The following is a 57671-nucleotide window of genomic DNA, read 5'->3' on the forward strand; positions in this document are numbered from 1 at the left end:
GCTCGGCCTCGGCCTGCTGGACACCGCCGGCCTGCCGTTCGCGTTCGCCGGTACCGCGGTGCACGCCACGGGCGCCACCGCGGTACGGGTCCGGCTGACCCGCACCGGCCCGGACTCGGTCGCCATCGCGGTCGCGGACCCGACCGGTGCCCCCGTGGCCACCGTGGACGGTCTCACGGTCCGCGCGATCAGCGAGGACGCGCTGCGGGCCGGGCACATGCGGGACTCGCTGTTCGCGGTCGAGTGGACCCCGGTCCCGGCCGACGCGGCCCCGCCGGCGACCGACGCGGTCATCGTCGAGGTCCCGGCCGGCACACCGTACGACTCGGCGATGGCGGCCCTGACCGCCGTGCGGGACGCGCGGCAGGACACCAGGCTGGTCTTCGTCACCCGCGGCGCCGCCGGCCCGGACGCGAGCGCGGTGGGCACCGCCGCGGTGTGGGGCATGGTCCGCTCCGCCCAGGCCGAGCAGGCCGACCGGTTCGTCCTCGTCGACAGCGACAACGACGCGCTCATCCCCGCCGCCCTCGCCACGGGCGAGCCCGAGGTGGCCATCCGCGGTGACAGGCTGTTCGTGCCGCGGCTGGCCAGGCGCGGGCCGGCGGAGCGGCGCCCGATCACCGGCCCGGTGCTCGTCACCGGCGGTACCGGCACCATCGGCAGCGCCCTGGCCCGGCACCTGGTCACCGAACACGGCATCGCGGACCTGGTGCTGGCCAGCCGCACCGGCCAGGCTTCGGACCTGGTCGCCGAGCTGGCCGACCTCGGTGCCCAGGTGTCCGCGGTGGCCTGCGACGCCGCCGACCGCGACGTGCTGGCCGCCGTGCTCGCCGAGCACCCGGTGCGGACCGTGGTGCACGCGGCCGGCGTGCTCGACGACGCCCTGATCGACACCATGACCCCCGAGCAGGTGGCGAACGTGCTGCGCCCCAAGGTGGACGCGGCCGCCAACCTGGTCGAGCTGCTCGCTCCCGAGGTCGAGCTGATCCTCTTCTCCTCGGCCGCAGCGACGTTCCCCAGCCCCGGCCAGGGCAACTACGCCGCGGCCAACGCGTACCTCGACGTGCTGGCCGGCACGCGGCCGGGCACGAAGGCGCTCGGCTGGGGCCTGTGGGCGGCGCCGAGCGGGATGACCGGCCACCTCACCGACATCGAGCTGGACCGCCTGCGCACGGCGGGCGTGGTCGCCCTGACCGAGAGCGACGGCCTCGCGTTGTTCGACGCCGCCCGGGCCGTGGCGGACGCGCACGTGGTGCCGGCGAGGCTCGACCTGGCCGCGGTGCGTGCCGGCGGCACGATCCCGCCGCTGCTGCGGGGGATCGTCCGCGCCGCCCGCAAGTCCGCGACCGCGCGGGTCGACACGGCCGGCCTGGCCGAGCGGCTGACCGCGCTGTCCACGGTGGACGAGCGGAAGACGTTGCTGCTGGACGTGGTGCGGACGCAGGTCGCGGGCGTCCTCGGCCACACCACGGCCGACGACGTCGAGGCCGACCGGGCGTTCCGCGAGCTGGGCTTCGACTCGGTCACCGCGGTCGAGCTGCGCAACCGCCTGCACGCCGCCACTGGCCTGCGCCTGCCGGCCACGCTGGTGTTCGACTACCCGACCCCACTGGACCTGGCCGTCCGGCTGGGCGCCGACCTGCTGCCGGCCGAGCCGGCCGCACCGGTCGAGAACGACAAGTCCGCCATTGACGACCTGGCCGTGGACGACCTCGTCGAGCTGGCCCTGGGCCTGGAAGGTGCGCTGTGAGCGACCAGAACGAACGCACCGAACGCGTCGTCACCGCGTTGCGGGCGTCCATGAAGGACAACGAGCGGCTGCGTGCCGAGGTCGACCGGCACACCGAGCCGATCGCGATCGTCGGCATGTCCTGCCGGTTGCCGGGCGGGATCACCAACCCGGACGAGTTCTGGGCGCTGCTCGCCGACGACGGCGACGCGGTCGGCACGTTCCCCCGGGACCGCGGCTGGACCGGCGCCGGCTACGGCGGGTTCCTCGCCGACGCGGCCGAGTTCGACCCCGGCTTCTTCGGCATCTCCCCGCGTGAGGCGCTGGCCATGGACCCGCAGCAGCCCCTGCTGCTGGAGACCTCGTGGGAGGCGGTCGAGCACGCCGGCATCGACCCGGTCTCCCTGCGGCGCACCGCGACCGGCGTGTTCGCCGGGCTGATGTACCACGACTACACCATGCGGGGCGGGGAGGTCCCCGAGGAGGTCGTGCCGTTCCTCGGCAACGGCGGCGCGGGCAGCGTCGCGTCCGGCCGGATCGCCTACGCGCTCGGCCTGGAGGGCCCGGCCATCACGGTGGACACCGCGTGCTCGTCGTCGCTCGTGGCACTGCACCTGGCCGTGCGGTCGCTGCGGGCCGGCGACTGCGACCTGGCGCTGGTCGGGGGAGTGGCGGTGCTGGCGACCCCGGCCCTGTTCGTCGAGTTCAGCCGCCAGGGCGGGCTGGCGCCGGACGGCCGGTGCAAGGCCTTCGCCGACGCCGCCGACGGCACCGGGTTCGCCGAGGGCGCCGGGATGCTGCTGGTCGAGCGGTTGTCCGACGCCCGGCGCAACGGCCACCGGGTGCTCGCGGTCGTGCGCGGCTCGGCGGTGAACTCCGACGGCGCGTCGAACGGCCTGACCGCGCCGAACGGCCCCTCGCAGGAGCGGGTCATCACGGCGGCGCTGGCCGACGCCGGACTGTCCACTTCGGACGTGGAGGTGGTCGAGGCGCACGGCACCGGCACCCGGCTCGGCGACCCGATCGAGGCGCAGGCGCTGCTGGCCACCTACGGCCGCGACCGGGCCACGCCGTTGCTGCTCGGCTCGGTGAAGTCCAACATCGGGCACACCCAGTCCGCGGCCGGGGCGGCCGCGGTGATCAAGATGGTGCTCGCGCTGCGGCACGAGCTGCTGCCCGCCACGCTGCACGTCGACACCCCCTCGGCGCACGTGGACTGGACCGCCGGCTCGATCGAGCTGCTCACGGCACGCACGGCGTGGCCGGCCGGCGAACGCCCGCGCCGGGCCGGCATCTCCTCGTTCGGCATCTCCGGCACCAACGCGCACGTGATCGTCGAGCAGGGCGACGCGTTCCCCGAGTCCCGTGTGGACGGTCCGGTGCCGTGGGTGGTGTCCGGCCGCACCGAACAGGCCGCGCTCGACGCCGCCGGCCGGCTGCGTGCCCACGTCGCCGCCAACCCGGCCCTCGGCACGGGAAACGTGGCACGGTCCCTGGCGGCACGCGCCCGCTTCCCGCACCGCGCCGGCGCCGTGGCCGCGGACGTGCCGGGTTTCCTGACCGCGCTGAACGACCCGATCACCGGCTACGCCGACGTCACCGGTCGCACGGTGTTCGTCTTCCCCGGGCAGGGTGCCCAGTGGGCCGGCATGGGCCTGGCGCTGGCACGTGCGTCCGAGGTGTTCGCGGCCCGGCTGGACGAGTGCGCGCAGGCGCTGTCAGCCGTCGTGGACTGGTCGCTGCGGGACGTCCTCGCCGACGCGGACGCGTTGCGCCGGGTGGACGTCGTGCAGCCGGCGCTGTGGGCGGTGAACGTCTCGCTCGCGGCGCTGTGGCAGTCCTTCGGCGTCCGGCCGGCGGCGGTGGTCGGGCACTCGCAGGGCGAGATCGCGGCGGCCGCCGTGTCCGGTGCGCTGTCGCTCCGGGACGCGGCGACGGTCGTCGCGTTGCGCAGCAGGACGATCGGCGCGTTCGCCGGGCTGGGCGGCATGGTGTCGGTCGCGATGCCGGTCGGCGACCTGGCCGGCCGGCTGCCTGCCGGGGTCTCGATCGCCGCGATCAACGGACCAGCCGCGACCGTCGTGTCCGGCGACACCGCGGGCCTCACCGAACTGGTCACCGCGCTCACCGAGGAGGGTGTGCGGGCCAAGTGGGTGCCGGTGGACTACGCGTCGCACTCGGTGCACGTCGAACGCATCCGGGACGACATCCTCACCGCGCTGGCCGGGATCACCCCGCGCGAGCCGGCGATCCCGTTCTACTCCACGGTGGACTCCCGCTGGCTGGACGTGCCGGTCGACGCCGACTACTGGTACCGCAACCTGCGCTCGACCGTCGAGTTCGCCGGCGCGGTCCGCGCGCTCACCGAGTCGGGGCACCACGCGTTCGTCGAGTCCAGCCCGCACCCCGTGCTCACCATGGCCGTCCAGGACACCCTCGACGGCAGCGACGCCGCGACGGTGGCCACCGGGACGCTCCGCCGCGACCAGGGCGACCTCGTCGACTTCCTCACCGCGCTGACCACACTGCACGTGCGCGGCGTCCCCGTGGACATCGAGCCGCTCATCGCCGGCGCCTCGCGCGTCGAGCTGCCCACCTACCCGTTCCAGCACGAGCGGTTCTGGCTGGCCGGCCCGCCGCCCGAGCACACACCACACCTGTTCGCACTCGAGTGGGTGCCCGCCACCGGCGGCCAGGCCGGCGCGAACACGGTCGTCGACCTGGCGATGCCGGCGGCGGCGGACCTGCCGGCGGCGGTCCGCGAGGTCACCGCGACCGTGCTCGGCCACCTGCGGGACTGGCTCGCCGCCGACAGCACGGAAAGCGCCGACGGCCGGCTGGTGCTGCGCACGTCCGGCGCCGTCCACACCGACGCGCCGGACCTGCGCCTCGCGCCCGTCGCCGGCCTGATCCGGGCCGCCGCGGCGGAGCATCCCGGCCGGTTCGCGCTGCTCGACGCCCCCGAGGACGTGCCGCCGGACCAGCTCGGGCTGGCGCTCACCGTCGCCGAACCGATCATCGCCGTCCGGGACGGCGAGATCATGGTGCCCCGGCTGACCAGAGGCCTGGCCAGCACCGCACCGGCCACCCCGGACGGCACGGTGCTGGTCACCGGTGCGACGGGCACGCTCGGCGCCGCGCTGGCCCGGCACCTGGTCGCCACCGGTGCGCGGGACCTGCTGCTGGTCAGCCGATCGGGTCCGGCCGCGGCCGGCGCCGCGGCGCTGGTCGCCGAGCTGACCGAGGCCGGCGCGACCGTCCGGCTCGAGGCCTGCGACGCGAGTGACCGCGCCGCGCTCGCCGCGCTGCTGTCGGACGTGGAGCTGACCGCCGTCTTCCACACCGCCGGGGTCATCGCCGACGGGCTGCTCACGTCGATCACGGCGGAGTCGCTGGACGCCGTGCTCGGGCCGAAGGTGGACGCGGCGGTCAACCTGCACGAGCTGACCGCCGACCACCCGATCACCGAGTTCGTCCTGTTCTCCTCGGCCGCCGCCACGTTCGGCAGTGCGGGCCAGGGCGCCTACGGCGTGGCGAACGCGTTCCTCGACGCGCTGGCCGCGCACCGCAGGTCCGCCGGACTGCCGGGCGTCGCGATGGCGTGGGGCCTGTGGGCGGAACGGTCCGGGATGACCGCGCACCTCGGCGAGGCCGACCGGGAGCGGATGAGCCGGGGCGGCGTCGAGCCGCTGTCCACAGTGGAGGGAATGGCGCTGCTCGACGCGGCCCGGGTCGCCGGCCCCGCCGCTCTGGTCACCGCGAAGCTCGACCTCACCGCCCCCGCGGGTGGGGAGATCCCACCGCTGCTGCGGGCACTGGTCAAGCCGGCCGCCACCGCCGTGGCACAGGCCGAGCAGCGCGTCACCGACCGCATCGCCGGGCTGCCCGCCGACGAGGCCAGGGCCGTGCTGGTCGAGCTGGTGGCGGGCCGCGCCGCCGCCGTCCTCGGCCACCCGAACGCGGAATCCGTCGACACGAAGCGGAAGTTCCTGGAGCTCGGGTTCGACTCGCTCACCGCGCTGGAGCTGCGCAACCGGCTGACCGCGGCGACCGGGCTGAAGCTGCCGACCAACATGATCTTCGACCACCCGACCCCGGAGGCGCTGGCCGACTACCTGCTCGGCACGATCGGGCACACGGCCGCGCCGGCGGAACGGCGGGAGGAGTTCGACGGTCCACTCGCGACCCTGTACTGGCAGGCCTGTCTGCGTGCGCGGTCGCAGGACGCGTTGGAGCTGCTGAAGGTCGCCTCGAAGCTCCAGCCCGCGTTCACCGAGCCGGAGTTCGTGGAGCCCGACCGGCTCGCCGTCGGTACCGGCGGCCCGCTGCTGATCTGCCTGCCGTCGTTCAGCCCGGTGTCCGGCCCGCACGAGTACGCGCGGTTCGCCACCTACTTCCGCGACCACCGCGACGTGCTCGTCCTGCCCGAACCGGGCTTCCTGACCGGGCAGAAGGTGCCCGCGTCGCTGGACGCGCTGGCCGACTGGCACGCGTTCAGCGTCCGGCAGCTCGCCGGTGACCGCCCGTATGTCCTCATCGGACGGTCGGCGGGTGGCTGGGTCGCGCACGCCGTAACCCGGCGCCTGGAGGAGCTGGGCAGCCGCCCGGCCGCGCTCACGCTGATCGACACGTACGCGCCGGACTACGACCAGCTGCCGTCACTCGAACCGTCCATGGCCGCCGCCATGCTGTCGCGGGAGAGCAAGTTCGCGATGGGCAACGACACCCGCCTCGCCGCGATGGGCGCCTACCACCGGATCTTCACCGGCTGGGACCCGGCGCCGGTCGACACGCCGACCCTGCTGATCAAGGCGGGCGACCCGTGGGCCGACACCGTCGCTGACTCCCTGTCCTGGCAGGCGTTCTGGGCGCTGCCCCACGACGCCCGCACGTCCCCCGGCGACCACTTCAGCATCCTCGAGGAGCACTCGACGGCCTGCGCGGCGACGCTCGCGGACTGGCTCGTCGAGACCGGTATCGACACCGGGACGACAGGAACCGAGACCCCAGCCCGGCTGACCCCGGCCGGCTGACCCAACACGAGAGGACTGTCATGAAGGTCGTCATCATCGGCGCCGGCCTCGCCGGGGTCGCCTCCGCACTCGCGCTCACCCAGGCCGGGCACGACGTGCTCGTCCTGGAGCAGGCCGAGGAACTGCGCAAGGGCGGCTACGGGGTGATCCTGTGGCCGAACGCCACCGGCATCCTCGGCGAGCTCGGCATCCCCCACCAGAAGCTGCCCGGCCACCGGCTGGACCGGGTGGACATCCAGTCCCAGGCCGGTGAGCCGCTCGTGCGGGTCGAGCTGGACCGGATCGCGCAGCGGTTCGACAGCCCGAACATCGTGATCCGCCGCAGCGCGCTCGTCGAGCACATCGCCGGCGAGTTGCCGGTGGGCACGCTCCGCTTCGGCTCGCTCGCCACGAAGTTCACCGAGCCGCCCGCGGGCTCGAAAGACCCGGTCCTGGTCACGCTGGCCGACGGCACGGTCCTCGAGGCCGAGGTGCTGATCGGCGCCGACGGCCACCGCTCGGTGCTGCGCAACCACCTGTTCGGCCGCAGCGTGGCCAAGTACACCGGCTGGGCCACCTGGCACGGCACGACCAGGCTGGACGTCCCGCTCACCAACAGCCACCGCGTGCAGACCCTCGCCGGCAAGCACGGCCTGTGCGTCATGCACCCGCTGGGCGAGAGCATGCTGTACTGGGCGTTCGAGACCCCGTGGACCAACGGCGACGTCGCCCCGCCGCCCGCGCCGGGCGCCGAGGCCACGACCTCGCCGCTGGCCAACCTGCGCTCCCGCTTCGCCGACTTCGCCCACCCGCTGCCCGAGCTGCTCGACTCGATCACCGACGACGACGTCAGCGTGTTCCCGCACATCGTGCACAAGGTCCCGCGCTGGTGGGGCCGCGGCCGGATCACCATGGCCGGCGACGCCGTGCACGCCGTCCCACCCCGCACCGGCATGGGCGCCAACCAGGCGCTGGAGGACGCGTGGGTGCTGCGCAACACGCTGAACCACCCCGGCGACGCGGCCTCGCTGCTGCGTGCCTACGAGCGCAAGCGCCGCCGCCGCGTCCGGATGCTCTACGCGTACGCCGTGCTCACCGGCAAGCAGGGCCAGTCGATGCCGGGCCTGTTCAAGAGCAGGGAAGGCGTCTCGCTGACCGGCTTCCAGGGCCTGCAGATCAAGACGTTCAGCAACTTCCTCAACCGCTGAAGGAGATTCCCCGATGAAGATCGTTCGCCAGCACGCCTTCGGTGAGCCGGAGGTGCTCGTGCTGGAAGACCTGACCTTACCGCCGGTCGGCGAGGGGGAGCTGCTGCTGCGCACCGAGGCGGCCGCGGTCACCTTCTTCGACATCATGAACCGCCGCGGGCAGCTGGCCGACCGGGAGTACTACGAGCAGGACGCGCTGCTCCCGCTCTCGCCCGGCTACCAGGGCGCCGGCTATGTCGAGGAGGTCGGCTCCGGCGTCACCGACTTCGCGGTCGGCGACCGGGTGGCCTGGGCGATGGCCGACGGCGCCTACGCCACGCACGTGATCGCCCCGGCGGCGGTCGTGGTGCCTGTGCCGGCGGGCGTCGACCTCGGTGAGGCGGCCGGCGTGCTCATCCAGGGGCTGCTCGCCTACAAGATCACCCACGAGGCGCACCCGCTGGAGCCGGGCGACTGGGTCATGGTGCAGGCGGCCGCCGGCGGCGTCGGCTCGCTGATCACGCAGTACGCGAAGCGGCGTGGCGCGCGGGTCGTCGGCGTCGTGTCCAGTGAGGCCAAGGTCGCCGTGGCGAAGGAGGCCGGCGCCGACGAGGTCGTCGTGGCCGCGAGCGACGTGGACGTGGCCGCCGAGGTCAGGCGCATCACCGGCAAGGGTGTCGTGGCCGTCTACGACGGCGCCGGCAAGGACACGTTCGAGGCCAACCTGGACAGCCTGGCGCCGCGCGGGTACCTCCTCGTCTACGGGCAGGCGAGCGGGTTCGTGCCGCCGTTCGACCTGATGCGCCTGAACGACAAGGGATCGCTGTTCGTCACCCGGTTCTGCCTGCCGAACTACTTCGACGAGTGGCCGCCGAAGGAGTTCCTCGCGGAGCTGTTCGAGCAGATGCGCACGGGCGAGATCGTCGTGCGCATCGACAGCCGCTACCCGCTGGCCGACGCCGCGGGCGCGCACCGGGCCGTGGAGTCCCGGGAGTCGGCGGGACGCGTGCTTTTGGTGCCCTGATGCCCGTTATGCCACCAGGTGTCGACCCCTATCGACCCCTGTCGGGCATGATCACGTCTGCCCCGTGTACACAGCTAGGCGTTAGTTTCGGTGTATGCGCGAATGGAGGTGGTCAGCTTGACGAGCAGTCGCGTCAGCGTGGCCACGTCCCGCTCGCTCCAGTCCGCCGTGATCTCGGCGAGGCCCCGACCTCGGGTCTCGCCGAGCACGGCGAGCACCTTGCGGCCCGCCCTGGTCACCGACGCCTCCATCACGCGCTGGTCGGTGGCGCTCCTGGCGCGGGTGATCAGCCCGCGCTCCTCGAGCTTGGCGAGCTGGCGGCTGATCGTGGAGTGGTTCAGGTTGGCCTGCGCGGCCAGCTCGACCACGCCGATCCGCTCGGCGGCGCCGATCCGCATGAGCAGCGGGAACAGCGCACGGTCCAGATCGACCCCGGCCCGCTCGATGAGGATCGAGTGGAACCGGGGCTTGTTCATCAGCTCCATGGCCTCGGTCAGTGCCGCCTGCAGGTCGCTCACTCCGTGCACTATACACGGAAGTTTCGCGAGAGAAACCCCGTGCATCATGCACGGTTACCGTGCTACGATTTCCGTGCATGATGCACGGAGGACATGACTACGGAGGTCCACGATGGACGCAGCAGTGGTTCGCGAACTGGGGCAGGCTCCCAAGTTCGGCCAGTTCGACGAGCCGGTGCCGGGCGAGGGGGAGGTGCTGATCACGGTCAAGGCCGCCGCGCTGAACCCGTCGACGAAGGCGACCGCCTCCGGCGCCCACTACGCCAGCCAGAAGCAGGTGCCGTTCGTGGTCGGCCTGGACGGCGTAGGCGTGCTGGAGGACGGCAAGCGCGTCTTCTTCGGCGGTCCTCGTGCCCCGTTCGGCACCTTCGCCCAGAAGGCGGTCGCGCACCAGGCCCGCTGCTGGCCCATCCCCGACGACGTCGACGACGTGACCGCGGCCGCCATCCCCAACCCGGCCCTGTCCTCCTGGCTGCCGATGGTGCACCAGGCCAAGGTCGAGCCCGGTCAGACCGTGCTCGTCCTGGGGGCCACCGGCACCGCGGGCAAGCTGGCCATCCAGATCGCGAAGCTGCTGGGCGCCGGCCGCGTCGTCGCCGCCGGCCGCAACGAGGAGATCCTGGCCACCCTGCCGGAGCTCGGCGCCGACGCCACCATCCAGCTCGACCAGCCGCACGAGCAGCTCGTGAAGGCCTTCAGCGCCGAGCCGGGCTTCCACACGGTCCTCGACTTCGTCTGGGGCAAGCCCACCGAGGCCCTCCTGGCCGCTCTGACCCGCCCCGACTTCGACGCGGACAGCTTCGCCACCAAGATCGTCCAGATCGGCGAGGGCGCCGGCCCGACCATCACCCTGCCGGCCGCCGCCCTGCGCTCCGCGGGCCTGACCATCGTCGGCACGGGCATGCCTCCGTTCCAGCTGTTCCTGGACACCTTCGGCCAGGCCATGGCCCACGCCGCGAACGGCACCCTGAAGGTCGACACCGCCCCGACCCACCTGTCCGAGATCAACACGGTCTGGAACCAGGGCGACAGGAACGGCAAGCGCGTCGTCATGATCCCCTGACCTCGACGGCCAGAGAGAAGCCGACCGGCCCTCGGGCTGGTCGGCTTCTGGCAGGTGAGAGGGCATCGAGCGTCAGAGGGTGAAAGGAGCCTTGAGGTCGTCGAACATCGGGAAGTGGCGCACGTTGAGCGTGGCTACCTGAAGGCCGCGGACCTCCGCTGTCCCGGCGATGAGGTAGTCGGCGATGCCGATTCCGTTGTGACTGCGGCGGTAGGTCCGCATGTACTCGCCGGCTCGGCTGGCGGCGGGTCCGGTGACCGGTTCGACGCGGAACGAACCGAGTAGCTGCCAGACCTCTCGTCGTTCGGCCGAGCGCATGCCGCCGATGATCTCGGCGACGGAGACGGCACTGATGGCGAGTGGGCTGGCGCGTCGTCCTTCCCGCAGCCAGTCTCGTGCTGCCACAACGCCACGCAGATGGGCGATGAGCACGTCGGAGTCGATCAGGTACATGACTACGGCCTGGCCGCCCACATCCTGGCCAGGTGGTCCTCTCGACCACTGGCGCGACGCTCGGGCCATTCGTCATCGGCATCCGCGAGGACCCCGAAGGATTCGTCGATCGCGGCAAGTCCCACGGCGACGTCATCGACCTCGTCGTGCAGAGAGCGGTCGAGCAGTCTGCGGATGATCTCGGCTCGGGAGACGCCCTGACTGTGCGCGAGACTGTCGAGCAGCTCGGCCTGCTCCTCGTCCAGGTAGATGTTCGTCCGCTTCATACACCACATCATACACCACTCACGGGTCACGCCTGTCGAACGGGCGGGGCGGGCGGCCGGGAGGCGGGCACCTGGCGGTGCCCGCCCCGGTACGGGGGATCAGCGGTGGTCGTCGCAGCCGCGGCGGGTGGGTCTGCGGCGCAGCCTGGGCAGCCACGGGGCACGGCGGTCCGGAGCTGGCGTCCAGGTGCCGTTGATGATGCGGCCTTGCGGAGTTGCCATGGTGTTACCTGCCTTTCCGGTTGTCAGGAACCACGCCATTGGGGTTCACGTTTCTCGACGAAGGAGCGCGGGCCCTCCTCGGCGTCGGCGCTGTGCGTCCTCTTCTCCTCCCAGGTGAACCTGGTCGCGAAGGCCTGCTCCACGGGCATGGTGAGCGCCCGGGAGGCCGCCTCCTTCACCGCGCGGACCGACAGGGGCGCGGCGCGCAGCAGATCGCTCACCCAGCCGTCCACACAGGACTCCAGTGACTCCGCCGGCACCACGTCGTTGACGAGACCCAGGGCAAGCGCACGCGACGCCGGGATGCGCCTGCCGGTCATCAGGTAGCCAAGGGCCGTGCGGTACGGGATCTGCTGCGTGAGCCGGAAGACGCCGCCCGCGCCGGCGATGAGACCCAGCCGGGCCTCGGGCAGGGCGAACTCGGCCTCCTCGACCGCCACGATGATGTCGGCGGCCAGTGCCAGCTCGAAGCCACCGCCCAGCGCGAGGCCGTTGACCGCGGCGACGACCGGCTTGGCGAACCGGAACCGCTCGGTGAGCCGCGGCCAGCCCGGCTTGTCGCGGCTGCCGAACGTGGACGTCGCCGTCCCCGCCTCGATCCGCCGTACCAGCTCCTTGAGGTCCTGCCCGACGGAGAAGGCGCGGTCCCCGGCGCCGGTCAGCACCACCACCCAGATCTCGTCGTCCGCCTCGATGTCGTCCCAGGCCGCGCACAGCTCGGCGTGCATCGCGAGGTTCATCGCGTTGAGCACCTCCGGGCGGTTGAGCGTGACCCGCGCGACGTGGCCGGACTTCTCGTACCTGATCACCATGGGTAGCGGACCGGGGTCGTGTTCGTCGTGCGCCACTGCCAGCGGGTGAACTCGTCCCAGCTGTGGTCCGCGCCGTGCCGGGCGCCGTTGCCCGACGCGCCGACCCCGCCGAACGGCACGTGCGCCGCGTCGTTGATGGTCTGGTCGTTGACGTGCACCATGCCGACCCGCAGCCGGGTGCCGAGAGCGTCGCCCCTGGCCACATCGGACGTGAAGACCGCCGCGGACAGGCCGTACTCGGTCGAGTTGGCCATGGCGACCGCCTCGTCGTCGCTGTCCACGACGGTCACCGGGGCGACCGGGCCGAAGATCTCCTCCTCGAACGCCGGCATGCCGGGGGTCACCCCGCCCAGCACGGTCGGCAGGTAGCACTGGCCGTCGGAAACCCCGCCGGCCAACAGCGAGGCGCCGGCCGCCACCGTCTCGCGGACGATCCGGTCCACCCTGGACAGCTGCTCGGGACTGATCAGCGGCCCCAGGTCCACGTCGCCGGCCGGATCACCGACCCGCAGCGCGCCGGCCTTCGCGGCGAGCAGCCCCACGTACTCCTCGGCCACCGCGCGGTGCACGATGTGCCGCCCGGCCTGCATGCAGATCTGCCCGCCGTGGAAGAACGACCCCCACGCGCCGGCCGACGCCGCGGCCTCGACGTCGGCGTCCGCCAGCACCAGGAACGGGTTGTTCCCGCCCAGCTCCAACGAGACCCGCTTGAGCAGCCGCCCGGCCGTCGCGCCGATGCGCCGGCCGACCGCGCTCGACCCGGTGAACGCGATCATCGCCACGTCGGGGTGGCTGACCAGCGCCTCACCGGGTGCGGCGTCGCCGGGCAGCACGTGCAGCACGCCGGGCGGCAGGCCGGCCTCGGTGAACACGCGGGCGATCACGTGCCCGCCGGACACCGGGGTGTGCACGTCGGGCTTGAGCACGACCGCGTTGCCCAGCGCCAGCGCCGGCGCGAGCGCACGCATGGCCAGCAGCAGCGGGACGTTCCACGGGCTGATCACACCGACCACGCCGTGCGGCACCCTGGTCGCCACGCTGTGCTCACCCGGCCCGGCGGCCAGCACGTGCCCGGGTGGCCGGGTGGCGATCGCGGCCGCGGTCCACAGCTCGTCGATGCTGGCGCCGACCTCGTACTCGGCCTTGCCGCGGACGGCGCCGCCCTCGCGGACCAGCCAGCCGATGACCTCCTCGCGGTGCACGGTGAGCACCTGCGCGGCGTTGCGCATGGTCTCCGCGCGGACGTGTGCCGAGGTCGCCGCCCACGCCGGCGCGGCCGCCACGGCGCCCGCGATCGCGAGCTTCATGTCGTCGGCGTCGGCCAGCCCGACCGTGGCGATCCGCGTGCCGGTGGCGGGGTTGGTCACCTCGAGCGTGCCGCCGCGGGACGGCCGCCATGCGCCGTCGAAGACGCCGCTGGTGTCGCTGGTGTCGGGATCGATGAGGGTCATGGGTTTCTCCCGGCGTGCCCGGTGATCGGTACGTCGACGAGCAGTGGACCGTCGGCGATCGCGGACTTGGCCACGATCTCCCGCAGGTGGTCGGTGTCGGTCGCCCGCACCGTGTCGATGCCGAAGAACTCGGCGGCGTGGGTGAAGTCGAGGTGGCCGATGTCCAGCCCGACGTAGCGGCCCGTGGCGCTGGACGCGCTGCCCCACGAGTCCAGGGTCTGCTTGAGCGTGCGGTACTCCCCGTTGTTCATCACCAGGAACGTCACCGGCACCCGGTAGCGCGCGGCGGTCCACAGCCCCTGCAGGCCGAACATGGCGCAGCCGTCGCCGAGCACGGCGATGGTCGGGTGGTCCGGCGCGCCCATCCGGTGCCCCACGGCCAACCCGATCCCGTTGCCCAGTCCGCCGCCGACCGTGTGCACCAGCGCACCCGGCCGGTCCAGGCGCAGCATGTCCCGCAGCAGCACGCCGGTCGTGATGGCCTCCTCGACGACCACCGCGTCCGCCGGCAACCCGGCCGCGATCGCGCCGACCGCGCCGTACGGGTCCAGCGGCGCGGCACCGGCGGCCGCCCGCACCTTGCGGTCCACCTCGACCGCCCGCGCCAGGCTTTCCCTGCGTGCCAACCTGATCCGGGTCCGGGCCGGCGGGAAGTCGCCGACCAGCTCGGCGAGCCCACGCAGGCTCGGACCGAGCGCGCCGAGCAGGCCGAGCCGGACCGGGAAGTTTCGGCCCAGCTCCGCCGGATCGGTGTCCAGCTGCACGACGTGGGCGGCCGGCGGGATGGCCGGGCCGGGCGTGTAGTGGTGCGCCATGAACGCGTGCGTGCCCACGATGAACACCAGGTCGTGGCCGGCCAGCCGCTGCCTTATGCCGGCGTTGGTCGGCGGCAGGATCCCCGCGTGCAGCGGGTGGCCGGCCGGGAAGTCGACCTCGTCGTGCATCGGCTGGTGATAGACGGTCGCGCCGATCGCCTCGGCCAGCGCGACCAGGTCGGCGACGGCGCCGTCCCGGCCGACGCCGTCGCCGGCCACGATCGCCGGCCGGTGCGCGGCGCACAGGATGTCCGCCGCCTCCGGCAGCGCGGCCGCGGCCGGCAGTCCGGCCACGGTGGACCGTCGCGGCACCGACACGTCGGTGTCCTCGGCGAGCAGGTCCATCGGGATGGACAGGAACACCGGCCCGGCCGGCGGTGCCGCCGCGGCGGCGAACGCCCGGCGCAGCATGATCGGCAGGTCGTGCGCGTGCTGCACGTCGAAGGTCTGCTTGACCGCCGCCTTCGCCAGCCCGACCAGGTCGCCGGAGAGCATCGGGTCGCTCGCCAGGTGCCGGCGGTCCTGCTGGCCGGCGGTGACCACGAGCGGAGTGCGCGACCGGGACGCGTTGAGCAGCCCGACCAGCCCGTTGGCCAGCCCGGCGGCGATGTGCAGGCTGACGAACGCGGTGCGCCGGGTGGCGCGGGCGTACCCGGACGCCATCGCCACCAGCGGACCCTCGTGCACGCCGAGCACGTAGTCGATGTCGTCCACCTGGGACAGCCCGTCCACGAACGGCAGCTCACTGGTGCCCGGGTTGCCGAACACGGTGGTGACGCCCTCGTCCCGCAGGATGGCCAGCATCGCGTCGATGGGTCGCATCACGCCGCGCCCTTCGCCCGCCAGCCGTTGTTCACCTTGTCCAGCACGTCCGCGCCGTACAGCCGGAGCGCCTGCTGGAGGGCGAACTCCGCCATGTACTCCCGGAAGAGCGACAGCGGCTCCTCCGAGGTGTGCAGCATGTGCCGGTTGGGTGCGACGGCCGGCGCGGCCATGCGCGCCGCCGCGTCGGCGACCGCGTCGTCCATGTGGGCCTGGTCGACCACCTCGTCGAAGATCCCGGCCGCGTCCGGCTCGCCGGCGTAGAGCCTGCGCCCGGACAGGATGACCTGCCGGGACACCCGGCCGTTGGTCAGCCGTGCCACCCGGAGGTTCCCGGCGCCGGGCACGATGCCCTCCTGCGCGGCCGGCAGGCTGACGAACGCGTCGTGCTCGGCGATGACGTAGTCGAACAGCAGCAGCAGCTGCATGCCGCCGCCGATGGCGAACGTGTCCACCGCCGCCACCCACGGCTTCTCCGCGACCCGCGTGCGCCAGTCGCCGTCGACCCGGACACCGCGGTAGATCTTGCTCAGGTAACCCAGCTCGCGGCGCATGAGGAAGCCGAGGTAGGAGATCCGCCCGGCGTGCAGCTCCCGCAGGTTGATCCCGGCGCTGAACACGCGGCGCCCGGCGTACTTGGGGTGGGACATGACCGCGCCACGCAGCACGCAGACCCGGACCGCCGGGTCGAGCAGCGCGATGTCGACGGCGGTCTCCATGTCCTCGACGTGCGCGACCGTCTCCGCGTTGAGGCAGTGTTCGTTGTGGACGGTCAGGTGGGCGACGTCGCCCTCCCGGCGGATCCGCACCACGCCGAGGTCGACGTACCCGGTCCCGGTGAACTCCGGCAGCAGCTCCAGCGCCCGTGGCGTCGGCGCCAGCATCGTCTCCGCCAGGTGGGTGCCGGCCACCTCGTCGGCGAGCACGTGGTGCAGGAAGATGCCCTGGTCGATCTCGCGCCCGAGCTTGTCCTGCTGTGGCAACGCCTCCTCGGCCGCCATCTCCTCGGCGGAGGGGACGAGGCCGGGAAACCGCACCGCCGCGGCGGCGACCAGCTCGTCGATGCGCAGCCGCGTGGTGAACCGGTCGGTCAGCTCCGCGTACACGGTGCGGGCGTGTGCCCGCATGAAGTCCGTCCGCCTGTGCCGCGCCTCGTCGGACACCGACGAGCCGAACACCGGAACGGTCGGGGGTGCCTCGAAGATCATGGGCGGGCCTGCCGTAACACCCGGTCGCACGCGGCGAGGTGGGCGCCGAGCGACTCCTCGAACGGGGTCGTGGTGGCGTCCAGCAGCAGCCGGCGGCGGATCGCCAGCTCGGCGCCGGACAGACCGGACAGCAGCGTCGCGGCGTAGCCGACCGCCTCGGGCAGCTCGCCGGCGCAGGCGACGACCTCGTCGACGATGCCGATCCGGGCCGCGGTGGCCGCGTCGAGCGCGGTGCCGAACAGCACCAGCCGGCGCGCCCTGGCCACGCCGATCTGGGTGGCGAGCCGGTGCACGGCCATGCCGGGCCACGGCTGGCCGTGGAACGTCGGCGGGTTCAGGCGCAGGTCCTCGGCCGCGATGCGGTGGTCGGCGGTGAGCAGCAGCTCCAGAGCGGGGCCGGAGCACGGGCCGTGCGCGGTGGCGATCACCGTGGCCGGCACCCGCTCGAGCCGGCGCAGCGCCCGCTCCCACTTGTTGACCACCGCCACCCCGGCCTCGCCGGCGCCCGGGCCGGGCCAGTGCCCGGTCCCGCCGGAGGCGTCGGCGAGCTCGATGACGACCGTGATCTCCTCCGCCGCGTCCTCCGCGTGGTCGCAGAGCGCCTCGACACCGGAGATGAGCGTGCCGTTCAGCGGGCTCGACGTGTCGACGGACAGCCGCGCGTCCTTTGTGGTGGATCGGTTGAAGACGACGTCGCTGACGGTCATTGTCTTGTCCTTCCGGGATTTCAGTAGCGGACCAGCGCGGTCTCGATGGTCGAGCCGGGGCCCATGGTCATCAGCACGCCGAGGTCGCCCGGCACGACGACGCCCTCGTCGAGCAGCCGGCGCAGGGAGAACAGGAACGAGCCGGACGAGAGGTTCCCGTAGTCCCGCAGCACGGTGACCGTGTGCCGGACGTCGTGGCGGGTCAGGCCGAGGTTGACGGCGACGGAGTCGATGACCTTCTTGCCGCCGGAGTGCACGATCCAGTGCGCGATGTCGCTGCGCCGCAGCCCGGTGCCGGTCAGCAGCCGGTTCACGATCAGCTCGGCGTGCGCGCCGACCACGTAGGGCACGTCCCGGTCGAGGTAGAAGCTGAACTTGCCGGCCTCGTCGTCCCAGTCGTAGCGCATCGCGTCGATCGCGTCCGGGATGAGGCAGCTCGCGAACTTCAGCACCTCCGGCCCGGTCACCCCGGGCTCGGCGACCTCCGGCTCGTCGTAAGGCACCGCCCGGATCGCCACCGCGGCCGCACCGTCACCGAACAGGCTGTTCACCACGGACGTGCGCATGGTCCCGTCGAACACGTACGCCGCGGAGCACGCCTCCACGCACAGCATCACCGCTACCCGGCCGGGGTGCGCGCGGGCCCAACCGGCCACCGCGTTGAGCCCGTTGAGCCCGGCGTTGCAGCCCATGCCGACCACGTCGAGCCGGCTGGTGTGCACCGAGAGCCCCAGTTCGGCGATGATCCGCGCGGACAGGCCGGGGGTGAGGAACCCGGTGGTGGTGACGCAGGTCAGGTAGCCGACGTCGTCGAGGTCGTACCCGGTCCTGCCGAGCACGGCGGAAATGGCACGCGACCCCATGTCGATGGCCGTGCTGCGGTGCTTGCGCAGCAGCTCACCCTGGCTCTCCTGGTGCATGGTGCCGTCCGGCGCGCGCTCCGGCAGGGTCAGGGACCGGCGCTCGATGGCACTGTTCAGGAAAACCGACCGAATACGCTCGTCGGTGACCCCGAAAATGTCGATGAGCTCCGCCTGGGAATAGGAGTTCGGGGGTGTCGCGGTAGCGATGCCGAGGATCTTCGCGGCCGGTCCTGACCCGGTCAACCCAGGTGAGTACGCCGGCTCCATGGTGGGTGAGACGGCGATCGTGGACAGTTGTCCGGTCACTTCATCCCCTTTCTCCGATGGGCCTGGAAGTGATGGGACGGGCTATCGCGAAGTTACCCGAGCGGATTGCCGAATGGCGTGGACGAGGACTCGGGGAAATGGTGTCCGCGCATTTCCTAGGGGGGTTGAGGGGGTGGGTTGGGGTGTCGGCGGCCACAGGCGGGCTGCGACTGTGGGAGGCGTTGGAGCGGAGCCCGCGGAGTGACCATGTCGCAACGCGCGGAGCCCATGTCGCCAGGCCCGGCGAGGGAGGCACGGTGCGCACCGAGCTGATCCGGCCGCTGCCGGAGTTGATCAAGGCCAACGCCACGCGCGTCGGCGACCGGCTCGCGTTCGCGGACGCCGGCCGGTCGGTCACGCACGCCGAGCTGGCGCGGCGGACCGCCAGGCTGGCCGGGCACCTCGCCGAGCACGGGCTGCGCCCCGGCGGACGGGCCGCGGTGGCTCTGCCGGGCGGCGTCGACATGGTGGAGTGCTGCCTCGCGATCACCAGGGCCGGCGGGATCTGCGTGCCGCTCGACCTCCGCGCGCCCGCCGACGAGCTGGCGTACCTGCTCGCCGACAGCGGTGCCACGCTGGTCATCACCGACGCCCGGGGGCAGTCGGTGATGGAGGCGACGATCAGCCGCGGCACTCGCCGCACCGTGCTGGTCACGGGTGCGGACGCACCGGCACGCCGGTCGGTCGACCGGCTCGCCGCGACCGACGCGCCACCGCCGCGCGACGACCTCGATCTGACCGAGCCGGCCTGGCTGATGTACACCTCCGGCACCACCGGGCCGCCGAAGGGTGTGCTGACCAGCCAGCGCAACTGCCTGTGGTCGGTCGCCGCCTGCTACGCCCCGATCCTCGGCCTGTCCGCCGCGGACCACCTGCTCTGCCCGTTGCCCCTGCACCACAGCTTGGCCCAGGTCCTCGGCGTGGTCGGCACGATCGCCACCGGCGCGGCCGCCACCCTCGCCGACGGCATCACCGCCGACGCCGTGCTGGACGCGTTGCGCACGGGCCGGCACACGTTCCTCGTCGGCGCCCCCACCCTGTACGCCGACCTGCTGCGCCGCGCCGACCAGCCGGCGCGGGCGGCGATCTCCCGGTTGCGGGTGTGCCTGTCCACCGGCGCGATCGCCGCTCCCGCGCTGTCCGCCGAGTTCGCGGAGACGTTCGGCGTGCCCCTGCTGAACAGCTACGGCGCCACCGAGACCGCCGGCCCGATCACCGTGAGCTGGACCGACGGCGGCACCCCGGGCGGCTCGGCCGGCCTGCCGGTGCCCGGCCTCGCGGTCCGCGTGGTCGACCCGGCCACCGGCGATGACCTGTCACCCGGTGAGGAGGGCGAGGTCCTGGTCCGCGGCCCGAACCTGATGATCGGCTACCACGACCGCCCGGAGGCGTCGGACGACGCGCTGCGCGGCGGCTGGTACCGCACCGGCGACCTGGCGTGCCTGGACGCCGACGGCCACCTGCGGATCAACGGTCGCCTGGCCGAACTGATCACCACCGGCGGTGAACGTACCCACCCGGAGGAGATCGAGGCGGTCCTCCGCGCGGTCCCCGGCGTGGCCGACGCCGCGGTGGTGGGCCGCCCGCACGAGGTGCTCGGCGAGATCCCGGTGGCGTTCGTGGCCCCCGGCCCGGCCGGCTTCGACCAGGACCGGGTACTGGCCGCCTGTTCGCGGGAACTGCCGAGGGCCAAGGTCCCGGTCGAACTGTTCGAGATCGACGCGGTACCGAGATCGCGTTCCGGCAAGGTGGCCAGACACCGCCTGCACACCCTCCCGGCGAAGCTCCGCGCGGTCGGGGGCACCCACTACGAGCAGCTGTTCAGGCTGGACTGGACCCCGCTGCTCGACCGCGGCGCGACGCGGGCGGCACCGCGGGTGGCCGAGTTCGGCGAGCAGGTCGACCGGCACGCGCCACTACCGGACCTGGTCGTCCTGCGCGCACCGGCCGACGTGAGCATGGCCGGCGCCCTGGCCGTCGCCGAACAGATCACCACCTGGCTGACCCACCCGTGGCCACCCGGTGCGCGGCTGGCGTTGGTGACCACCACCGCGGTCAACACCTACCCGGGCGAACGGGTGGCCGGCCTGGGCGCCCCCGCGCTGTGGGGCCTGGCCACCGCGGCCCAGTCGGACGCGGACGGCCGCCTGCTGGTGATCGACACGGACACCGCCCTGACCGCCGAAACCATTGCCACACTGGGTGCCCTGGACCGTCCGCGCCTGGCCGTCCGGGGCGGCATCCCACTGGTGCCGCAGCTGGCGAGGGTGGGCACCGAGCAGACCGGCGGCGTGCGGTTGAGGCAGGCGGGCACCGTCCTGGTCACCGGCGGCACCGCCGGCCTGGGCAGGGAGCTGGCCAAACACCTGGTGACCGCGCACGGCGTGCGAAGCCTGTTGCTGACCACCCCTACCGGCCCGGGCACCCACCCCGACCACTTCACCCCCGACCCCCTGGCACGACCGGAGGTCACGGTCCGCACCGCCGCCGTGGACCACGCCGACCGCGCCGCTCTGGCCGCACTGCTCGCCGGGATCCCGAAAGAAGCCCCGCTGACCGCCGTGGTGCACGCCGCCGGCCTGGACCCCGGCGGCCTGCTGGCGACCGCGGTGGCGGAGGACCCCGCGGCGGCCCTGCACCGCAGGATCACCCCGGCCGTGCACCTGCACGAGCTGACGACCGGTCTGGACCTGGCCGCCTTCGTCCTGGTCTCCACCGCGGGAGGCACCGCACCAGGCAACCTCCACGCCGCGACGACGGCGGTCGACGCGTGCCTCGGCGCCATCGCCGGCATTCGCCACCTGACCGGTCAGCAGGCCCTGTCCCTGTCGGTGGGCGTGATCGGCGAGACGGGCCTGTCACCGCAGGAGGCCATGGCCATGTTCGACGCGGCCCTACGCGCCGGCGTACCCCGCCTGATCACCATGCGGCCTGTCGACGGTCGCACCTCCGGTTCGCACGGCCCTTTCGTGGCACTGCCGTAGCGCGTCCTCGTGGCACCGCCGCAGCGCGTCGATGCCGAGTTCGACCAGCGCCCGGAGCGCCTGGTGCTGCACCACGATCTCGAACGCGTCGCCGGGTGGTCCGCCGCACACGATCAGCACGTGGTCCGTGCCCTCCTGGGTGATCGCCAACGGGCAGCCCTCGTTGATCACCACGTACGAGCGGACGAGCAGGCTGGTTCCCAACATGTCTTCTCCTGGGTGTTCGTGCGGCGGTTCCTGGCGGAAGGAGTGGCGGTGGAACCGGGAGCGGGGGATTCCCCCGGTTCCACCGCCTGACGGGTGCGGCCTGGCGCGGGACTCGAACAGGCCCGGCGACCCGTCGGCAGCCCGACCGGAACAGCCACGGTCGAGCGAGAACACGGCGTGCCGCGGCGCACCGAAAAGTCAGATCGATACACACAGCGTGTTGCCGAACCGCTCGTGTATGTACCCATTGCGTACCCGCTATCGTGTGTGACACCGCTGCTTTCAGGGGTAATAGTACAATGGGTACCCAGTATTAGTACCTGTACTTTCGGGTGAATCTGCGACTGCTACTGTGCGTGATCAGTTCGCGTGGAAGATGACGGAGGTCTGGTTCATGGCTCGTGGTCCGCTGCCGCCGCTGGTCTACAAGATCATGTGCGGTCGCAAGCTGGAGGCTGCTCGGGAACGCGTGCAGCTGTCCCAGGACGACGTGTCCAAGCGACTCGGGTGGTCACAGCAGAAGGTCGCGAACGGCGAGACCGCGGTGAGCGCGGTGAACCGGCGTGACCTGGAGCTGCTGCTGGACGTGTACGGCGTCGACGGTGCCGCACGCGGTGAGTACTTCGAGCTGGCCGACCTCGCTCGCAAGCAGCTGCCTCGCCGCAAGGGGACCCTGCGCAGCAAGTTCGAGGGCATCATGCGGCAGGTGGTCGACATGGAGTTCAGCGCGACCACGACCTGGCGGCACAACAGCATGGTGATCCCAGGAATGCTGCAGACCGAGGAGTACATGCGCTACCTGTTCCGCGCCTACCGCCCGTCATGGCCGGCGGATGAGATCGAGCGAGGTGTCGAAAGACGCCTCGGGCGGCAGGCCGCGCTGGCCAACACCGACCAGCAGTTCTGGTTCGTCGTCCATGAGGCAGCCCTGCGCTCCCTGGAGGGCATCGACGGCGGGAACTCGGTTCTGCGAGGTCAGGCGCGAGTGCTGCTCGACGCCATCGACCGGCCCAACGTCGAGCTACAGGTCGCCCCGTTCCGGCACGGCTACTACCCAGGCCAGGAAGAGACCTATGTGATCTTCGGGTTTGACACAGAACCCGCTGTCCGGGTGACGTACGTTGAGAAGTACGACGGAGGCGACATCCTGCACGACGAGAAGAACCTCGCGAGGTTCACGACGTTCTGGGAACACCAGCGGGTTCACGCCCTTGGACCGGAGCAGACCCGCCCGTTCCTGCGGGAGCTGTCGCAGCCCTGACTGCACGCACCGAGAGGAACGACCAGATGACCAGCTCCCACGGACGATGGGTATGGCGGAAGTCCAGCTTCAGCCAGGGCAACACCAACTCCGACTGCGTCGAGGTGGGCCAGTGGCGGAAGTCGACCTACAGCGAGGGTAATGGCAACTCCTCCTGCGTCGAGGTCGCCTGGACCTCACCCGTCATCGCCCTGCGGGACTCGAAGAACCCGGATGGCGGGATGCTCACCGTCCCCACGTCCGGATGGCACGAGTTCCGCGCGTCGATCACGTCAGGCGTGTAGCAGCCACCATGCCGTCCAGTGCCCCCGGCGTGCGGGCGCATACATAGCCCGATCGGTCGGTGTCGCCGCGGACGTCGAACTGGGCATTTTTTGGGCATTGTGGTTCACTCAATCCATGCCCAGAAAAAGCCCAGCAGTGGACGGGGTGGTCGCGGGCGTGCAGCGGCTGCTCAGGCGTGGGTTGCCGGTGACCCCGACGGGCGCGGACGCAGTGCTGCTGGACCTGCGCGGTGTCGTCGCACGGGCGGTTGACCCGGCTGACGCGTCGAGCAGGACGGCCGCGCTGGACGGCACTCTGCGGGGGCTGCTGGCCCGTTTCGACGATGCTCGTTACGCGCCTGCGGTGCGCGCGTTGTTCGGGTTGCCACCGGCCGAGCCGGGATTGAACCTCACCCTCCGGCGCGAACTCGCCGCGGAGGCGGCGGGACACGAGGTCCACCACTTCCGCAAGCGGATCGAGCCGAAACTGGTCGAGAAGGTCGCCTGGGAACTGCTGTCCGACGCCGACCGGTTCACCCGCTCAACGTTGATCGCCCCACGGCTGGCCCCGGCCACCACGCGGCAGCCGGTCCCGGCCGACCCGTTCGCCTGGGAGGTCGCCGAGCACGAGGAGCAGCTGAGCCGGATTTGGTCGGTGCTCTACGCGGCCCGAGCCGAACTGTTGGCCGTCGAGCGGCTGATCAGTCTGGAGGCCGGCCGGACGAGCATCATCATCGCCGCGGTCACCGCGGCCTGGCGGTGGGCAGTCGCCCGCGCCGAGGCGACCAGCTACACCACCGCATTCGCCCTGGAAGCCGACATCGGGCCGGCGGAACTGGTCGCACTGGCCGGCTGGACCCCGGTCCTGACCCCGGCACAGGCTTCCCGGCTTGTCGAAGCCGCCGCGGGCGGCGCCAGTCGGGAGCAGTTCGTGGCCGCCCTGCACGGCGAGACCGAGCTGGGCAACACCTGGGTCAACGGGTTCCTCACGCGGTCGACATCCTCCCGACACAGCATCAAGCACGAGAACGGATCAACCCTGTGAGCACCACAGCGACCAATCCCGTCCTGACCGCGGCCCTGGCGGAGGCGGCAGCCGGTGTCCCGCGCCGCTACGTCATCACCGGTGGCCCGTCCTCGGGCAAGGACGACCTGATCGCCGCGATCCACGCCGCTGGCATCCCGTGCATGGCCGAGGAACCGGGCCGGCAGATCTACCGCGAGCACCGCGAAAGGCTGGGCCGGCACCTGCGCCGCGAGGACCGGCGCGAGTACTCCTTGGAAGTGTTGAAGGCGTTCATCGCCGAGTACACCGCGCACAAGCACGGGATCCGGTTCTACAACCGCGGAATCCCCGACGGCTACGGCTGGGACGCGTTCTTCGGACTGGGCCCCACTCCGCAGCTGGAGGAGGCCACCCGGCTTTACCGCTACGAACAGGTCTTCGTGCTCGACCCGTTGGACACCTTCGAGGACCCCGACGACATCGTCTGGGCCAAGGACCGCGAGATTCGCCGCGTCCACGAACTGATCGTGCAGGGCTACTACGACGCCGGCTACGAGCCGGTGTTCGTCGCCCCCGACGCCGCAACCGCGCGGTTGGACTTCATCTGCTCGAACCTGCGCCTGCCCAAACCCAGCCGAGGAGCGTGACCCGCGTTGTTCCGCAACGGAAAACCCGGCACACCCGGGTTGCTGCTCTCCCCGAACAGCGTGTTGGCCAACGCACTGCTGCGCTCGATCGACATCCTGCGCCCCCGCGTCCTCGCGGCCCGACCGGACCGGATCGAGTTCGTCGTCGGCACCCAGATCAACGGCGCCCCGCACCTCGGGACGAACCTGGTCCAGACCGCGGCGTTCCTGCTCGCGAAGATCGCGCGCCGCGAGTTCTCGATCGATACGGTGGTGCGGTTCGGCGCCTTGGACAACGCGCCTCACGACGTGGTGCTCGACCCTGAAACCCATAGCGCCTACCAGCAGACCTACTACCACGCCCTCGGCAAAGACAAGATCAGCGAGCTGATCGAGGGCTACTACCGGGCGTTTTTCGACTTGCTGTCCGAGGCCACGGACACCGACTACATGATCGAGACCTATACCGACCAACAAGCCAGCCCCGGCTTCCGTGCCGAGTTCCTGCGCACACTGGAGCGCCTGGAGGACATCCGCTGGTGGATGGCGCCGTCGCACGGTGTGGTCCACGTCCGCCTCCCTTGCCCGGACTGCGGCTGGGCGGAGAAACGCGCCGACCGAACCAAACTCGGCCACCTCGACGAGGACGGTGCCACCTTCACCGCGGTCTGTCTCGACCACGGCCCTTACGAGGCGCACATCGACCCGGAAGACGACCAGCCCTACGTCGACCTGGCCACCCTTTATCGCAACCTGATCAAGGAACGCGCACTAGGGCGCGACAACAGCACGCTGCACGTGATGCTGAAGGGCGGCGACTGGACCTTCGGCTGCCAACTCGTCGACGGCGCACTCGCCGCGCTGGGCACCCCGCCGACACGGATGCCGTCGAGGATCTTCACACCCCAGGTACTGGCCCCGACCGGGGCGAAACTCTCGAAGTCACTGCTGCGCGAACGTGGCCGCGACGCTCTGCCCGCTGAGATCGAACCCTGGATGCTCGACACCACCGCGTGGCCCGGCGATGTCGACAACTACGTCGACGCCCTGGTCTGGCTGGTCGGTGAACTGCTCACCGACCCCAAACACTTCTTCCGCTCGTTCACCGTCAAGGAACTCGGCCGACTCATGAGCGCCCGTCCCACCGAAGCCGTCGTCCGTGCCCACGAGATGGGCATCTACAAGCGCTACTTCGATCTCATCGCCACCGGCCGCAAGACGACCGAGATCCGCGTCAACGACTCCAGCCGCAGAAAGATCAGGGTGGGTTCGCTGATCCGGTTCCGCTGCCAGGGCGACGAAGTCCTCACCCGAGTCACCCGGATCGCGCGCTACGCGAACTTCGACGACATGTTCGCCCATGAAACCGTCGCCTCGGTCAACCCGTTGGCGACCAGGGAAGAACAACTGAACAACATCCGTCAGATCTATCCTCCCGAACGCGAAGCCCTCGGCGTCGTCGCGATCGGCATCGAACTCGTCGATCACGTCGGTCGCGTAGCGGGATCGGCGGATCAGGCGTCCCCAACGTGAGTCTGAAAATCCGTGTCACCAACAAGACTGGGGTGAACAGGGGGTCCCTCCGGGTACGAAGAGGGGTGCGGTGACCGGTAAGGCCGGACGTACCGTCATCTCCGTGAACACGCGAGTGAACAGCAGCCCAGAAGCCTGGGTGCGTAGGTTCCACCCGGCGAACAAGAACGCGCCGGTCGTGTTGTGCCTGCCGCACGCGGGTGGCTCGGCGAGTTACTTCTACCCGATGTCCGACACACTCTCACCCTGGGTCGACGTCCGGACGGTGCAGTACCCGGGCCGTCAGGACCGGCGTGCCGAACGGTGCGTCGACAGCATCCCGGAGCTGGCCGACGCGATCTTCGTCGCCCTGACCAAGGCCGACCCACTGGTCCTCTTCGGACACAGTATGGGCGCGACGGTCGGCTTCGAACTGGCCCGCAGGCTGACCGCGGCCGGCAGACCGCCCGCGGCACTGATCGTCTCGGCGAGAACCGCGCCGGCGCGCAATGTCGACCACGGTGTGCACCGGCTGCCGGACGCCGGTGTGGTGGCCGAGCTGGCCAAGCTCAACGGCACCTCCGGGGTGCTCCTCGAGGACGTGGAGCTGCTGTCGATGATCCTGCCGGCGATCCGGGCCGACTACCGCGCGGTGGAGACCTACCACTGCGCGCCGGGCGTCACGGTGCCGTGTCCGATCGTCGCGCTGACCGGGGATGCCGATCCGAAGACCAGCATCGCCGACGCGCGGGCGTGGGCCGCGCACACCACGGGTGACTTCGAGCTGGAGGTGTTTCCCGGTGGCCACTTTTACCTGCAGGACAACGAGAACCGGAGCGCCGTCGCCGCGGCGGTACGCGAGGTGGCCGACGGCGCGGCGCGCCGGGCACTGTCCGCGTGAGCTCATACCACCTCCGCGTACAGGCTGGCCGGCAGCTCGGTGCGTTGCCGCACGCCGAGTTTCCGGTAGGACCTCGTCAGGTGCTGTTCCACGGTGCTGATGGTGACGAACAGCTTCGAGGAGATCTCCCTGTTGGTGTAACCCTGCGCGGCCAGCGCGGCCACCCGCCGCTCCGCCTCGGAGAGCGCGGCGACCCCGGTCAGGTCGGTGTCGTCGGTGTCCTCGCCGGCCAGCGCGGGCCGGACCGTGTTGGACAGCGGGATCGCGTCGCAGTCCAGCGCGGCGTGCCAGGCGCGGCGGGCGGCCATCCGCGCGCGGCTGAACGCGCCGAGGACCTGTTGCGCCTTGCCGAGGTCGGCGAGGGTGTACGCCAGCTCGTACCGGTCGCCCGCCGCGTCGAGGATCTCCATGGCCTCGGTCAGGATGGACACCCGTTGCGGGGGTTCGCTGACCGCGGCCAGCTGGCGCAGCACGATGCCGAGTGAGCGGCCCCGCTCACCGCCCTGGCGGGCCAGCTGCTCGCTGACCAGTTTCCGTGCCGCGTCCGCGTTGCCGAGCCGCAGCCACGCGGACGCGGCACTCGCACGCCACGGCACCAGCGTGGGCAGGTCGATGCCCCACGCCCGCATCAGCTCACCGCAGGACAGGAAGTCGGCCAGCGCGGCGAACAACTGGTCGGTGGCGAGCTGGTGGATCCCGCGCGCGTGCAGGTAGTGCAGCCCGTAGCGGGTCTTCACCAGCTCGTCCGGCACCCGGGTGCGCAACGCCTCGGCGGCCTCCTCGTGCCGGCCCATCCTGGTGTTCGCGGTGATCAGGGTGGCCAGCGGGAAGCCGACCGTGGTGCCCCAACCGGCCGCCGGCAGCAGGGTCAGGGCCGCCCGTGCCCCGTCGGCGGCCTGGTTGAGCGAGCCGCGGCGAAGGGACAGCTCGGCCCGCACGGACAGCAGCTGCGCCCGCCAGGTCGGCGCGATCCGCTCGTCCGGCTCGGCGAGCAACCGGTCGCACGCGGGCTCCGCGAGATCCGGTCTTTCCGCGTACAGCAACGAGAGCAGCGCGTCGAGTGCCGACTCGAGCGCGGTCGGCTCGTGCTCGCGCAGCCGGACCCGTTGCAGCACCTGCTCGGCCTGGCTGACGGTGGCCGGCGTGGCGCCCCTGGCCAGCACCGCGGCCAGCACGGTCGCGGCCTGCAGGCGGGTGTCGACCGGGACGGAACCGACCGTGCCGGCCGGCGCGGGCGGTCCGCCGGGCGCGAGCCTGGCGAGCAGCGGGGGATAGGTCGCGGACACGGTCAGCCGGACCAGGCGGGAGGCCTGCCCGGCGGCCTCGCCCGGGTCGGCCGCCGCACCGCGCTCCCAGTGGTTGACCAGCTCGACCGCCTGGTCCTGCCGGCCGTGCCACAGCAGCTGGCTGACCAGCGTGCCGCGGAACTTCACCGGCAGGTGGTCGGCGAGCGCCGCCTCACGCAACGCGGGCAGGTGCCGGCTCGCCGTCGTCGGGCTCACCAGCCAGGCGGCCCCGGTCAGCGCGGCGAGGAGCGCCGCCTTGCCGACCGGTTCGGCGCACCACGCGTGCGCCAGTTCCAGCAGGCTGACGGCCGCGGCGCGGTCACCGGCGAGCCACGCCTGTGCGGCGGCGTCCTCGAGCACGCCGATCGCCCACGGACCCTCCGGCGCGCCGGTGGCCAGCAGGTGCTCGGCGATCACCCGGGGATCCACGCCGTCGGCGTGCAGTCGCCGCGCCGCGGCCTCGTGTAATCGCCGCGCGGTGGGGTCGGGCACGTCGGCCAGCGTGGCGTCGCGCAACGCGGGGTCGCGGAACCGCTCGCCGTCGAGCAGCCCGGCCGCGGCCAGCACCCGCACCTGGACGTCCACCTCGGACTCCGAGGCGCCGAGCACCGCGGCGAGCCGGGGCAGGGTCGACTGCGTGCCGAGCACCGCGACGGCGTGGGCCACCGCCTTGCCGTCCTCGTCACAGGTGCGCAGCAGCTCGCTCATCGCCGCACGCAGGGCCGTCGTGGTGTCGGTGGGGTTGTGGCCGTTCGACGCCAGGGCGCCGACCAGCAAGGGGTTCCCGCCGGTCGCGGCGAACCAGGCCATGGCGCCCGCGTCCGTGCCGGCCAGTTGGGCGACGCCCGCCTCGGACAGCGGGCCCACGTGGACCACCTGGCAGCTCAGTTGCCTGGTGAACGCGGTGTAGTCGGCGGCGATGGCCGGCCAGGGCGGCCCGGACTCGCCGAGCACGACCAGCACCCGGGCGCCGACGAGGCGCCTGGTCAGGTGCAGCAGGTACCGCAGCGACGTCGCGTCCGTGTGGTTGGCGTCGTCGATGACGAGCAGCACCGGGGTGCGCGTCGCGAGGTCGAGCACCGTGCCGGCGATGCGCAGCTCCAGAGCCGGGTCGACCGCGTCGGGGGACCGGTCGGCGGCGGCGAGGTCGGTGAGCAGCCTGTCCCTGCGGGCCGCGGGTAGCGCCGTGGTGTGCAGCAGCTGGCCGAGCACGCCGAGCGGCACGTCCCGTTCGGCCGTTCTGGCGTTCGCCCGCAGCACGACGGCCGGGTCGGTGAGGTTGTCGAGGAAGGTGCGCAGCAGTGCGGTCCGGCCGCAGGCGACCGGCCCGCGCACCACGGTGAGCGTCGGTTTGCCGACCTTGGCCGCGTGGAGCCCGGCGGCGAGCGCCGCCAACTGGTTCTCTCGTTCGATGAGGAGCATGGTGGTCCCCTGGTGGTGCGCGCGGTGGACCGGTTCAGCGCCGGGAAACGGCCGCGACGTCCGTGCCCGACGGGGCGTGGGCCTCGGGCACGCGTCCCGGTGTCCACCTGCCGCTGACGAAGTTCGGGTCGTCCACTTCGGACTCGCTGCGCAGGATGGCGTGGTGCAGCCGCTGCAGCCGGGGTGATGGCTCGATGCCGAGCTGGTCGGCGATGGTGGCGCGGAACTCGCGGTAGGTCTGCAGGGCACGCCACTGCCGGCCGGACCGGTACAGCGCGAGCATGTACTGCGCGTGGAAGCTCTCCAGCATGGGGTACCGCGCGCACAGCATCGCCAGCTCGCCGAGCAGCTCGTGGTGGCGCTCCAGGTGCAGGTCCGCGTCGATCCGCAGCTCGAGGTCGCCGAGCCGGCTCTCCTCCAGCTGGGCCGCCTCGATGGACAGGTGCGGTCCGAGGAGAACGTCGGCCAGCGCGGAGCCGGTCCACCGGGTCAGCGCGGAGCCGAGCAGCCGCGAGGCGTTGGCGTGGTCACCCATGTTCGCCGCGCGCCGGCCGGCCTTGGACAGCCGGGTGTACTGGGTGACGTCGACGTCGTCGGGGTCCGCGTCGAGCAGGTACCCGTTGCGCCTGGTGAGCACGATCTCGGTGGCCGGGTCGCCGCCCGCCGCCACGACCGCGTCCTGGAACTTCTTGCGCACCTTCAGCACGTAGGTCTGCAGCGTGGACAAGCATGTTCGCGGCGGGTGCTGATCCCATATCTCCTCGATCAGCGTCGGCGCGGTGACGACGTGACCGACGTTGAGCGCCAGCAACGCCAGCACCTTGCTCGGCTTGTTCGCGCTGGGCACGGCCGACTCGCCGTCGACGGACACCTCGAGCGGTCCGAGGATCCTGACCTCTACCTTCATGGCTCTCTCCTTGTTCAGTCCAGCCGTTGGTTGCCCAGGCCGCGTTCCACCGCGGCCCGGTAGAGCAGGCGGGCGAGCTCGACGTCCAGCCGGTCCGCGGTCAGCAGCTCCACCAGCACGACGTGCTCGGCCGAGGTCCGGCCCGGGTGCTCCCCGGTCCGCACCTGGTTGAGGTCGGCGTCGATCCCGCGCCGCGTGCGGCGGCGCTCCTCCCCGGCCGGTTCGAGGTCGTCGACGTACAGCTCGTCCGCCGCGTCCACCAGCTCGTCCGGCAGGTCCTGGTTGGCCGCGTTCACCACGACCGCGCCGGGGCGCGGGCGCACGCCGGCCGGCCAGCTCGCCGCGGTGCACGCCACCACCACGAGGTCCGCGTCGGCCACGGCCGCCGCGGCGTCGGGCGGCAGGGTCAGGCGCACCCCGGCCAGGTCGATCTCGTCGAGCGTCCGCTGCTCGATGGGGCAGCCGTGCTCGGCCTGCACCGGGCACACCGCGACCTGGCGGATGCTCGGCAGGTGCCGCGCGATCATGACGAGCTGCAGGTCCGTGGCCGCGCCGCAACCGAGCACGGCCGCGCGCCCCGCGTCCGGGTTGAGCAGCTCCCGCGCGGCCACCCTGGTCAGCACGGCGGCCCGGCAGCCACGCAGCCCGGCCGCGGGCAGGACGCAGGCGATCCCCGAGCGGTGCTCCTCCAGCAGCACCTGCTCCGGTGCGCCGGCCGCGCCACCCGGCCACGGGGACAGCCGCCAACCCTCGCCTTCCGCGGTGTGCGCGGGCTGTGCGGTTCTGGCCGCTGTTTCCTCGGCGAGCACGTCCAGCGGCTGGATGCCCTCCAGCGCGCCTGACAGCTCGTCGGCACCGAGGTGGAGCATGGACTCCTCCGTGATCGACGTCCCTGTACTACACGACTGACTGAGATTCTGTTGAGTCGTTCTCTCGAACCTCTCCTGAATCTCTGTTGGTCGGTTGGGAGAAGTTCTCCCGGAGTTCCGAGAGCGTTTCGAGAGAGCTGGCGAAATGCGTTTCTATCGGTCGCTTGAGAGTCGCTCAAGAGATAATCAAGAGTGACTCCAGCTCAACTGTTCACCACAACAGCAGCACGCCGAAGGGGTGGACAGGATGCGCAACACCGTCAGGACCAACATCGTCCGGGTCTCGATGATCGCGGCGGCCGCGGGAGCGGCCCTCGGCGCGGCGAGCGGGCTCGCCTCGGCCGACACCGACGACATGCACTGGATCGTCACCACCACGTGCCCCGCCGACATGCACTGGTCGATCGACCTGGGCGTGTGTGTCAAGACGGACGACATGCACTGGTGAACCCCGACCTGCCAACGGATGTGGCGCCTGCCGGCCGGGCGGGGCGTCACATTCCCTTGTGGTCAGTCGTAGACGAGGGACAGCGAGGCGATCTCGCCGCTGGGCAGTGGGGAGGTCATCCCGTCCAGCTGTGCGAGCAGCCGGGTCGCCTCCGGGGAGTCGAGGCAGGAGAGCAGCTGCCTGGCCTGTTCGAGCAACCGCGCGGCGGCCGGTCGGTCACCATTCTCGGAATGCACACGGGAAAGCAGGATCAGAGTCTTCGCGTGCAGTAACGAGGAACCCAGTTCCGCGAAGAGCCGACCCGCCTCCTCCAGCTGTGCGATTCCGGTCCCGGCGTCGCCGCGGGCGAGCCTGATGCCACCGAGCGCGCACAGCGCCTGGCCCTCGATGAGCCGCTCCCTGATCTCCTTCGCCGCCGACAGCGCCAGCTCGAACGCCGACTCCGCGCCGTCCAGCTGCCCCTCCCGCCACCGGACCACGCCGAGGCCGTACAGCCCGTAGACGTGCCCGATGCGGTCGCCGATCGCGCGGACGATGAGCAGCACCTGGTTGAACTCGAGGCTGGCGAGCTCGACCTCACCGGTCTTGAGGTGCAGGTAGGCCATGCGGTGCAGCACCTGCGCCTCGCCGCGCAGGCACTCGACCTCCTGGCAGATGGCCAGCGACTCCTCGAGCATGGTCCGCGCGGTCTCGTGGTCGCCCTCCTGCGCCCAGTAGTTCGCCACGCTGCGCAGGATGTGGGCCTCGCCCATGCGGTCGCCGACCTGGCGCATCATCGACAGCGCGTCCTGGTACTTCGCGAGCATGGCCCGCGACTTGCCGGACAGGCCGTCGATCAGCGCGAGGTTGCGCCGCACGAGCGCGAGGCCGTGGACGTTCCCGTCGACCTCGAACATCTTGGTCGCCAGCTGGAACTGCTGCTCGGCCTCGGGCAGCCGCTTCTGGTACATGTGCATCGTGCCGAGCGAGTACAGCATCGCCGCGGTCCCGGTGCGGTTGCCGGTGCTCTCGCACACCGCGAGCCCGAGCTGCGCGCTCTCCCGCCAGTCGTCGAAGTAGCCCCTGGCCTCGAAGAACGTGACGAGCGTGAGGGAGAGGTCCCAGCACAGCTCGTCCATGCCGACGCTCGCCGCCTGCCGGACGGCCGCGACCAGCGAGCCGCGCTCCGCGGCCCACCAGTCCATGGGGTTGCGCTCCGGCACGCCGTACCCGTCGTCCGGCGGACGCCACCGCGGCGCGTCGCCGTGCAGGATCGTGTAGTCCCCGCCGTACTCCTTGCGGTGCGTGTCCTCGGCGAGGGCGAGCCAGCCGCCGAGCACCCTGGTGAGCGCGGCCGTCCGCTCGGCCTCCGACTCGACCTCCATCAGCTGCTCGTTGGCGTAGATGCGCACGAGGCTGTGGAAGCGGTAGCGGACCCGCTCGCCCGGGTACTCGATGGTGTCCAGCAGCCGGACGTCGACCAGGCTCTCCAGGACGTCGGTGGCGTCGATGGGGTCCATGTCGAGCAGCGCGGCGGCGGTCCACTCCGGGAACTCGGCGGCGCGGACGACCGTGAACAGCCGGAAGAGCCGCTGCGCCGCGGCGTTCATGCCGCGGTAGGTCTGGTCGATGTTGAGGCGCAGGCCGACCCCGCGGAAGGAGAACTCGTCGAGCCCGCGCGCCTGGTCGAGCAGCCGGCGCACGAGCGAGGCGATCTGCCAGTGCGGGCGGGAGGAGAGCCGGGCGCCGACGATGCGCAGGGCCAGCGGCAGTCCCCCGCAGAGCCGCACCAGCTCGGCCGCGGCATCTTCCTCGGCTCGCACCCGCGCCGGACCGATGATCTTGACGAGCAGGTCCATCGCCCCGTCGGTGTCGAACTCGTCGACGTCCACCCAGTGCGCGCCGGACAGGCCGGAGAGCCGCATCCGGCTGGTGGTGATCACCGCGCAGCTCGGGTCGCCGGGCAGCAGCGGCAGCGCCTGCTCCTCGTTGGTGACGTCGTCGAGCACGACCAGCAACCGCCTGCCGGCCACCTTGCTCCGGTACAGCTGGGCCCGCTCGTACAGGCCCTCCGGTATCGACGGGCCGTTGACGCCGAGCGCGCGCAGGAACCGCGCGAGCAGCTCCGAGGTGGGGTCGCCCTCGCCGGGGTTCTGCAGGTTGCCGAAGAGCACGCCGTCGGGGAAGGCGCTCGCCAGCTCGTGCGCGACCCGGATCGCGAGCGAGGACTTGCCGACCCCGCCCCTGCCGGAGATGGAGACGATCCGCAGCGCGTAGGAGTCGGTCGGGTCACCGGACAGGAGCTGCTTGATCTCCTCGATGTTGTCCTCGCGGCCGATGAAGTCGGCGATGCTGCCCGGGAGCTGGCGCGGCGAGGACAGTGGCGCCGGCGCGGGTTGCCGCTCCGGCACCAGCTCGTGCGCGGGCGGTTCGACGACAACTGTGGTGCGCAGGTCCAGCATGGGGTCGCGGTTGAGGATCGCCGCTTCCAGTTTCTGCAGGTCCGGCCCCGGGTCGACGCCGAGCTCCTCGACCAGGACGGCGCGGGTGCGCCTGCCGACCTCGAGCGCGTCGGCCTGCCGGCCGGACCGGTACAGCGCGAGCATGCGGAACTCGGCCAGCCGTTCCCGCAGCGGGTGTTCGTCGACCAGCGTGGCGAGCTCGCCGTTGAGGGACTGGTGGCGGCCGAGCGCGAGGTCGAGCCGGATCCGTTCCTCGATCGCGCTCAGGCGGGCGTCCTCGAACTTGGCGGCCGCGCGCTGGACCAGCTCACTGTCCACATCGGCGAGTGCGGGACCGCGCCAGAGCGCGAGCCCCTGCCGGAGGATCGCGGCGGCCTCGGTGAGATCGCCCGCATCGGCCTTGGTCCGGGCGGTCGCGGTCAGGTGGGTGAACTCTTCGGTGTCCAGGTCTGACGTGGGGATGTCGAGCAGGTAGCCGGGCGGCCGGGTCCGGATCTCTCCGGGGTGCACACCCGGCCCGAATAATTTTCGCAGGCTGGATACACAGGTCTGGATCTGACCTCTCGCTGTGGACGGCGGCTCAGTGCTCCAAAGCGCTTCCACCAGATGGTCTATCGGTGTTACGCGGTTCGCGTTGAGACCGAGCATGGCCAACACGACCCGTTGCCTCGGACCACCAATGGAGAGTGACCGCCTGCCGCAAATCAACTCCACGGGGCCGAGGAGTTTTAGCACCATGAGGCCCCCACCGCACAGCCTGTAGTTCCGCCCGAGGTTACAGCTTAACCCCTCGGGTGCCCGGCTCACCAGGAACACGATCATCTTCTAACGGAGGCGTAATACACGAAAAAACTGCGGCTACAGAGCGTGCGGAATCCATTACAGGAGTGCGTGACCATTTCCCTATTGTGCGTGCTGCTCCGTATGTGTCGATAACGTGTAACGTCCCTTTTGTGGTGATGTAGCACGCCTGGCGTTTTCGTACCACAGTGCCGGTTCAAGATCATCCGCGGGCCAATCGGGCTCTGCCACGCGTTAGGCCGCCTGTTCGCCCGAAAAGGGGCACCGGCTCGTGCTCCGCGGAGGCACGCCCACCCGGTTCCCGGCGCCCACCCTGCCGGGGTTCCGACCGGGCGCTTGTGGGGGTGTTAGGGGTTGGGTCGTGAGTTCGAGAAATCGTAGCGTTCGAACAGACGATCCGTCGTCGACGGGTCGACGCAAATGGTGACCGACCATTTTCGGGCGCCATTTCCACACTATGTGGAATCGAGAGGACTCGAATGAACGGCGAAGTGAAGGTGCCCCGCCACCCCAGCCGAGCCGCCACCGTTGTTCGGGCGGTTCGCGACCCGGCGCCGGGTGCGGAACCCGTCGCCATCGTGGGCATGGCCTGCCGCTACCCGGGCGGTATCTCGTCACCGGAACGTTTGTGGGAATTCGTGTCGGAAGGCCGGTACGGAATCGGCGGATTGGTGCGGGAGGCATTGGCGCCCGGTCCTCGGCAGCGCCGCATGCTGCTGGCCGCGACGCGGGAGGCGCTGGCGCGGGCCCGCATTCCGGCCGCGGTGCTGGCGGGCGGCCGCACCGGGATGTTCAGCGGTGTGACGTCCGGGAGCGACCGCGAGGGCGGCAGTGTCTACTCCTACCTGCCGGGCCTGGCGGCGGACATGGCCGTCGAGCGGTCGTCGTCGTTGGTCGCCATGCACCGCGCCGGTCAGGCGCTGCGTCGGGGCGACTGCGCACTCGCGCTCGTCGGCGGCATCGCGGACACGGGCATCGGTGTGCTGGTGATGGCGCGGCTGTCCGACGCACGCCGCAACGGGCACGCGATCCTGGCGCTGGTGCGCAGCTCCGCGGTGAACCAGGACGGGACGAGCCGCGGTCCATCGCAGAAGTGGGTGATCCGCCAGGCACTCGGCTCGGCCGGACTGTCCACCCGGGACATCGACGTGGCCGAGGGACTTGGCGACCCGGTCGAGCTGAGGGCGCTGCTGGCGACCTACGGCCAGGGACGCGCCGGCGGTGAGCCGCTGTGGCTCGGTTCCATCAAGCCGAACATCGGGCACACCCAGGCGGCGTGCGGCATCGCCGGCGTGCTCAAGATGGTGCAGGCGATGCGTTGCGGCGTGTTGCCCAGGACACTGGACGTGGCCGCGGCGCCGGACCGGGCCGACTGGTCGGCCGGCGGGGTCGAGCTGCTGACCGAGACGCGCGCGTGGCCGGCGGGCGACCACCCGCGCCGCGCCGCCGTGTCGTCCTTCGGCGTGTGCGGCACCAACGCCCACGTGATCCTGGAACAGGCCCCCGCACCGGACGCCCACCCGTCGACCACGGCGTTCCCCCCGCACACGGTCCTGACCGCTGCCTAGCCTCCTTGTGTGCCGAGCCAGTCGTCGAAGGTCGTCGGTGCCAGGCGGGCGTTCTCGGCGGGGAGCAGGACGTTGCCGGCCATCGAGGTGTCGAACGGACCGGCCCAGGTGGGCACGAGCCTGATGTCGCGGCCGCGGGCGGTGTTGGTGCGCCGCGCCATGTCGACCAGGTCCTGGGTCTCCGGCCCGGCGACGTCCACGTACCGCCCCCGCGGTTGGCCGGTGGCGATCTCGGCGAGGATCGTGGCCACGTCCGCGGGTGCGATCGGCTGCACGAGCAGGGGCGCGATCGTGGCGACGCCGTCCTGCTCGGTCCAGTCCGCGACCATCGCGGCGAAGTCGTGGAACTGGGTGGCCGGGACGATCGTCCACGGCACCGGTCCCTCGCCGACCAGCCGCTCCTGCTCCCGCTTGCCGGCGTAGTGCGGGTTCCCCTCGACGTCGGCGATCCCGACGATCGACAGCAGCACGTGGTGCTGGACACCCGCCTTCTCCTCCGCGGCGAGCAGGTTCCGCGTGGTGGTGGCGAAGAACCGCACCGCGGCGTCCCGCTCAGCGGCCGGCCCGTTGGTCACGTCGATGACCGCCTCGACCCCGGCGAGCGCCTCGTCGAGCCCGGAACCGGTCAGCAGGTCGACGCCGAGCGACCGGCTGATCCCCACGACGTCGTGCCCGTCCTTGGTGAGCACTGCGACGGTGAGCGCCCCGATGTTGCCGGTCGCCCCGGCCACCGCGATCCGCATGGTGATCCCCTTTCTCCCGTCCTCACGCTATCCGGACCGGAGATCGTCCCGCTACGGCGCCGTCAGACGCTGCGCAGTACCGAGGCCACGACGCCCAGCACCACGGCGCGGTCGCCGTCGATGACGTCGTACGCCGGGTTGCGCGGCTCGAGGTACACGTGGCCGTCACGCCGCCGGTACACCTTCACCGTCGCCTCGCCGTCGATCATCGCGGCGACGATCTGGCCGGAGTGGGCCTCCTGTTGCTGGCGCACCACGACGATGTCGCCGTCGCAGATGGCCGCGTCGACCATCGAGTCGCCGCGGACGCGCAGGCCGAAGACGTTGCCCCGGCCGGTCAGCTCGCGGGGGAGCGTCAGGACGTCGTCGACGTGCTCCTCGGCCGCGATGGGCACGCCCGCCGCGATGTCGCCGACCACCGGCACGGGCACCGAGTCCTCGGCCGCCTCCCTGGGTGCGGTGCCCAGGAACGCGCGTACGTCGATGGGGCGGGACACCGTGCTGCCGCGCCGCAGGTACCCCTTCTCCTCCAGGCTCGTCAGGTGCTTCGACACCGACGACGGCGACCGCAGCCCGACCGCCTCGCCGATCTCCCGCGTGCTCGGCGAGTACCCGTGCCTGATCACCCAGTCCCGGATGGTCGCCAGGATTCGCTGCTGCCGCTCGGGCAGGGACGAGGCGTCGTCGAACCCGTCAAGATCGTCGTACACCCGCAGCATCGTAGAGGCACGCCCCGACGACCCAGGTCACCGACACGTTCAGTCGTCGTCCTCCGACCGGGTGACCGTCGCGCCGCACCGTTCACACGTGGTCGGCGGCTCGTCCGCCACGAGCAGCCCGCACTCCGGACAGACGCGCGCCAGCCAGCACACCGGATCGCCCACGTCAGCCTCCCTCCTGGTACGGCAGGTCCTCCACGACGGCACCCGCCGGATCCCGCGCCACGACGCGGTCCCGCACCGGCCCGCGCTCACGCGGCGCGGTCAGGTCCGGTGCCGTCACCAGCAGTGTGTCACCCCCGAGTGTCGCGGGTAGTGCCGTGCCGTCCGCCCGATGGAAGGTCACCGACGCCACCCGGTCCCGGTCCACCACTCCGGCCAGCACCACCCGGTCGCTGGTCCCCCCGGCGAAGCCGTGGTAGACCCTGGTCAGCGCCACGGTCTCGCCGACGACGGCGAAGTCCCGCACCGGCCCGCGCCCCGGACTGAAGTCGAACACGAAGGGCACCTCGCCGGTCAGGTGCCACAGCAGCAACCCCCGGTAGCTCCCCAGCTGGATGCTCTCCCCGCCGCCCAGCGACGCGAACGCCCCCGGCACCCACTGGTCCGCGTCCACGACCGGCGCGGTGGCGAGTGCCGCGCCCAGCCGCCGCCCCTCGGGCGAGTCCCGCTCCGCGGCCGGTGCCGGCCGGTCGACGACGCCGTCGGCCCGGTCGGGCAACGCCTCCCGCGGCACGAGCCGCCCCCGGTCGGCGCCGTCCAGCCGCAGCACCAGCCCGTTCTCGTCGAGTACGAACGCGTTGGGCACCGCGAACACCCCGTCCGCGACGACGGCGGGTTCGCGTGCCGCCCGGTCGGCCGGCCGCTCCACCGCGACGCTCGCCGTGCCGGCGGGCACGACCCCCGCGAGCGTGCCGAGCGCCGTGTGGAACGTGAGCCCGTCCCCGCCACCCGGCCGCGACACGGTGACGGTGGTCGGCGTCAGCTCGGCGAACACCGGCCCGCCGGCGGTGGCGAACGCGACGACCCGGACCCCGCGGTGCCGCGCGGTGAACAGCGGTGCCCACCCGTCCGCGCCGATCCGGGCGAGGTCGTCCGGCGACGCCCAGCCGCGGCGCACCCGGAACCGGTCGTCCACGGTCAGCACCCCGTTCTCGGGGCCGACGCCCGCCTCGACGTGCCGCCGCAGCTGCGCCCAGCCGGCGAAGCCGTGGTACCGCGCGAGGAGGTGCCGCGCGTTGGCGAGCGTGAAGGACGCGGTGTCGAGCGCGGGCCAGCCGTGCTCGTCGACCAGCCGCCTCGCCACCGGCGTCCCGGCCCGCACCGCGCGCCGCAGCGCACGGGCGTGCCTGCGCAGCTGCTCGAAACTGGGCATCACGATGTCCTGACTACCGCCCCCGGTGCCCCGGCGGTGTCCTCGGGGACGTTGGGTGTCCCGAAGGTGCCCTTGAGGGCATTCGTCACGCCTGCGCCGACCCTTTTCCGGGCATTGCGCGTCCGCGTAGAACCGGGTCACGCGCCGGCTCGTATCGAGATCGGGTACCGCACCCGATCTCGAGGAGGACGTGTGGCCGGACGACCGGTACGAACGATGGTCACGGCGGTGGACGCGCTGGTGGTCCTGCTGGTCCTGCTCACCGTGACCGTGCGGCTCGGACCCGCCGGCTGGCTCGGCGGGATCGCGTTCGCGGTGATCGGGTGGGCCGTGCTCGCCGAGGGACTGCGCCGGTTCGACGTGCGCTCGTTCGGCTCGGCCGGGCGGGTCGTGCTGGCCAGAGCGGTGGTGGTCGGCGGGCTGACGGCGCTCGTCGTGGAGACCACCGACCCCCGGCCGGACCCCGGCAAGGCGATCGTCGGCTTCGCGGTGGTCGCGGTGGTGTCGTCGCTGGCCGGTGCGCGGTTCGCCCGCCCGGACACGGCGTTCGACACGAGGTTCGCCCTGGAGGTCGACGCCGTCGCGGTGCTGGTGCTCAGCGCGTTCGTCGCGACCCGGCTCGGTCCGTGGGTGCTCGCGGTCGGGTTGCTGAGGTACGTGTTCGTCGCCGCGGGCGGGGCGGTGCCGTGGCTGCGTGCCGCGCTGCCGGCCAGCCGGGTCCGCACGGCGGTCGGGGCGGCGCAGGGGATCGTCCTCACCGTGGTCGCGGCGGGACTCGGCGTCGAGGTGCTGCCGCGGCCGGTCGCGGTCGTCCTCACCGCACTGTCGCTGGTGGCCCTGGCCGGCTCGTTCGTCCAGGACGTCCAGTGGCTGAGCCGGCATCGACCGCCCGCGTCCCCGGTCGATGCCGTGCCAGCCCGCCGTGACCGCCGGATCCTCACCCGGACGGTCACGGGACTGGCCTTCCTCCTGGTGCTGGCGGCGCTCGTCGGCCCGAACCGGTTGGGCCAGCTCACCGTCGAGGCGTTCGCCCGCATCCCGGTCGAGGGCCTGATGGCGGTCGCGCTCGTGCTCGCGCTCGGCGTGCGGGCACGGCGGGTGGCGGTCTGGGTGATCGGCGCCGGCCTCGGGCTGCTGATGATCGTGAAGTTCCTGGACATGGGCTTCTACGAGGTGTTCGACCGGCCGTTCCACCCCGTGTTCGACTGGACCTTCTTCGGGCCGGCCGTGGACTTCGTCTCGTCGTCGTACGGCGACGTCGGCGCGGTCCTCGCGGTGGTCGGCGCGATCCTGCTGGTGCTGGCCATCCTGGTCCTGATGGCGCTGGCGGTGCGGCGCCTGACCACCCTGGCGGTCGGCCACCGCACGGCCGCGACGAACACGCTCGCGTTGCTGGGCGTCGCGTGGCTGGTGTGCGCGCTGTCCGGCGCGCAGCTCGACCCGCAGGAGCCGGTCGCGTCGCGCAGCGCGGCGGACCACGTGTACGACGACGTGCTGCGGGTGCGGCAGGGGTTGTTCGACGGGGAGACGTTCGCGGCGCAGGCCCGGGTCGACCGCTACCGCTACACCCCCGGCAACGAGCTGCTGAACGGGCTGCGGGGCAAGGACGTCCTGTTCGTGTTCGTCGAGAGCTACGGCCGGGTGGCCGTCGAGGACTCGACGAGCACCGCGACGATCGACCCGATCCTGGACGCCGGCACCAGGCAGCTGCATGCCGCCGGCTTCGACGCGCGCAGTGGTTTCCTGACGTCCCCGACCTACGGCGGCGGCAGCTGGTTCGCGCACTCGACGCTGCAGAGCGGGTTGTGGGTGGACAACCCGCAGCGGTACTCGGCACTGCCCACCCTGGACCGGATGACGTTGAGCATCGCGTTCAACCGCGCCGGCTGGCGGACCGTCGGCGTGGACCCGGCGAACTCCGAGGACTGGCCGGAGGGCGACATGTACCACTACGACAAGGTGTACGACTCGCGCAACGTCGGCTACAAGGGCCCGCGGTTCTCCTACGCACGGGTGCCCGACCAGTACACGCTGCAGCACTTCGAGCGCACCGAGCGCGCCGCCACGGCCGACCCGGTCATGGCGGAGATCGACCTGGTGTCGAGCCACACCCCGTACGCCCCGCTGCCGAAGATGGTCGACTGGAAGGACGTCGGCGACGGCAGGATCTACAACCCCATGCCGGCGGCCGGCACCCAACCGGGCGACGTGTGGCCCGACCCGGCGAAGGTCCGCGACGCGTACACGGCGTCGATCGCGTACTCGCTGAAGTCCCTGTTCTCCTACATCGAGAACTACGGCGACGACAACCTGGTGGTGGTCTTCCTCGGCGACCACCAGCCCCAGCCGATCATCGCCAGCCAGGAGAACACCCGCGACGTCCCGATCTCGATCGTGGCCCGCGACCCGGCGGTGCTCGACCGCGTGTCGTCGTGGGGCTGGACCGCGGGCGTCAACCCGAGCCCCGACGCCCCGGTCTGGCCGATGAGCTCCTTCCGCGACAGGTTCCTGTCCGCGTACGGCCCGCAGGGCGGCACGAACAGGTCCGCGGCCGGGCGGTGATCCCCTGATGCCGGTCCTCGCGATGCCGCGGACCAGGTAGCGCTGCCCGATGAGGAACGCCAGGACCACCGGGACGAGCGACACCACCGACATGGCGAACATCGAGGTGCCGGTCGTCGCGTCCATGAAGGACCGCAGCGCCACCGGCACCGTGTACTTGTCCGGGTCGGTCAGGTAGATCAGCTGGCTGAACAAGTCGTTCCACGTCCAGATGCAGGTCCACACGCGACTAGCTCAAGGCTGTGCGGGCAGCTTTGAATCAGTGTTGCGGATGTCCGCGTTCGAGATCAGTTCTTTGTGGCGACGGGCTTGTTGTGGGGTGTGCCCGCGGCATTCCTGGTGTGTGGTTCAGATGGCGGTGGTGCCGCCGTCGGTGACCAGTTCCAGGCCGTTGACGTAGCTGGAGTCGTCGGAGGCGAGGAACAGGGCGACGGTGGCGATTTCTTCGGGACGGCCCATCTTTCCGCGGGGGATGAGGGACTCGAATGCGGCCTTGGTTGTCTCGTCGAACAGTTCCTCCTGTTTGGCCGTGGCGACCTGGCTGGGGGTCAGCACATTGACCCGGATCTTGCGGTCGCGCAGTTCGTTGAGCCAGACGCGGGCCCAGGCCTGCTGGACGGCTTTGACCGGGCCGCGATGGTGTGCGTCTTCGCCAGCTTCGTCCTGGTGGACAACCCGACGGTGATGATCAGGGCGGCGGAGGTGATCACGCCGCCGGTCTCGGCGAGGCCGCGGCGCACGGGGACACGGAGCCGCCGGTGGTGATCGCCGCCACAGGGGTGGTGCGGTCGCGGTGACGGCGTGGTGATGGCGGCTGGGCGACAGTTCCCGGCATGCCATGGCAGCACCCTCCTGCGCTCCTCCTCGTCCGCGAGGTGGTGCGATGAGCGCGCGCATCCTCGAACCGATGGGGGACGCCGCGCAGTGGACACCGTCGCGGCCCGACGGTGCGCCGTCGGCCGATCTGGCCATGGTCGACGAGCAGGTGGTCGTCGGCTACGGGGCCGACGGGCGCGCCGCGCGGATCACCGCGGCGCCCAACGCGGTCGGGCACGTGCTGCGGCGCACCATCGCCGCGGTCGACATCAGCGGGTACACCGAGCTGCGGCTGTCCATCCGGGCCGACCGCCGCACCGAGCCGTTCTTCCTCGAGCTGCGTCTGGGGTCCACCGCGCTGCCCGTCGACGACCCGGCGAACACCTGGCACCGGCTGCTGCCCGTGCGGAAGCCGCAGACCTGGGAGACCGTGCGGCTCAGCCTGGACGACCTCCCCCCGACCGTCGCGAACGGCGTGACGCAGCTGCGGCTCCGCTGCCTCGGCGCCCCGTTCACCGCCTACCTGGACGACATCACCGCGGTGCTGCCGCGGATGCTCGCCGACGCCGACCGGGCGCTGGAGTCGCGGCTCGCCGGGATCACCGTGGCCGGCGCGGTCGCGACGGCCGGCGTGCGGGCGCCCGGGCAGCAGGTCCCGGCCGCGCCCGCGCTCGACATCGTGCACTTCGACCTGCGGTACGCCCCGGAACGGGCCACCGAACAGCGGTTGCGGCGGGACTTCACGACCACCGGCGCGCGCGAGGTCTCGCTGGGCGACCCCTACGACCTCGACTACGCCCTGACCCCGGTCGCCGCGGACCGGACCACGCAGGCGGCGTTGCTCGAGGCGGCGCTGGACCGGTTGCGGCCCTACGACGAGCTGACCGTCGACGGTGAGCGGCTGCCCGCCGAGCTGATCTGGATCGTCGGCCGGGACCGGATCGGCGGCGCGGCCACCGAGGTGCCCGTCCTGTTCTACCGGGTCGGCGTGCGCAGGCCCGTCGTGCTCGGCACACCGGTGCTCGCGGTCCGTGACATCCGCCTCGAGACCGAACACCTGGAGACAGCGTGACCACGTTGACCAACATCAGCTCGGGACCGGTCGAGCTGCACCTCACGGCCGGCGTGACGGTGTTGCGCCCCCGTGAGCGGCTCGACGCCGACCCGGCGGACCTGGAACTCGGCCAGGTCAGGGCGCTCTGCCGGCAGGGCGTGCTCCAGCAGGAGTCCACAGTGGACCAATCGGGGACCCGCCGACCCAAACGCGGCCGGTCCGAGCGGAAAAAGGAGTCTTGATGGCCTTCAACATCGGTGTGAACGTGGTCGAGGTGGACGGTGCCGGCGCGCCGTCGATCACCAGCGCCGCGGTCTCGGTCGGCGCGTTCAACGTCACCACCCAGCGCGGCGTGCCGAACAAGCCGGTCCGCGTGACCGGCTTCCCGCAGTTCACCGAGCACTTCGGCGGCCACTTCACCGGCGGCCTCGGTGCGTACCTGGTGAAAGGCTTCTTCGACAACGGCGGCCAGACCGCGTACGTGAACCGCGTGGTCGACCCGACGAACGGCACCGGCACCGCGCCGGCCACGCTGAACCTGGCCGACGGCAACAACACCACGACGCTGACCCTCGGCGGCGGCTTCCGCGGCGAGGTGGACCCGGGCACGTGGGGCCGCCAGGTCTGGGTCCGCGTGCGGCACAGCTCCACCGCCTCGACCCGGCTGCGGGAGTCCGCGCGTGCCGCCATCACCGGCACCGCGCTGGCCAACACGGTCAACATGTCCTCGGCCCCGCCACTGCTGATCAAGGTCGACGGCGCCGCCACCGAGCTGACGTTCACCGCCACCGACTTCGTCAACCCGGCCGCCGCGACCCGCGAGGAGATCCGCGACGCCGTCAACCGGCGGACCCACCTGCTGGTGGCCTCGATCAACGGCAGCAACCAGCTCGTCCTCACCTCAACCGGCGAGACGGCCACGTTGACCGGCGACTGGTCCTCGCTCCAGGTCACCACCGCGCACAGCGCGCTCGGTCTCGCGCAGGGAAGCTCGCCGACGAAGGGCACGCCCGTCGCGCTGAACAACGGCGGCACGACGCTCGCCAAGGCGGGCGGCTTCACCGCGGGCGACGCCGTGGTGATCACCGACGGCACCACCACCCGGCAGGCGAAGCTGCTGTCCGCCAACGAGTCCACCGGCGCGGTGACCTGGACGCCGAACATCGACCCCGCGCCCTTCACCGACGCCCATCTGGTCACCGTGTCCAACGCGGAGTTCGACCTGCTCGTCGCGAGCGGCGGCGGCACCGACGACAAGGTCGTGGAGACGCACACCGGGCTGTCCATGGAGGCGGACCTGCCCAACTACGTGGTGCGGGTGCTGAACAATCCGTTGACCGGGTCGCGGTACATGCGGGCGGTGGACGCCGGCACGCCCAACCCCGTGCTGGACCGGCCGGCGCAGACCTCCGGTTTCTCCGCCCTGCAGGGCGGAACCGACGGCACGCCGACCGCGAACCACTTCGTCGGCGACGCGGCGGCCGGCACCGGGTTCTTCGCGTTCGACTCGTTCGACGTGCAGCTGGTCACCTGCGAGCGGACGGACTCGGCGATCGCCCGCGCGGGCATCGACTACTGCCAGCGGCGGGACGACGCCATGTACGTCGGCGCCGTGCCGCAGGCGTTCGTCGAGGGCGGCCAGGCGGTCGCGTACGGCCAGGCGCTGCAGGCGAAGAAGGCCTACGGCGCGCTGTACGGGCCGTGGATCATCGTGCCCGACCCGATCGGAGTCGGCGACGCGCCGCGGCTCGCGATCCCGCCGGTCGGCCACGTGATGGGTGTGTACGCGCGGATCGAGACGACCAGGGGCATCTGGAAGGCGCCGGCCGGCGACGAGGCCAACCTGCTCGGGGTGCTGGACGTGGAGACCCGGCTGTCCGACGGAGACCACACCGACCTCGTGGTGAACGGCAGCGTCAACGGCATCCGCGCGCTGCCGAGGGCCGGTGTCGTGGTGGACGCCTCGCGCACGCTGTCCACCGACCCGCGCTGGCGGTACGTGAACGTGCGGCTGCTGTTCAACTTCGTGAAGTCCAGCCTGCGCGAGGGGCTGCGCTGGGTCCGCCAGGAGCCGAACCGCGACTCCCTGTGGAACGCGGTGAAGTTCGGCACGGTCACCCCGTTCCTCATGGGACTGTGGCGGCAGGGCGCGTTCGGCACCGGCGACCCGGAGCAGACGTTCACGGTCGTGGTCGACGCCACCAACAACCCGCCCGACCAGGTCGAGCAGGGCCGGCTCACGGTCGAGGTCTACTTCTTCCCGTCCCGCCCGGCCGAGACGATCGTGATCATCGTCGGTCAGCAGCCCAGCGGCGGCACCGCGGGCGAGGCATAGGCCCGTCAACCCCAACGAGTAAGGAGCAGGCATGCCCAAGGTGGGTGACTTCTACGAGGGCTTCCGGGCCAACGAGTTCGTCCTGGTGGTCGACGGCACGGAGAGTCCCGGCGTCAGCAAGGTCTCCGGGCTGTCCGAAGGCGAGCTGGACACGATCGAGCAGCCGGACGGCGGCACCAACCACGTGTACAAGCTGTCGGCGGCGAAGGTGAAGTTCGAGTCGCTGACCATCGAGCGGCGGGTCGACGGCAGCCCGGAGGACAAGCGGTTCCGCGACTGGTTCCGGCAGACCTTCCGGCTCAACGCCCGCCAGCAGGGAGGCTCGACCGTGCGCAAGAACGGCATGATCGTCAAGCGCCACCTCGGCGAGGACGTGCTGCGGTTCGCCTTCTACGGCGCCTGGGTCAAGTCCTCCAAGTTCACCGACCTCGAGGCGGGGTCGACCAACCTGTTGCTGCAGACCATCGTGCTGGAGCACGAAGGCCTAGAGCGCGTCGACTGACCGTCCACTTAGGAGCAAATGATGACCATGTTGGAAGAGCGCGCCGCCGAGGCCACCCCGGCGAGGGCCGCGCGGGAGATCGACGTGACGCTGCCGGTGGGTCTCGTCGACGACGAGGGCAGGTCGCACCGCCAGGTGACGCTGCGCAAGATGACCGGCCGCGACGAGGCGTTGCTGGCGGACCCGGCCAACCAGCGCAACGGCGGCCGGCTCGTGACCGCCCTGCTGCACAGCTGTATCACCCGCCTCGGGGAGCTGGACACCGTGCGCCGCGCTGACATCGAGGCGATGTACTCGGTGGACCGCAACTTCCTGCTGATCCGCCTGCGTGCCTTCACCTTCGGCCCCGAGCTGCCCGCCGCGTACACGTGCGCGTCCTGCGGCGAGCGGTTCGAGCAGGTCGAGGACCTCGACGCGCTGCCGGTGCGGACGCTCGCCGACGGCGAGCCACCCGAGGACATCGCGATCGAGCTGCGCGACGGCTACCTGGACCGCGACGGCAGCGTGCACACGGCGTTGCGGATGCGGCTGGCCCGTGGTGCCGACGAGACCGCGGCCGCGCCGCAGATGCGCAAGAACGCCTCCCTCGGCAAGAACGCGTTGCTGGCGCGGTGCATGCGCTCGCTCGGCGACCTGCCGGCGCACCGCCTGGACGCGTTGGGCACCAAGATCCTCGCCGACCTGACGCTCACCGACAGGAGGCTCATCGACCGCGCCTTCAACGACAACGCGCCGGGCATCGACCTGGTCCGCGAGCTGGACTGCCCGTCCTGCGGCCACGAGATGCGCGCCAGCTTGGACATGACCAATTTTTTAGCGCTGGACTGAGCCTCGATCAGCTCCGCCAGGAGGTGTTCTTCCTCGGCTACCACCTCCACTGGCCGTACTCGGAGCTGATGGACATGCCGGCCGACGAGCGCAGGGCCTACGTGACCCTCCTCATCGACCAGATCGAACGCGAGAACAGCCGCATCGAGGCGGCACGGAACCACTAGTGGACAGGGAAAGGGGGGAACCAATGCCGGTCGCGCGATACACACCGATGCCGCGAACCACGCGCTCCCGATCCTTGTCCATTGTGGACAACGAGCCGGACGTGGTGCCGATCGCCGGGCCGCTGTCCGGCTCGCGCACCCACTTGCTCGATGCGGATAGATCCTGCCGTGAACGGCACGGTCGCGACACCCGGCGAGGTCCACGGGAGACCCCGCCGCCTGCCGCTCCTCCGCGGCGAGCGCGGGCAGAGCGCCCGTCGCGTCGCGAACGGCGCGTTCGCGGTGCCGCGAGCCATCACGGCGAGCGCCAGGCATGCCCGGCGCGGGGAGCCAGGCCCTGCCGGAGCGAGCCGACCCGGCCCGCGTCCACCGTGTGAAGCCGCCCACCACTGACCCATCGGCGTAAGGAGAGGGGGATCGAACCATGCCGGTCGCGTTGCTGTTGCAGAAGGTGCTCGACACGCTCAGGGCCTCGGCGGCGGCGTTGTCGCCGTGGACCGAGATCGTGACGCTCGAGGCCACGATCGTCGAGCGGGCGCGCAGCGCGTTCCTGATGCACTGGTTCGGTCGCCGCCTGCCGATGGAAGGGTTGAGCCTGCGGGCGCGCATCGTCAACATCGGGGAGCTGGACCGGCAGTTCCTCGCCGCGCAGCGGTCCGTGCCCACGAGTGCGGGCGGCCCGAACCTGACCGAGCCGCTGCTCGGGTTCGCGGGGATGCTGGCCGGGATGGCGTTGAGCCCGGCCGGCGCGATCGCCGGGGCGAGCCTCCTGTTGCGGTTCAGCGCGTTCAGCGTCGGCGTGCTCGTCAAGGCGATCGTGTGGCTGGCCGCGCCGTTCCTCCTGGGGCTCGCACTGGTCGCCGCACCCAGGGGCACGTCGATCCTGGTCATCGGCGGCCTCACCGCGCTCGGGGCGGCCTTCGCGCTCTCCGCGGCGGTCGGTGAGGACCGGCCGCTGCGCGCGGTGTTCGACGTGTTCGGCGCGCTGGCGCGGTTCATGAACGCCGCGGTGATCTTCCTCGACCAGCTGGCCGGGCCGCGTGCCGAGGTGCGCAACCCGTTGCTGCGCAGGCTGCTCGACCTCGCCGACCGGTTCGCCGGGCTCGTGTCCCAGCTGCTCGGCGCGGTGGCCGTGCTGGTCACCAGGATCGGGCCGGTGCTCGAACCGGTCGCCCGCACACTGGTCGGGCTCGGCCGGCTCGCCGGCACGGCGGTCACCGCGCTGACCACGGTGGTCGCCGGACTGCTGTCCAGGGTGGACGAGCTCACCAACGGGCCGCTGGCGGTCAACCCGGTGGTGCGCCGGGTGACCGGGGTGGCCCGCCAGCAGATCGAGAAGGTGACGAACCTGGTCGCCGCCCAGGTCGACGTGCTGGCCGACGCGTTCGCCACCGTGGGGACCACGTTGGGGGACAGGCTCAGCTCCTACGCCGACACGGCGGGCGAGTTCGTGGTGCGGCTCTTCACCGAGCACCCGACGGTCGGGGTGCTCGCGGCGTTCGGCAAGCAGCTCACCGCCATCGTCACCGCGTTCACGGCCACGCCGAAACCGCCGCCGAAGCCGGGTGCCGGACCGAGCAAGCTCGCTCCGCTGCTGGCCGCCCTGCCGGCGGCGCCGTCGGTCCGGCCGTTCCCCGGCCTGCCCAGGCTTCCCGACACCGACCTGCTCCGGCTCGGCGCGATCTGGCTGCCACCGCTGAACCTCGAGTCGATCGACAGCGCCGCCGGCGATCCGATCCGGGTCGAGTTCGAGGCACCCGTCGAGCTGAGCGAGCAGGCGCGTGCCGTGGTCGCCAGGATGCGACGCAGGCCCAGCGTGTTCCGGCCCGAACGGCGAGCGCTGTCCACCGAGCTCACCGGCCTGGCGGAGAGGCTGGTGCTCGGCAGCCAGGAGCTGGCGCGGTTCCGGCAGGCGTTCGCCGTGATCGTCGGGCGGGTGCTCCCGCCGGAGCTGCGGGGCACCGCCATCCCCACGCTGGTCGAGCCGAAGGAGCTGCCGGTGCTCGACCTGCCGGACAGCGACGAGCTGCGGCCGGTGGTGAAGAGGCTGCGGCTGCACCTGCCCGGCGCGGACGTCAACGACGTCAAGCGGTTCACCGACCTCGTGACCGAACGGATCCAGCGGCGGTCCTACCGCGTCGCCCCGGCGTCCGGAGGGCGGTGACATGCCCATCGACTTCGCCGCGATCGCGGCACGGTTCGCCGTGGCCTTCGCCGCACAGCTGAAGAACGCGGTCACCGCGCAGAAGAGCCTGGAGAAGGCGCTGGGCCGCCGCCGCGACGCCGCCCGCCTGGTGGACCGGGCGACCGGCGGGTTCCCGATCGTGCGCTTCTACGACGGCGCCGTCAGCCTCGTGCTGCCGCCGAACCAGCGCGCCCTGCTCACGCTCGCGACCCCGCCGCTCTCGGTCGGCCAGGGGCTCGCGGCGGGCGGCCACGACTTCCTCGACGGGCTCGCCCTGGCCACGGCGCCGTTGCGCGGTGACAGCCAGGAGACCGCGATCGCCCGGTTCCTGACCGGCGCCGACAGCGCGCTCAGGGAGGTCGAGGCCTCGCTCGTCCGGTTCGAGAAGGCCGGTCCGCAGATGTTCGACCCCAACCGGCGCACCGCGTCCGACCTCTTCGGACTCGCCGCGCTCGGCTTCCGCGCGCTGGCCGAGGCGAGCAGGCGGAGCGGGGAGCTCCAGCGGCTCACCGAACAGCTGGCCGCCACCACGGGGGTGCTCGGCATGGCCCTGCCCGTGCCGGCGGCGCCGGACGGCGGCGCGGCGGCGAGCACCCGGAGCATGGCCGAGACCATGGACGCGCTCGCGTACGAGGTGGTCGCGGGCATCGTCGTCATCGGCACGCTGCCGGGGCTCATCGAGGACCTGGTGACCGGCCTGGTGCCGTGGCTGGAGCTGGTGGTCCTCGGTGAGCTGTCCGCCATCGAACAGCACGTGCTCGACTTCCGCGCCGCCGCGTTCGAGGCGGTGTTCGGCGGGCTGACCCGGCTCGCCGACCGGGGCACGCACCTGATCAGCGGCGCGCACTACGTCATCGCCGCCCACGTGACCTTCGAGCTGAGGTTCCTCCGCGTGTTCGCCACCGAGCTGGCCGTCGGCGTGCGGGACTTCATCCACGGGCTGACGGAGTTCCTCGGCGACGTGGTCGACCTGGTGCGCTGGCTGCCGACCCTGCTCCAGGCCGTCACCGGGTTCGAGCTGACCAGGATCGGCAGTTCGGCGCTGGGCTGGGTGACCGAACACAGCATCAACGTCTCCCTGGACAACCTGCTCGACGACGACGGCACCGGGGTGAACCGGACGCTGCAGGCCCGGCTGAACTGGCTCATCGACAAGTTCGAGGGCGCCCTGCGCAAGGCCCACGAGAACAGGGTGGTCCGCTGGGTGGCCGGCGACTACGTCGAGCGCGGCCTCCGCGCGGTCGCCAGTGCGCGGTGGCTGGTGCGGGAGCTGTTCGTGAGTGGCGGCCCGACCGACGCCATCCCGCGGCTGCCCGAGGCCGCGCCGCTGGTGTTCCACTCCGACTTCCCGAACCTCGGCGAGACGTTCTTCGGTGCCCCGACGCGCGCGGGAGTCGTCGGCGGGGTCGAGCGGATCGAGCGGGCACTGCGCACCGGCGTGGGCACCGCGCTGAACCGGACCGCACGCGCCTTCACCGACCTGGCCGGTGAGTTCGCGACGGAGGCCACCCGGTCGGCCACGGTGGACACCCGCCTGGCGCGGGTCGCCGAGCAGTCGGACCGCCTGGCCGACACGGTGTTCGGGCCCGAGGTGGCCGCCGAGCGCCGCGAGCGGCCCGAGGAGGCGGTCGCGCGCGCGTTGGAGTCCTGGCTGGCCACCGGCGGGTTCCTGCTCGTCGGCGAGGTCATCCCCGGCTACGTGGCGGAGCTGGCCGCGCACTGGCGGGCAACCCTGGCCGAGGGCACCGAGCTCACCGCGGAGCTGACACCGACGTCCCCGCACATCCTGCGCAGGCGCGCGACGCTCGGCAAGGTCGCGCTGCCCCGGCTGACGCTGCACGGCGGCGTCGGCACCGAGCTGGACGAGGAGTTCGCCGACGCCGTCGCCGACCGGTTCGCCGGTGCGGTGCGCGACGCCTACGAGACAGGGCAACGAAAACTCGCCGGCCTGGCCGCGATCGGAGGTGACTGATGGGTGAGGAGGAGCTGATCACGCAACTGGGCCTGCTGCTCACGCAGACCCGGTTCGCGCGCCGGGCGCTGGAGGACATCGAGCGGGCCACCTCGACCTACGCCACGTTCACGTTCACCTCGGTGATCGCCGCCGGACCGAAGTTCGGCGAACCGCCGCTGTTCGACGGCGCGCTCAAGGTGCACGTGGTCAACATCTCCGACCTCGCGCCGGGCGCCGGGTTCGGGAGCTTCATCGAGGGGCTGCTCGGCGGTGCGGGCCGCCTGGTGGGCAACCTCGTCGGGGGTGCGGTCGGCGGCACGGTCGGCACCCTGTCGATCATCGGCGCGCTGCCGACGATCCACGCCATCGCCGAGAAGGTGCAGCACATCCTGGAGCTGCTCAGCATCGACGCCGCGCCGCCGCCGGCCAGGACGGACGAGCGCGGTGCGCCCGTCGGCGGCTCGGACCTGGTCACCCAGCTGGCCGCCATCAGGTCCGCCGTGGACGGGCTCACCGGACTCTTCCTGGCCGCCGGCGGGAAACCCGAGCAGGCCGCGGCCACGTCGAACCTGCCGAGCACACCGCAGGGCGCGTCCTGGCTGCGGATGCTGGACAGCGCCACGGTGACGCTGTCCGCGACCGCCCGGCTCGTGGACGGGCTGATCATCGCGCTGCCGCTGGTGATCGGCTCGGTCTCGTGGCTGATCTCCCGGCTCGGCGACCTGCGGCTGGCGGTCGCGGAGTTCCTGCGGTTCGCGTTGCGCAACGCGCTCCTGTTGCGCGGCACGGTGTTGGTGACGGCGTTCGACACCCTCGCCATGGTGGCCAGGATGGGCGCCACCGTGATCGGCATCCTGCAGTCCACTGTGGACGGGATCGTCTCGGCGCTGTTCGACACGGTGCGCGAGGCGCTGCTCGCGGTGTTCGACCTCGGCGCGGTGCTCGGCGGCGCGGTCAAGAAGACCGTGGACGAGCTGCTGAACTGGCTGGTGCCGACCGTCGACGTCGTACTGCGCAACCTCGCCGACCTGCGGGTGTTCCGCGTGATCACCCACGTCATCCGGATCCTGCCGGCCATCCTGCCGCCGATCTTCGAGCTGGCGACGGACAAGCAGATGGCCACCGAGCGGCCGGTCGAGTTCAAGATGTTGCAGGACGCCGCGAAGCTGCCGTTCCTGGCGCCGGTGACACCCGCCGCCACCGGGGCGGGCAGGCCGGCCATCCCACCGCCGATGCCCGACTTCCGCGCCATCCTGAGCGACCCCGCGCTGACGGGCCGCGCCACCGGCCCGCTGGACCGGATGCAGCAGGTCGTCTCGGACGGACTGCGGATCCTCGCCGACGACGCGAAGAACGGCCTGCGCGGCGTCGCGGGCAGGCTGGACGCGGCCGCCGCCGAGGAGGCGCGGCTGTCCGACACCACGCTGGGGCGGCACCTCGCGTCCGTGCGTGCGCAGTCCACCGCGCTCGCCGAGAACCTCGTCGTCGGTGAGCGGGTCCGACCCGAGACCGGGCTGGAGGCCATCGCCACCGCGTACGAGGGCTGGCTGACCGGCGGTGGGCTGAACACGTTGCTGGGCAAGATAACCGAACACTTCAGCAGCGCCGAGGGCCGGGCCGGGATCCCGGCCCGCATCGCCGAGAGCGGGATGGTCCGGCCGCGGGCCACCGTGCAGATCGACGAGGTGGTCATCGACATCGAGGGCCCGGCGCGAGAACCCGTTCAGCAGGCGCCGCAACCGGCGCCGCCGCAGGGTCCCGGCGACTTCCCCGTGCCGGCCGACCGCGACGACATGGAGCGGCTCGCCCGCATGTGGTTCGACTACGACCAGCGCGGCGGCGGCAGCCGGCTGCCCTTCCCGATCTAGGAGACGCCATGAACCGCAAGACCGGCTACCTGGCCAACCTGCTCAACGTCCCGCCGCTGATCTTCAAGTTCCAGTTCAACCCGGAGCTGCTGTCGGAGAAGAAGAGCTACGGCTACCGGGAGACGCAGAACTTCGGCAAGTGGGAGTTCGACCGGACCTCCGCCGCGAGCGGCTTCGGCAAGGTCTTCGGCGCGCTGGACGATCTCAAGGAGTTCGGCAGCCTGCTGGTCGGCACGAAGGCGCTGGAGGCGGATGCCGGCAAGCCACGCACGTTCGCGCTCGACTTCGCCCTGGACGCGCGGAACCTGCCCGACATCACCGAACCCGGCACCCCGGTCGAGGGCGACGAGCGGTTCGGTGGACGGATCGAGCCGAGCCTGGCCGTGCTGCGCTCGTTCATGAACCCGTCCTGGGACCCGATCAGCGACGTGCTGGCCTGGTTCACCGGGCAGAAGAAGTTCTGCCCGCCGACCCGGCCGCCGCTGTGCACGCTGAAGATCGGCGACGTCGACCTCGACTGCGTGATGACCGACCTCAACATCAAGGTCACCAAGTTCAAGCCCGACCTCACGCCGGAACGCGCCGAGGTGAGCCTGACGCTCAACGAGCAGACCCAGTCGATCTCCACCTCGCTCGACGTGATCGGCCGCCTGGTCGAGGTCGGCAAGTCCTTCGGCCAGCTCACCGGCGAGGACTGGGTGCAGTCCGTGCCCGGCGCCGGACTGGTCCAGACCATCTTCTCGTGACAGGGGGAACGCGATGACAGTGGGGATCACCTCCCGGTACCGGGGCCTGGACACCTACGACGCGACCGACGCGAACGGGGTCGTGCACCCGACCGTGGCCATCCGCCGGTACACGCCACCGCCCGCCGACGCGGTCGACTACCAGCACCAGGTCACGGGTGTGGAGGGCGTCGAGTACCTGGCGTGGCGCTTCTACGGCAACAGCGAGGTGTGGTGGCGGATCGCCGACGCGAACCCGGCCCGCTTCCCGCTGAGCCTGCGCCCCGGCGACGTCGAGGCGATCCCGGCCGGCGGCGCGTCCGCCGTGCTCGACCGCGAGCGGGTGTTCTGATGAGTGGGCCCGCGGACGAGACCGCGGTCGCCCTGCTGAGGGTGAGCGCGGACGGGCGCGACTGGCGGGAGGTGTCGCCGCCGGTGCAGTCGGTCGACGTCGAGGACCACGACCGGTTGACCGACAAGGCCACGATCGTGCTGGACGACAACACCGGGGTACTCGCCGACGCCTCCTTCGAGGGCCTCGAGGTGCGGCTCACCATGGGTTGGCAGGCGGAGCCGGCGACCATCTTCGAGGGCGAGATCATCGGCTCGCGGGTGATCGCCGCGCCGGGTGGCCAGAAGATCGAGCTGACCGCGCTGGACTTCACCAACCGCATGGCCCGGCACACGCCGAACCCGCCGATGGTGTGGCACAACGGCGAGCGCCTGTCCGAGGTGCTCAAGTCCATTGTGGAGCGGACCGGGAACCGGATCGTCGCGAAGCAGATCGAGCCGACCGAGGACCTGCGGTTCGACGAGGCGCACCCGCTGCGGCAGGCCAACGTCAACGACTGGGAGTTCGTGCTCGACCTGGCGAGGCGGCAGAACTGCCTCGCGTTCGTCGAGTTCGACGGCAAGGACGCGTCCAAGTTCTACTTCGTGCCCGTCGCCAAGGTCGGGACCGCGGAGCCGTTCGGTGAGCTGCGGTACTGCCGCGGCACCGGCGAGCTGATCGAGTTCGACTACGAGCGGATCAGCTCCGGCGCGCTTCCCCTGCGTGGCGCCAGCACCATCGACCCGGCGTCCGGCCAGGTGGTCACCGCACCCGCACCCGCCGCCCCACCCCGGCCGGCCGTGCCGGCGCCGGCCACGAGCCGCGACCGCGACCTCGGCGCGGGCAGGCGCGCCGCCCTGGAGGCGTTGACCGAGCTGGCCGCCGCCACCAACGACCGCCTCCAGCAGCCGACCGAGCAGGTGGCCGGCGCGGCGGCCGACCCGGGCGCGGACGCGGCACGCGTGGTGCCCGACCCGACCAGGAAGCTGGGGCTGTCCGGCCGGGGCGTGGCCAGCGGCACGGTGCACCTGCGGGCCAAGTCGCGGGTGCGGATCAGCGGCGTCGCGCCGTGGGCCGAGGGCGCCTGGTACGTCACCAAGGTCAACCACGTCTACACGCGCGAGCGGATCAACAACCGCACCAGGTCCAGCTACTTCAGCAAGTTCACGGCGACCATGTGAGGCAGCGTGCTGAGCGACGAACTGGGCCGGCATGTCGGCCGCTACTACGGCAAGTACCGCGGCAAGGTCGCCGACAACGCGGACGAGAAGTTCCGCGGCACCCTGATGGTGATCGTGCCGTCGGTGTTCGGCGACGCGACCCCGGTGCCGGCCGCGCCCTGCCTGCCGTACGGGCACTTCTACGTGCCGCCGGTCGGCACGGACGTGTGGGTCGAGTTCGAGGCGGGCGACATCGCGAGCCCGCTGTGGGTCGGCGTCTGGTACCCGGACGGGGCCGCGCCGGTCGAGGCGCGGGTGTCCCCGCCGGAGCACCGCGTGATCCAGACGGCCGCCGGCCACACGATCGAGATCGTCGACACCGACGGCGAGGAGCAGATCCTCATCCGCCACGCCACGGACGCGTTCGTCCAGATCGACCACAACGGCAGCGTCCTGCTCGCCAACCCGAAGGGCTCGCACCTGCACCTGGACGCGGAGAACGAGAAGGCGACGCTCGTCGAGGCACACGGCAACCACCTCGCCATGGGGGAGAAGGGCACCGCGCTCGTCAATCCCAAGGGGACGGTCGTCAACGTGGTGGACGACACCGTGCACATCAGCGCGGCCAAGGTGATCCTCAACGCCACCACGGTCGCCCTGGGCAACGGCGCCGCCGAGCCGACGATCCTGGCCAACGCGTTCAACGCGCTGTGGGACGCGGTGCTCAACCACACCCATCCGATCGCCGGCCTCACGGTCACCGGGACCTGCCCGGCCGGCGCGGTCGCCGGGACCGCCGTCGGCACCTCCAGCACCTCCCCGGCTCTGGGGCCGATGAAGCTGGTGCCCGGCACGCACCTCACCAGCTCCGTGGTGGTGAAGTGATGAGCCGCTGCAACTTCCCGCCGTTCCCGGACATCCCGCTCCCGACCCCACCCGGGCTCCCGGAGATCCCACAGCTGCCGGCACTTCCGCAACTGTCCCTGCCGGACCTCCCGGGCCTGCCGGCGCCGAAGATCCCCGACATCCCACTCCCGTCGCCGCCGGGCCTGCCCGAGATCCCTCAGCTGCCGGCACTTCCGCAACTGTCCATACCGGACCTGCCCGGGATCCCCGCGCCCGCGGTGCCGGCCATCCCGATCCCGTCCGTGGCAGTGCCCGGGCTACCGGCCCTCCCGCAGCTCCCGCCCCTGCCCCAACCGCCCGCGTTGCCCGCGTGCCCGCTCGACTAGGAGACCGCATGACCGAGCCACGAGGATCGGCCTTCCCGTTCCGGATCGACCAGCGGACCGGCGGCGTCGCGATGACCGAGGGCCCCGACAAGATCCGCGACGACCTCCGGGTGCTGCTCGGCACCCGGCTGGGCGAACGCCCGATGCTGCGCGAG

51 protein-coding genes (1 of these 51 running past the window's edge) are annotated in these 57671 nt (G+C 71.8%); 31 read left to right on the forward strand and 20 right to left on the reverse strand.

Annotated elements, in window-relative coordinates; all coding sequences use genetic code 11:
• The 4 genes from ACJ73U_RS12365 to ACJ73U_RS12380 form a co-directional block, all read left to right on the forward strand.
• Positions 1-1750 (forward strand): type I polyketide synthase (locus tag ACJ73U_RS12365; RefSeq protein ID WP_407777717.1); only part of this gene is annotated, 1750 nt, incomplete at its 5' end.
• Positions 1747-6762, forward strand: coding sequence for an SDR family NAD(P)-dependent oxidoreductase (locus ACJ73U_RS12370; RefSeq protein ID WP_407777718.1), 5016 nt, complete (start codon positions 1747-1749; stop codon positions 6760-6762). The genes ACJ73U_RS12365 and ACJ73U_RS12370, both read left to right, overlap by 4 nt.
• A gap of 20 nt (positions 6763-6782) precedes the next feature.
• A complete protein-coding gene (locus ACJ73U_RS12375) occupies positions 6783-7949 on the forward strand; it encodes an FAD-dependent oxidoreductase (protein ID WP_407777719.1) in 1167 nt (388 codons plus the stop codon).
• Between the two features lie 13 nt (positions 7950-7962).
• The gene (locus ACJ73U_RS12380) at positions 7963-8952 is read left to right on the forward strand and encodes a quinone oxidoreductase family protein (RefSeq protein ID WP_407777720.1); all 990 of its coding nucleotides are present in this window, start codon (positions 7963-7965) and stop codon (positions 8950-8952) included.
• A 74-nt stretch (positions 8953-9026) separates the two neighbouring features.
• Here the strand turns inward: ACJ73U_RS12380 and ACJ73U_RS12385 are convergent, their stop codons facing one another.
• Positions 9027-9470, reverse strand: coding sequence for a MarR family winged helix-turn-helix transcriptional regulator (locus tag ACJ73U_RS12385; RefSeq protein WP_407777721.1), 444 nt, complete (start codon positions 9468-9470; stop codon positions 9027-9029).
• A 112-nt stretch (positions 9471-9582) separates the two neighbouring features.
• Here ACJ73U_RS12385 and ACJ73U_RS12390 point away from each other — a divergent pair, with 112 nt between their 5' ends.
• Complete coding sequence (locus tag ACJ73U_RS12390; protein WP_407777722.1) at positions 9583-10533, forward strand: zinc-binding alcohol dehydrogenase family protein; 951 nt, start codon at positions 9583-9585, stop codon at positions 10531-10533.
• A 72-nt stretch (positions 10534-10605) separates the two neighbouring features.
• On the opposite strand, the gene ACJ73U_RS12395 is transcribed toward ACJ73U_RS12390, so the two are convergent.
• The 9 genes from ACJ73U_RS12395 to dpgA all read right to left on the reverse strand — a co-directional run bounded on the left by ACJ73U_RS12395 (position 10606) and on the right by dpgA (position 18458).
• Positions 10606-10986, reverse strand: coding sequence for a type II toxin-antitoxin system VapC family toxin (locus ACJ73U_RS12395; protein ID WP_407777723.1), 381 nt, complete (start codon positions 10984-10986; stop codon positions 10606-10608).
• A 2-nt stretch (positions 10987-10988) separates the two neighbouring features.
• Positions 10989-11252, reverse strand: coding sequence for a CopG family transcriptional regulator (locus ACJ73U_RS12400; RefSeq protein ID WP_407777724.1), 264 nt, complete (start codon positions 11250-11252; stop codon positions 10989-10991).
• Between the two features lie 99 nt (positions 11253-11351).
• Positions 11352-11474: a hypothetical protein gene (locus ACJ73U_RS12405; RefSeq protein ID WP_407777725.1), complete on the reverse strand. Its 123-nt coding sequence runs from the start codon at positions 11472-11474 to the stop codon at positions 11352-11354.
• A 23-nt stretch (positions 11475-11497) separates the two neighbouring features.
• On the reverse strand, positions 11498-12283 hold the full coding sequence (gene dpgD, locus ACJ73U_RS12410; RefSeq protein ID WP_407777726.1) for an enoyl-CoA-hydratase DpgD: 786 nt from the start codon (positions 12281-12283) through the stop codon (positions 11498-11500).
• Complete coding sequence (locus ACJ73U_RS12415; protein WP_407777727.1) at positions 12280-13737, reverse strand: aldehyde dehydrogenase family protein; 1458 nt, start codon at positions 13735-13737, stop codon at positions 12280-12282. The genes dpgD and ACJ73U_RS12415 overlap by 4 nt, the downstream gene beginning before the upstream one ends.
• Complete coding sequence (locus ACJ73U_RS12420; RefSeq protein ID WP_407777787.1) at positions 13734-15374, reverse strand: thiamine pyrophosphate-binding protein; 1641 nt, start codon at positions 15372-15374, stop codon at positions 13734-13736. The genes ACJ73U_RS12415 and ACJ73U_RS12420 overlap by 4 nt, the downstream gene beginning before the upstream one ends.
• The gene (gene dpgC, locus ACJ73U_RS12425; protein ID WP_407777728.1) at positions 15374-16582 is read right to left on the reverse strand and encodes a (3,5-dihydroxyphenyl)acetyl-CoA 1,2-dioxygenase DpgC; all 1209 of its coding nucleotides are present in this window, start codon (positions 16580-16582) and stop codon (positions 15374-15376) included. Before dpgC ends, ACJ73U_RS12420 begins: the two co-directional genes overlap by 1 nt.
• Positions 16579-17289 carry an enoyl-CoA-hydratase DpgB gene (dpgB, locus tag ACJ73U_RS12430; protein ID WP_407777729.1) on the reverse strand — a complete coding sequence of 237 codons (711 nt, stop codon included), beginning with the start codon at positions 17287-17289 and terminating at the stop codon, positions 16579-16581. Before dpgB ends, dpgC begins: the two co-directional genes overlap by 4 nt.
• Positions 17290-17309: 20 nt before the next feature.
• Entirely contained in the window at positions 17310-18458 is a 1149-nt protein-coding gene (dpgA, locus tag ACJ73U_RS12435) for a 3,5-dihydroxyphenylacetyl-CoA synthase DpgA (protein WP_407777730.1), read from the reverse strand.
• Between the two features lie 257 nt (positions 18459-18715).
• On the opposite strand from dpgA, the gene ACJ73U_RS12440 reads away from it, so the two are divergent.
• Positions 18716-21442, forward strand: a complete 2727-nt coding sequence (locus ACJ73U_RS12440) for an AMP-binding protein (protein WP_407777731.1) — start codon at positions 18716-18718, stop codon at positions 21440-21442.
• Here the strand turns inward: ACJ73U_RS12440 and ACJ73U_RS12445 are convergent.
• Positions 21353-21649: a hypothetical protein gene (locus ACJ73U_RS12445; RefSeq protein WP_407777732.1), complete on the reverse strand. Its 297-nt coding sequence runs from the start codon at positions 21647-21649 to the stop codon at positions 21353-21355. The genes ACJ73U_RS12440 and ACJ73U_RS12445 overlap by 90 nt on opposite strands.
• Before the next feature lie 394 nt (positions 21650-22043).
• Here ACJ73U_RS12445 and ACJ73U_RS12450 point away from each other — a divergent pair, with 394 nt between their 5' ends.
• The 6 genes from ACJ73U_RS12450 (at position 22044) to ACJ73U_RS12475 (ending at position 27218) form a co-directional block, all read left to right on the forward strand.
• Positions 22044-22910 carry a helix-turn-helix domain-containing protein gene (locus tag ACJ73U_RS12450; RefSeq protein WP_407777733.1) on the forward strand — a complete coding sequence of 289 codons (867 nt, stop codon included), beginning with the start codon at positions 22044-22046 and terminating at the stop codon, positions 22908-22910.
• 26 nt (positions 22911-22936) lie between these two features.
• Complete coding sequence (locus tag ACJ73U_RS12455) at positions 22937-23194, forward strand: DUF397 domain-containing protein (RefSeq protein WP_407777734.1); 258 nt, start codon at positions 22937-22939, stop codon at positions 23192-23194.
• Positions 23195-23309: 115 nt separating this feature from the next.
• The gene (locus ACJ73U_RS12460; protein WP_407777735.1) at positions 23310-24218 is read left to right on the forward strand and encodes a hypothetical protein; all 909 of its coding nucleotides are present in this window, start codon (positions 23310-23312) and stop codon (positions 24216-24218) included.
• Positions 24215-24826, forward strand: a complete 612-nt coding sequence (locus ACJ73U_RS12465) for an AAA family ATPase (protein WP_407777736.1) — start codon at positions 24215-24217, stop codon at positions 24824-24826. The genes ACJ73U_RS12460 and ACJ73U_RS12465 overlap by 4 nt, the downstream gene beginning before the upstream one ends.
• Positions 24827-24832: 6 nt before the next feature.
• Positions 24833-26338: an ASCH domain-containing protein gene (locus ACJ73U_RS12470; RefSeq protein WP_407777737.1), complete on the forward strand. Its 1506-nt coding sequence runs from the start codon at positions 24833-24835 to the stop codon at positions 26336-26338.
• 103 nt (positions 26339-26441) lie between these two features.
• Positions 26442-27218: a thioesterase II family protein gene (locus tag ACJ73U_RS12475; protein ID WP_407777738.1), complete on the forward strand. Its 777-nt coding sequence runs from the start codon at positions 26442-26444 to the stop codon at positions 27216-27218.
• Between the two features lie 2 nt (positions 27219-27220).
• Here the strand turns inward: ACJ73U_RS12475 and ACJ73U_RS12480 are convergent, their stop codons facing one another.
• Genes ACJ73U_RS12480 through ACJ73U_RS12490 form a run of 3 tightly spaced genes read right to left on the reverse strand, consistent with a single transcriptional unit; the run spans position 27221 to position 31702 of the window.
• Positions 27221-29926 (reverse strand): AAA family ATPase, encoded by a 2706-nt coding sequence (locus tag ACJ73U_RS12480; protein WP_407777739.1) that lies wholly within the window; start codon positions 29924-29926, stop codon positions 27221-27223.
• Between the two features lie 34 nt (positions 29927-29960).
• A complete protein-coding gene (locus tag ACJ73U_RS12485; RefSeq protein ID WP_407777740.1) occupies positions 29961-30833 on the reverse strand; it encodes a BTAD domain-containing putative transcriptional regulator in 873 nt (290 codons plus the stop codon).
• Positions 30834-30847: 14 nt separating this feature from the next.
• Entirely contained in the window at positions 30848-31702 is an 855-nt protein-coding gene (locus ACJ73U_RS12490) for a hypothetical protein (RefSeq protein WP_407777741.1), read from the reverse strand.
• A gap of 247 nt (positions 31703-31949) precedes the next feature.
• Here ACJ73U_RS12490 and ACJ73U_RS12495 point away from each other — a divergent pair, with 247 nt between their 5' ends.
• Positions 31950-32150: a hypothetical protein gene (locus ACJ73U_RS12495; RefSeq protein ID WP_407777742.1), complete on the forward strand. Its 201-nt coding sequence runs from the start codon at positions 31950-31952 to the stop codon at positions 32148-32150.
• A gap of 62 nt (positions 32151-32212) precedes the next feature.
• Here the strand turns inward: ACJ73U_RS12495 and ACJ73U_RS12500 are convergent, their stop codons facing one another.
• Positions 32213-35101, reverse strand: coding sequence for a BTAD domain-containing putative transcriptional regulator (locus ACJ73U_RS12500; RefSeq protein WP_407777743.1), 2889 nt, complete (start codon positions 35099-35101; stop codon positions 32213-32215).
• Positions 35102-35871: 770 nt separating this feature from the next.
• Between ACJ73U_RS12500 and ACJ73U_RS12505 the strand changes: the two genes are divergently transcribed.
• Complete coding sequence (locus ACJ73U_RS12505) at positions 35872-36960, forward strand: polyketide synthase (protein ID WP_407777744.1); 1089 nt, start codon at positions 35872-35874, stop codon at positions 36958-36960.
• Here the strand turns inward: ACJ73U_RS12505 and ACJ73U_RS12510 are convergent.
• From ACJ73U_RS12510 to ACJ73U_RS12525, 4 genes are all read right to left on the reverse strand, one after another.
• Positions 36957-37703, reverse strand: coding sequence for an SDR family oxidoreductase (locus ACJ73U_RS12510; protein ID WP_407777745.1), 747 nt, complete (start codon positions 37701-37703; stop codon positions 36957-36959). The two genes, ACJ73U_RS12505 and ACJ73U_RS12510, sit on opposite strands and share 4 nt — an antisense overlap.
• A gap of 62 nt (positions 37704-37765) precedes the next feature.
• Positions 37766-38419, reverse strand: coding sequence for a transcriptional repressor LexA (gene lexA, locus ACJ73U_RS12515; protein WP_407777788.1), 654 nt, complete (start codon positions 38417-38419; stop codon positions 37766-37768).
• Between the two features lie 42 nt (positions 38420-38461).
• Entirely contained in the window at positions 38462-38587 is a 126-nt protein-coding gene (locus ACJ73U_RS12520; RefSeq protein WP_407777746.1) for a hypothetical protein, read from the reverse strand.
• A gap of 1 nt (position 38588) precedes the next feature.
• On the reverse strand, positions 38589-39797 hold the full coding sequence (locus ACJ73U_RS12525) for a hypothetical protein (protein ID WP_407777747.1): 1209 nt from the start codon (positions 39795-39797) through the stop codon (positions 38589-38591).
• Positions 39798-39989: 192 nt separating this feature from the next.
• Here ACJ73U_RS12525 and ACJ73U_RS12530 point away from each other — a divergent pair, with 192 nt between their 5' ends.
• Together ACJ73U_RS12530 and ACJ73U_RS12535 are read left to right on the forward strand one after the other, a co-directional pair.
• Positions 39990-42359 carry a sulfatase-like hydrolase/transferase gene (locus ACJ73U_RS12530; RefSeq protein WP_407777748.1) on the forward strand — a complete coding sequence of 790 codons (2370 nt, stop codon included), beginning with the start codon at positions 39990-39992 and terminating at the stop codon, positions 42357-42359.
• Positions 42360-42408: 49 nt separating this feature from the next.
• Positions 42409-42537: a hypothetical protein gene (locus tag ACJ73U_RS12535; protein ID WP_407777749.1), complete on the forward strand. Its 129-nt coding sequence runs from the start codon at positions 42409-42411 to the stop codon at positions 42535-42537.
• A 170-nt stretch (positions 42538-42707) separates the two neighbouring features.
• Here the strand turns inward: ACJ73U_RS12535 and ACJ73U_RS12540 are convergent, their stop codons facing one another.
• Positions 42708-43331 (reverse strand): SDR family oxidoreductase, encoded by a 624-nt coding sequence (locus ACJ73U_RS12540; RefSeq protein ID WP_407777750.1) that lies wholly within the window; start codon positions 43329-43331, stop codon positions 42708-42710.
• Here ACJ73U_RS12540 and ACJ73U_RS12545 point away from each other — a divergent pair.
• The 15 genes from ACJ73U_RS12545 to ACJ73U_RS12615 form a co-directional block, all read left to right on the forward strand.
• A complete protein-coding gene (locus ACJ73U_RS12545; protein WP_407777789.1) occupies positions 43243-44247 on the forward strand; it encodes a hypothetical protein in 1005 nt (334 codons plus the stop codon). The two genes, ACJ73U_RS12540 and ACJ73U_RS12545, sit on opposite strands and share 89 nt — an antisense overlap.
• The gene (locus tag ACJ73U_RS12550) at positions 44244-44471 is read left to right on the forward strand and encodes a hypothetical protein (RefSeq protein ID WP_407777751.1); all 228 of its coding nucleotides are present in this window, start codon (positions 44244-44246) and stop codon (positions 44469-44471) included. The genes ACJ73U_RS12545 and ACJ73U_RS12550 overlap by 4 nt, the downstream gene beginning before the upstream one ends.
• Complete coding sequence (locus ACJ73U_RS12555; protein ID WP_407777752.1) at positions 44471-46564, forward strand: phage tail sheath family protein; 2094 nt, start codon at positions 44471-44473, stop codon at positions 46562-46564. The genes ACJ73U_RS12550 and ACJ73U_RS12555 overlap by 1 nt, the downstream gene beginning before the upstream one ends.
• Positions 46565-46595: 31 nt before the next feature.
• A complete protein-coding gene (locus ACJ73U_RS12560) occupies positions 46596-47066 on the forward strand; it encodes a phage tail protein (RefSeq protein ID WP_407777753.1) in 471 nt (156 codons plus the stop codon).
• 21 nt (positions 47067-47087) lie between these two features.
• Entirely contained in the window at positions 47088-47894 is an 807-nt protein-coding gene (locus ACJ73U_RS12565) for a hypothetical protein (RefSeq protein WP_407777754.1), read from the forward strand.
• Between the two features lie 23 nt (positions 47895-47917).
• On the forward strand, positions 47918-48061 hold the full coding sequence (locus ACJ73U_RS12570; protein ID WP_407777755.1) for a hypothetical protein: 144 nt from the start codon (positions 47918-47920) through the stop codon (positions 48059-48061).
• 424 nt (positions 48062-48485) lie between these two features.
• Positions 48486-50225: a hypothetical protein gene (locus ACJ73U_RS12575; protein WP_407777756.1), complete on the forward strand. Its 1740-nt coding sequence runs from the start codon at positions 48486-48488 to the stop codon at positions 50223-50225.
• A 1-nt stretch (position 50226) separates the two neighbouring features.
• Positions 50227-52218 (forward strand): hypothetical protein, encoded by a 1992-nt coding sequence (locus tag ACJ73U_RS12580; protein WP_407777757.1) that lies wholly within the window; start codon positions 50227-50229, stop codon positions 52216-52218.
• Complete coding sequence (locus ACJ73U_RS12585; RefSeq protein WP_407777758.1) at positions 52218-54068, forward strand: hypothetical protein; 1851 nt, start codon at positions 52218-52220, stop codon at positions 54066-54068. The genes ACJ73U_RS12580 and ACJ73U_RS12585 overlap by 1 nt, the downstream gene beginning before the upstream one ends.
• Before the next feature lie 8 nt (positions 54069-54076).
• Positions 54077-54814 carry a hypothetical protein gene (locus tag ACJ73U_RS12590; protein ID WP_407777759.1) on the forward strand — a complete coding sequence of 246 codons (738 nt, stop codon included), beginning with the start codon at positions 54077-54079 and terminating at the stop codon, positions 54812-54814.
• 13 nt (positions 54815-54827) lie between these two features.
• Positions 54828-55145, forward strand: coding sequence for a hypothetical protein (locus ACJ73U_RS12595; protein ID WP_407777760.1), 318 nt, complete (start codon positions 54828-54830; stop codon positions 55143-55145).
• Positions 55145-56305, forward strand: a complete 1161-nt coding sequence (locus ACJ73U_RS12600) for a hypothetical protein (protein WP_407777761.1) — start codon at positions 55145-55147, stop codon at positions 56303-56305. The genes ACJ73U_RS12595 and ACJ73U_RS12600 overlap by 1 nt, the downstream gene beginning before the upstream one ends.
• Before the next feature lie 6 nt (positions 56306-56311).
• A complete protein-coding gene (locus ACJ73U_RS12605; RefSeq protein ID WP_407777762.1) occupies positions 56312-57169 on the forward strand; it encodes a phage baseplate assembly protein V in 858 nt (285 codons plus the stop codon).
• Positions 57169-57516 carry a hypothetical protein gene (locus ACJ73U_RS12610; RefSeq protein WP_407777763.1) on the forward strand — a complete coding sequence of 116 codons (348 nt, stop codon included), beginning with the start codon at positions 57169-57171 and terminating at the stop codon, positions 57514-57516. Before ACJ73U_RS12605 ends, ACJ73U_RS12610 begins: the two co-directional genes overlap by 1 nt.
• Before the next feature lie 8 nt (positions 57517-57524).
• A protein-coding gene (locus tag ACJ73U_RS12615; RefSeq protein WP_407777764.1) for a GPW/gp25 family protein crosses the window boundary here: on the forward strand, positions 57525-57671 show its 5' end (the start). It continues 219 nt past the right edge of the window; only the first 147 of its 366 coding nucleotides appear in the window; the start codon lies at positions 57525-57527; its stop codon lies beyond the right edge, outside the window.

Source organism: Actinophytocola sp., from assembly GCF_045807065.1.
GTDB lineage: Bacteria > Actinomycetota > Actinomycetes > Mycobacteriales > Pseudonocardiaceae > Actinophytocola.

Excerpts from the sequence above, each read along its gene's own strand:
- ACJ73U_RS12375 (WP_407777719.1), top strand. The coding sequence starts at position 6,783 with ATGAAGGTCGTCATCATCGGCGCCGGCCTCGCCGGGGTCGCCTCCGCA.
- ACJ73U_RS12380 (WP_407777720.1), top strand. The coding sequence starts at position 7,963 with ATGAAGATCGTTCGCCAGCACGCCTTCGGTGAGCCGGAGGTGCTCGTG.
- ACJ73U_RS12390 (WP_407777722.1), top strand. The coding sequence starts at position 9,583 with ATGGACGCAGCAGTGGTTCGCGAACTGGGGCAGGCTCCCAAGTTCGGC.
- ACJ73U_RS12395 (WP_407777723.1), bottom strand. The coding sequence starts at position 10,986 with ATGTACCTGATCGACTCCGACGTGCTCATCGCCCATCTGCGTGGCGTT.
- ACJ73U_RS12400 (WP_407777724.1), bottom strand. The coding sequence starts at position 11,252 with ATGAAGCGGACGAACATCTACCTGGACGAGGAGCAGGCCGAGCTGCTC.
- ACJ73U_RS12405 (WP_407777725.1), bottom strand. The coding sequence starts at position 11,474 with ATGGCAACTCCGCAAGGCCGCATCATCAACGGCACCTGGACGCCAGCT.
- ACJ73U_RS12415 (WP_407777727.1), bottom strand. The coding sequence starts at position 13,737 with ATGACCCTCATCGATCCCGACACCAGCGACACCAGCGGCGTCTTCGAC.
- ACJ73U_RS12420 (WP_407777787.1), bottom strand. The coding sequence starts at position 15,374 with ATGCGACCCATCGACGCGATGCTGGCCATCCTGCGGGACGAGGGCGTC.
- dpgC (WP_407777728.1), bottom strand. The coding sequence starts at position 16,582 with ATGATCTTCGAGGCACCCCCGACCGTTCCGGTGTTCGGCTCGTCGGTG.
- dpgB (WP_407777729.1), bottom strand. The coding sequence starts at position 17,289 with ATGACCGTCAGCGACGTCGTCTTCAACCGATCCACCACAAAGGACGCG.
- ACJ73U_RS12445 (WP_407777732.1), bottom strand. The coding sequence starts at position 21,649 with ATGTTGGGAACCAGCCTGCTCGTCCGCTCGTACGTGGTGATCAACGAG.
- ACJ73U_RS12450 (WP_407777733.1), top strand. The coding sequence starts at position 22,044 with ATGGCTCGTGGTCCGCTGCCGCCGCTGGTCTACAAGATCATGTGCGGT.
- ACJ73U_RS12455 (WP_407777734.1), top strand. The coding sequence starts at position 22,937 with ATGACCAGCTCCCACGGACGATGGGTATGGCGGAAGTCCAGCTTCAGC.
- ACJ73U_RS12460 (WP_407777735.1), top strand. The coding sequence starts at position 23,310 with ATGCCCAGAAAAAGCCCAGCAGTGGACGGGGTGGTCGCGGGCGTGCAG.
- ACJ73U_RS12480 (WP_407777739.1), bottom strand. The coding sequence starts at position 29,926 with ATGCTCCTCATCGAACGAGAGAACCAGTTGGCGGCGCTCGCCGCCGGG.
- ACJ73U_RS12485 (WP_407777740.1), bottom strand. The coding sequence starts at position 30,833 with ATGAAGGTAGAGGTCAGGATCCTCGGACCGCTCGAGGTGTCCGTCGAC.
- ACJ73U_RS12490 (WP_407777741.1), bottom strand. The coding sequence starts at position 31,702 with ATGCTCCACCTCGGTGCCGACGAGCTGTCAGGCGCGCTGGAGGGCATC.
- ACJ73U_RS12495 (WP_407777742.1), top strand. The coding sequence starts at position 31,950 with ATGCGCAACACCGTCAGGACCAACATCGTCCGGGTCTCGATGATCGCG.
- ACJ73U_RS12505 (WP_407777744.1), top strand. The coding sequence starts at position 35,872 with ATGAACGGCGAAGTGAAGGTGCCCCGCCACCCCAGCCGAGCCGCCACC.
- ACJ73U_RS12510 (WP_407777745.1), bottom strand. The coding sequence starts at position 37,703 with ATGCGGATCGCGGTGGCCGGGGCGACCGGCAACATCGGGGCGCTCACC.
- ACJ73U_RS12525 (WP_407777747.1), bottom strand. The coding sequence starts at position 39,797 with ATGCCCAGTTTCGAGCAGCTGCGCAGGCACGCCCGTGCGCTGCGGCGC.
- ACJ73U_RS12535 (WP_407777749.1), top strand. The coding sequence starts at position 42,409 with ATGAGGAACGCCAGGACCACCGGGACGAGCGACACCACCGACATGGCG.
- ACJ73U_RS12545 (WP_407777789.1), top strand. The coding sequence starts at position 43,243 with ATGAGCGCGCGCATCCTCGAACCGATGGGGGACGCCGCGCAGTGGACA.
- ACJ73U_RS12540 (WP_407777750.1), bottom strand. The coding sequence starts at position 43,331 with ATGGCCAGATCGGCCGACGGCGCACCGTCGGGCCGCGACGGTGTCCAC.
- ACJ73U_RS12555 (WP_407777752.1), top strand. The coding sequence starts at position 44,471 with ATGGCCTTCAACATCGGTGTGAACGTGGTCGAGGTGGACGGTGCCGGC.
- ACJ73U_RS12560 (WP_407777753.1), top strand. The coding sequence starts at position 46,596 with ATGCCCAAGGTGGGTGACTTCTACGAGGGCTTCCGGGCCAACGAGTTC.
- ACJ73U_RS12565 (WP_407777754.1), top strand. The coding sequence starts at position 47,088 with ATGACCATGTTGGAAGAGCGCGCCGCCGAGGCCACCCCGGCGAGGGCC.
- ACJ73U_RS12575 (WP_407777756.1), top strand. The coding sequence starts at position 48,486 with ATGCCGGTCGCGTTGCTGTTGCAGAAGGTGCTCGACACGCTCAGGGCC.
- ACJ73U_RS12580 (WP_407777757.1), top strand. The coding sequence starts at position 50,227 with ATGCCCATCGACTTCGCCGCGATCGCGGCACGGTTCGCCGTGGCCTTC.
- ACJ73U_RS12585 (WP_407777758.1), top strand. The coding sequence starts at position 52,218 with ATGGGTGAGGAGGAGCTGATCACGCAACTGGGCCTGCTGCTCACGCAG.
- ACJ73U_RS12590 (WP_407777759.1), top strand. The coding sequence starts at position 54,077 with ATGAACCGCAAGACCGGCTACCTGGCCAACCTGCTCAACGTCCCGCCG.
- ACJ73U_RS12595 (WP_407777760.1), top strand. The coding sequence starts at position 54,828 with ATGACAGTGGGGATCACCTCCCGGTACCGGGGCCTGGACACCTACGAC.
- ACJ73U_RS12600 (WP_407777761.1), top strand. The coding sequence starts at position 55,145 with ATGAGTGGGCCCGCGGACGAGACCGCGGTCGCCCTGCTGAGGGTGAGC.
- ACJ73U_RS12610 (WP_407777763.1), top strand. The coding sequence starts at position 57,169 with ATGAGCCGCTGCAACTTCCCGCCGTTCCCGGACATCCCGCTCCCGACC.